Annotated in this window: 44 protein-coding genes, 1 tRNA gene and 2 pseudogenes (1 of these 47 running past the window's edge); 14 read left to right on the top strand and 33 right to left on the bottom strand. The window is 68.6% G+C overall.

Annotation, left to right across the window (positions count from 1 at the left end):
* From ACZ4IF_RS37470 to ACZ4IF_RS37435, 8 genes and pseudogenes are all read right to left on the bottom strand, one after another.
* On the bottom strand, positions 1–514 hold the 5' portion of the coding sequence (locus ACZ4IF_RS37470) for a trypsin-like serine protease (protein ID WP_467571645.1). It extends 1,193 nt beyond the left edge of the window; only the first 514 of its 1,707 coding nucleotides appear in the window; it begins with the start codon at positions 512–514; its stop codon lies beyond the left edge, outside the window.
* A 225-nt stretch (positions 515–739) separates the two neighbouring features.
* Complete coding sequence (rho, locus tag ACZ4IF_RS37465; RefSeq protein WP_467571468.1) at positions 740–2,713, bottom strand: transcription termination factor Rho; 1,974 nt, start codon at positions 2,711–2,713, stop codon at positions 740–742.
* Positions 2,714–3,101: 388 nt separating this feature from the next.
* Positions 3,102–4,031, bottom strand: a complete 930-nt coding sequence (gene thrB / locus ACZ4IF_RS37460; RefSeq protein WP_345650251.1) for a homoserine kinase — start codon at positions 4,029–4,031, stop codon at positions 3,102–3,104.
* Between the two features lie 541 nt (positions 4,032–4,572).
* The gene (gene thrC, locus ACZ4IF_RS37455; protein WP_359499838.1) at positions 4,573–5,631 is read right to left on the bottom strand and encodes a threonine synthase; all 1,059 of its coding nucleotides are present in this window, start codon (positions 5,629–5,631) and stop codon (positions 4,573–4,575) included.
* 6 nt (positions 5,632–5,637) lie between these two features.
* On the bottom strand, positions 5,638–6,930 hold the full coding sequence (locus ACZ4IF_RS37450; RefSeq protein ID WP_345650257.1) for a homoserine dehydrogenase: 1,293 nt from the start codon (positions 6,928–6,930) through the stop codon (positions 5,638–5,640).
* Positions 6,931–7,158: 228 nt separating this feature from the next.
* The gene (gene lysA, locus ACZ4IF_RS37445; protein WP_359499835.1) at positions 7,159–8,550 is read right to left on the bottom strand and encodes a diaminopimelate decarboxylase; all 1,392 of its coding nucleotides are present in this window, start codon (positions 8,548–8,550) and stop codon (positions 7,159–7,161) included.
* 34 nt (positions 8,551–8,584) lie between these two features.
* Entirely contained in the window at positions 8,585–9,790 is a 1,206-nt protein-coding gene (gene nrtL / locus ACZ4IF_RS37440) for an ArgS-related anticodon-binding protein NrtL (protein WP_467571461.1), read from the bottom strand.
* 583 nt (positions 9,791–10,373) lie between these two features.
* Positions 10,374–10,811 (bottom strand): annotated as a pseudogene (locus ACZ4IF_RS37435) (response regulator); the annotation flags it as partial.
* A 218-nt stretch (positions 10,812–11,029) separates the two neighbouring features.
* Between ACZ4IF_RS37435 and ACZ4IF_RS37430 the strand changes: the two are divergent.
* A tRNA-Arg gene (locus tag ACZ4IF_RS37430) sits at positions 11,030–11,101 on the top strand.
* Positions 11,102–11,488: 387 nt separating this feature from the next.
* The gene (locus ACZ4IF_RS37425; RefSeq protein WP_467571456.1) at positions 11,489–13,069 is read left to right on the top strand and encodes a hypothetical protein; all 1,581 of its coding nucleotides are present in this window, start codon (positions 11,489–11,491) and stop codon (positions 13,067–13,069) included.
* A gap of 90 nt (positions 13,070–13,159) precedes the next feature.
* Here the strand turns inward: ACZ4IF_RS37425 and ACZ4IF_RS37420 are convergent, their stop codons facing one another.
* The 13 genes from ACZ4IF_RS37420 to ACZ4IF_RS37360 form a co-directional block, all read right to left on the bottom strand.
* Positions 13,160–14,533, bottom strand: coding sequence for a tyrosine-type recombinase/integrase (locus tag ACZ4IF_RS37420; RefSeq protein WP_467571453.1), 1,374 nt, complete (start codon positions 14,531–14,533; stop codon positions 13,160–13,162).
* Positions 14,530–14,700, bottom strand: coding sequence for a helix-turn-helix transcriptional regulator (locus ACZ4IF_RS37415; protein ID WP_060900682.1), 171 nt, complete (start codon positions 14,698–14,700; stop codon positions 14,530–14,532). Before ACZ4IF_RS37415 ends, ACZ4IF_RS37420 begins: the two co-directional genes overlap by 4 nt.
* A gap of 20 nt (positions 14,701–14,720) precedes the next feature.
* Positions 14,721–16,010 carry a replication initiator gene (locus tag ACZ4IF_RS37410; RefSeq protein ID WP_467571450.1) on the bottom strand — a complete coding sequence of 430 codons (1,290 nt, stop codon included), beginning with the start codon at positions 16,008–16,010 and terminating at the stop codon, positions 14,721–14,723.
* Between the two features lie 153 nt (positions 16,011–16,163).
* A complete protein-coding gene (locus tag ACZ4IF_RS37405) occupies positions 16,164–16,346 on the bottom strand; it encodes a SpdD protein (RefSeq protein WP_467571446.1) in 183 nt (60 codons plus the stop codon).
* Positions 16,347–16,473: 127 nt separating this feature from the next.
* Complete coding sequence (locus ACZ4IF_RS37400; protein WP_359499820.1) at positions 16,474–16,668, bottom strand: hypothetical protein; 195 nt, start codon at positions 16,666–16,668, stop codon at positions 16,474–16,476.
* Between the two features lie 9 nt (positions 16,669–16,677).
* The gene (locus ACZ4IF_RS37395) at positions 16,678–16,869 is read right to left on the bottom strand and encodes a mobile element transfer protein (protein ID WP_467571440.1); all 192 of its coding nucleotides are present in this window, start codon (positions 16,867–16,869) and stop codon (positions 16,678–16,680) included.
* Entirely contained in the window at positions 16,866–17,054 is a 189-nt protein-coding gene (locus tag ACZ4IF_RS37390) for a hypothetical protein (protein ID WP_359499815.1), read from the bottom strand. Before ACZ4IF_RS37390 ends, ACZ4IF_RS37395 begins: the two co-directional genes overlap by 4 nt.
* An 18-nt stretch (positions 17,055–17,072) precedes the next feature.
* Positions 17,073–17,735, bottom strand: a complete 663-nt coding sequence (locus ACZ4IF_RS37385) for a DUF2637 domain-containing protein (RefSeq protein WP_467571435.1) — start codon at positions 17,733–17,735, stop codon at positions 17,073–17,075.
* A gap of 79 nt (positions 17,736–17,814) precedes the next feature.
* Complete coding sequence (locus tag ACZ4IF_RS37380; protein ID WP_467571432.1) at positions 17,815–19,188, bottom strand: FtsK/SpoIIIE domain-containing protein; 1,374 nt, start codon at positions 19,186–19,188, stop codon at positions 17,815–17,817.
* A 4-nt stretch (positions 19,189–19,192) separates the two neighbouring features.
* A complete protein-coding gene (locus tag ACZ4IF_RS37375; RefSeq protein ID WP_359499807.1) occupies positions 19,193–19,543 on the bottom strand; it encodes an SCO3933 family regulatory protein in 351 nt (116 codons plus the stop codon).
* A 157-nt stretch (positions 19,544–19,700) separates the two neighbouring features.
* Positions 19,701–20,429 (bottom strand): GntR family transcriptional regulator, encoded by a 729-nt coding sequence (locus tag ACZ4IF_RS37370; RefSeq protein WP_467571425.1) that lies wholly within the window; start codon positions 20,427–20,429, stop codon positions 19,701–19,703.
* A 107-nt stretch (positions 20,430–20,536) separates the two neighbouring features.
* Complete coding sequence (locus tag ACZ4IF_RS37365; RefSeq protein ID WP_467571422.1) at positions 20,537–20,920, bottom strand: ATP-binding protein; 384 nt, start codon at positions 20,918–20,920, stop codon at positions 20,537–20,539.
* Between the two features lie 349 nt (positions 20,921–21,269).
* The gene (locus tag ACZ4IF_RS37360) at positions 21,270–22,010 is read right to left on the bottom strand and encodes a GntR family transcriptional regulator (protein ID WP_432187679.1); all 741 of its coding nucleotides are present in this window, start codon (positions 22,008–22,010) and stop codon (positions 21,270–21,272) included.
* 80 nt (positions 22,011–22,090) lie between these two features.
* Between ACZ4IF_RS37360 and ACZ4IF_RS37355 the strand changes: the two genes are divergently transcribed.
* Positions 22,091–23,191 carry a DUF1152 domain-containing protein gene (locus ACZ4IF_RS37355; protein ID WP_467571419.1) on the top strand — a complete coding sequence of 367 codons (1,101 nt, stop codon included), beginning with the start codon at positions 22,091–22,093 and terminating at the stop codon, positions 23,189–23,191.
* 390 nt (positions 23,192–23,581) lie between these two features.
* Here ACZ4IF_RS37355 and snpA read toward each other — a convergent pair.
* The 4 genes and pseudogenes from snpA to ACZ4IF_RS37335 all read right to left on the bottom strand — a co-directional run.
* Positions 23,582–24,232: pseudogene (gene snpA, locus ACZ4IF_RS37350) on the bottom strand (snapalysin); the annotation flags it as partial.
* Between the two features lie 994 nt (positions 24,233–25,226).
* The gene (locus tag ACZ4IF_RS37345) at positions 25,227–25,580 is read right to left on the bottom strand and encodes a VOC family protein (protein ID WP_467571417.1); all 354 of its coding nucleotides are present in this window, start codon (positions 25,578–25,580) and stop codon (positions 25,227–25,229) included.
* 338 nt (positions 25,581–25,918) lie between these two features.
* Positions 25,919–26,227 carry a hypothetical protein gene (locus ACZ4IF_RS37340; protein WP_467571414.1) on the bottom strand — a complete coding sequence of 103 codons (309 nt, stop codon included), beginning with the start codon at positions 26,225–26,227 and terminating at the stop codon, positions 25,919–25,921.
* 50 nt (positions 26,228–26,277) lie between these two features.
* On the bottom strand, positions 26,278–27,513 hold the full coding sequence (locus ACZ4IF_RS37335; protein WP_467571411.1) for an IS110 family RNA-guided transposase: 1,236 nt from the start codon (positions 27,511–27,513) through the stop codon (positions 26,278–26,280).
* Between the two features lie 792 nt (positions 27,514–28,305).
* On the opposite strand from ACZ4IF_RS37335, the gene ACZ4IF_RS37330 reads away from it, so the two are divergent.
* Both ACZ4IF_RS37330 and ACZ4IF_RS37325 read left to right on the top strand, forming a co-directional pair.
* Entirely contained in the window at positions 28,306–29,079 is a 774-nt protein-coding gene (locus ACZ4IF_RS37330) for a hypothetical protein (protein WP_467571408.1), read from the top strand.
* A gap of 2,021 nt (positions 29,080–31,100) precedes the next feature.
* The gene (locus ACZ4IF_RS37325) at positions 31,101–31,412 is read left to right on the top strand and encodes a hypothetical protein (RefSeq protein WP_467571404.1); all 312 of its coding nucleotides are present in this window, start codon (positions 31,101–31,103) and stop codon (positions 31,410–31,412) included.
* A 434-nt stretch (positions 31,413–31,846) separates the two neighbouring features.
* Here the strand turns inward: ACZ4IF_RS37325 and ACZ4IF_RS37320 are convergent, their stop codons facing one another.
* The 6 genes from ACZ4IF_RS37320 to ACZ4IF_RS37295 form a co-directional block, all read right to left on the bottom strand.
* Complete coding sequence (locus ACZ4IF_RS37320) at positions 31,847–35,155, bottom strand: SNF2-related protein (RefSeq protein WP_467571401.1); 3,309 nt, start codon at positions 35,153–35,155, stop codon at positions 31,847–31,849.
* A 2-nt stretch (positions 35,156–35,157) separates the two neighbouring features.
* Positions 35,158–38,064 carry a DUF1156 domain-containing protein gene (locus ACZ4IF_RS37315; protein WP_467571398.1) on the bottom strand — a complete coding sequence of 969 codons (2,907 nt, stop codon included), beginning with the start codon at positions 38,062–38,064 and terminating at the stop codon, positions 35,158–35,160.
* An 11-nt stretch (positions 38,065–38,075) separates the two neighbouring features.
* Positions 38,076–38,555, bottom strand: coding sequence for a DUF7680 family protein (locus tag ACZ4IF_RS37310; protein WP_467571395.1), 480 nt, complete (start codon positions 38,553–38,555; stop codon positions 38,076–38,078).
* Positions 38,552–41,764, bottom strand: a complete 3,213-nt coding sequence (locus ACZ4IF_RS37305) for an ATP-binding protein (protein WP_467571392.1) — start codon at positions 41,762–41,764, stop codon at positions 38,552–38,554. The genes ACZ4IF_RS37310 and ACZ4IF_RS37305 overlap by 4 nt, the downstream gene beginning before the upstream one ends.
* Positions 41,765–42,939: 1,175 nt before the next feature.
* Entirely contained in the window at positions 42,940–43,704 is a 765-nt protein-coding gene (locus tag ACZ4IF_RS37300) for a hypothetical protein (RefSeq protein WP_467571389.1), read from the bottom strand.
* A gap of 495 nt (positions 43,705–44,199) precedes the next feature.
* Positions 44,200–44,769, bottom strand: coding sequence for a DUF6518 family protein (locus ACZ4IF_RS37295; protein ID WP_467571385.1), 570 nt, complete (start codon positions 44,767–44,769; stop codon positions 44,200–44,202).
* An 853-nt stretch (positions 44,770–45,622) separates the two neighbouring features.
* Between ACZ4IF_RS37295 and ACZ4IF_RS37290 the strand changes: the two genes are divergently transcribed.
* Positions 45,623–47,389 carry a beta-ketoacyl-[acyl-carrier-protein] synthase family protein gene (locus tag ACZ4IF_RS37290; RefSeq protein ID WP_467571382.1) on the top strand — a complete coding sequence of 589 codons (1,767 nt, stop codon included), beginning with the start codon at positions 45,623–45,625 and terminating at the stop codon, positions 47,387–47,389.
* Between the two features lie 63 nt (positions 47,390–47,452).
* Here the strand turns inward: ACZ4IF_RS37290 and ku are convergent, their stop codons facing one another.
* The gene (gene ku, locus ACZ4IF_RS37285) at positions 47,453–48,619 is read right to left on the bottom strand and encodes a non-homologous end joining protein Ku (protein ID WP_467571379.1); all 1,167 of its coding nucleotides are present in this window, start codon (positions 48,617–48,619) and stop codon (positions 47,453–47,455) included.
* Between the two features lie 58 nt (positions 48,620–48,677).
* Between ku and ligD the strand changes: the two genes are divergently transcribed.
* Positions 48,678–49,559 carry a non-homologous end-joining DNA ligase gene (gene ligD, locus ACZ4IF_RS37280; RefSeq protein WP_467571376.1) on the top strand — a complete coding sequence of 294 codons (882 nt, stop codon included), beginning with the start codon at positions 48,678–48,680 and terminating at the stop codon, positions 49,557–49,559.
* A gap of 54 nt (positions 49,560–49,613) precedes the next feature.
* Here ligD and ACZ4IF_RS37275 read toward each other — a convergent pair whose 3' ends face one another.
* On the bottom strand, positions 49,614–50,417 hold the full coding sequence (locus tag ACZ4IF_RS37275) for a nuclease-related domain-containing protein (RefSeq protein WP_359503575.1): 804 nt from the start codon (positions 50,415–50,417) through the stop codon (positions 49,614–49,616).
* Between the two features lie 98 nt (positions 50,418–50,515).
* Between ACZ4IF_RS37275 and ACZ4IF_RS37270 the strand changes: the two genes are divergently transcribed.
* The 7 genes from ACZ4IF_RS37270 to ACZ4IF_RS37240 all read left to right on the top strand — a co-directional run bounded on the left by ACZ4IF_RS37270 (position 50,516) and on the right by ACZ4IF_RS37240 (position 57,580).
* Positions 50,516–51,025 (top strand): protein-tyrosine phosphatase family protein, encoded by a 510-nt coding sequence (locus ACZ4IF_RS37270; protein WP_095936628.1) that lies wholly within the window; start codon positions 50,516–50,518, stop codon positions 51,023–51,025.
* Positions 51,026–51,421: 396 nt separating this feature from the next.
* Positions 51,422–52,240, top strand: coding sequence for a hypothetical protein (locus ACZ4IF_RS37265; RefSeq protein ID WP_467571366.1), 819 nt, complete (start codon positions 51,422–51,424; stop codon positions 52,238–52,240).
* Complete coding sequence (locus ACZ4IF_RS37260; protein ID WP_467571363.1) at positions 52,237–53,496, top strand: ATP-binding protein; 1,260 nt, start codon at positions 52,237–52,239, stop codon at positions 53,494–53,496. The genes ACZ4IF_RS37265 and ACZ4IF_RS37260 overlap by 4 nt, the downstream gene beginning before the upstream one ends.
* Before the next feature lie 152 nt (positions 53,497–53,648).
* On the top strand, positions 53,649–54,107 hold the full coding sequence (locus ACZ4IF_RS37255) for an SH3 domain-containing protein (protein ID WP_467571360.1): 459 nt from the start codon (positions 53,649–53,651) through the stop codon (positions 54,105–54,107).
* Positions 54,108–54,220: 113 nt separating this feature from the next.
* The gene (locus tag ACZ4IF_RS37250) at positions 54,221–55,597 is read left to right on the top strand and encodes an FtsW/RodA/SpoVE family cell cycle protein (RefSeq protein ID WP_467571357.1); all 1,377 of its coding nucleotides are present in this window, start codon (positions 54,221–54,223) and stop codon (positions 55,595–55,597) included.
* Between the two features lie 19 nt (positions 55,598–55,616).
* Positions 55,617–57,074 (top strand): penicillin-binding transpeptidase domain-containing protein, encoded by a 1,458-nt coding sequence (locus tag ACZ4IF_RS37245; protein WP_467571352.1) that lies wholly within the window; start codon positions 55,617–55,619, stop codon positions 57,072–57,074.
* A 44-nt stretch (positions 57,075–57,118) separates the two neighbouring features.
* Positions 57,119–57,580, top strand: a complete 462-nt coding sequence (locus tag ACZ4IF_RS37240) for a DUF3291 domain-containing protein (RefSeq protein WP_467571347.1) — start codon at positions 57,119–57,121, stop codon at positions 57,578–57,580.
* Positions 57,581–57,671 lie beyond the last annotated feature (91 nt).

Genomic DNA, 57,671 nt, shown 5'->3' with positions numbered 1-57,671 from the left:
CGATGTCGTTGTCGATGGTCGTCGAGCTGTACGAGGGGTGGTTCCACTGCCGCCAGACGCCCGAGACGGTGCCGCCGTGCAGGTTGGTGTTGCCGGAGGAGTCGGTGGTCGGCAGCTGTGCGGTGCCCGTCACGACGGCGCCGTTGGCGTGCCAGTCGTAGCCCTTGACGCAGTGCGCGGCGGTGAGGATCTTCGTCGGCGACACGACGGAGCCGCCGCAGAAGAAGCCGAGGTCGTCGCTCTCGCTCGTGGTGCCCCGGTCGTCGTAGTACCAGAGCTGCGCCATCCACGGGGCGGTGGTGATGGTGGTCTCACTGCCACCGATGATCTTCGGGTCGACGCTCGCGCTGTCCGTGCTCGCGCTCAGCGACGACTTCTTGGTCGTCTCCCCCGCGGTGTCGTCGCCCGCCACGGCTCCCGCGACCCGCTTCGTCAGCTCGCTCAGGGAGGGCGAGGACGTGCTGGGCTTGACGGTCGGCGTCGGCAGCGCCGTGGCGGCGTTCGCGGACGACATCAGGAGCGCGCCGGCGACCGCTGCCGCCAGGCCTGCCGCCGCGACGGGCACGGCGATGCGTATCCGGCGTCTGTGACGCCCCCGTCCGGATATGGGCGTATCCACTCAAGTCCCCCCTGAGACTCATGCGTTGAAAAGGAGCCGTGATCGTACACCCGTCCCGGACGGCACAGAGGGCCGCCCCCGGCACGGGGGCGGCCCTCTGATGCGGTGCTGCAGGAGACGTCAGTCGTTGCCGTTGCCCGGCGACGGGGTCGTCTTCTGGATCTGGAGCAGGAACTCGGCGTTCGACTTCGTCTGCTTCATCTTGTCGAGCAGCAGCTCGATCGCCTGCTGCTGGTCGAGCGCGTGGAGCACGCGACGCAGCTTCCAGGTGATGGCGAGCTCGTCGCTGCCGAGCAGGATCTCCTCCTTGCGGGTGCCGGACGCGTCGACGTCCACCGCGGGGAAGATGCGCTTGTCGGCGAGCTTGCGGTCGAGCTTGAGCTCGGCGTTGCCGGTGCCCTTGAACTCCTCGAAGATCACCTCGTCCATGCGGGAGCCGGTGTCGACGAGCGCGGTCGCCAGGATGGTCAGCGAGCCGCCGTCCTCGATGTTGCGCGCGGCACCGAAGAAGCGCTTCGGCGGGTACAGCGCGGTCGAGTCGACACCACCGGACAGGATGCGGCCGGAGGCGGGCGCGGCGAGGTTGTACGCACGGCCCAGACGCGTGATCGAGTCGAGCAGCACGACGACGTCGTGACCCAGCTCCACCAGACGCTTGGCACGCTCGATGGCGAGCTCGGCGACCGTGGTGTGGTCCTCGGCCGGGCGGTCGAAGGTCGAGGAGATGACCTCGCCCTTCACCGACCGCTGCATGTCGGTGACCTCTTCCGGACGCTCGTCGACGAGGACGACCATCAGGTGGCACTCGGGGTTGTTGTGGGTGATCGCGTTGGCGATCGCCTGCATGATCATGGTCTTGCCGGTCTTCGGCGGGGCCACGATCAGACCGCGCTGGCCCTTACCGATCGGCGACACGAGGTCGATGATGCGGGTGGTCAGCACGCCCGGGTCGGTCTCCAGGCGGAGCCGGTCCTGCGGGTAGAGCGGCGTCAGCTTGGTGAACTCCGGGCGACCACGGCCGTGTTCGGGCGCCATGCCGTTGACGGAGTCGAGGCGCACGAGCGCGTTGAACTTCTCGCGGCGCTCGCCCTCCTTGGGCTGACGGACCGCGCCGGTGACGTGATCGCCCTTGCGCAGACCGTTCTTGCGGACCTGTGCGAGGGAGACGTACACGTCGTTGGGACCCGGCAGGTAGCCCGACGTACGGATGAAGGCGTAGTTGTCGAGGATGTCGAGGATGCCCGCGACGGGGATCAGGACATCGTCCTCGGCGAGCTGCGGCTCGGCGATCTCGTCACGCCCACGACGGCCACGACGGTCGCGGTAGCGTCCGCGCCGGCCGCGGCGGCCGCCCTCGAAGTCGTCGTCCTCGTCGACCCGCGGTCCGTTGTCGCGCTGCGGGCGGTCCTGGCGGCCACCGCCACCGCCCTGCTGCTGACGGTCCGGACGCTGCTGGCCGCCGCCCTGCTGCTCGTCGCCCTTGCCGCGGCGGTCACGGCCGCCCCGGTCGCGGTCACGACGGTCGCGACGGCCCTGACGGCCGTCGGTGCCCTCGGCGGTGTCGGTCTTGGCCTCGCCCTGCGTCTCGGCCTTCGCCTCGCCCTTCGCCTCGGCGGCGACCGTCTCGGGGCTGCCGGCCTCGGCGGTGGCACGGCGACGACGGCGCTCCACGGGCGCGTCCTCGCTGGCGGGCTGGCCGGGAATCTCGATCTGCTGCTGAGCCACGGCCTTCTCGGCGGCGGGCTTCTCGGCCTTCTTCTCGGCCGGAGCGGCGGCGTCCTCGCCCGTACGAGCCTTCGAGGTGGACCGGCGCTTCGGCTTGGTCTCGGCGGCGGCCTCGGCCTTGGCTGCCGGAGCACCCCCGGCCTGCGCCTCCTTGATGACCTCGATCAGCTGGCTCTTGCGCATGCGCGCGGTGCCCCTGATGCCGAGGCCGGATGCGACCTGCTGCAGCTCGGCCAGCACCATGCCCTCGAGGCCGGTACCGCGGCGCCGCCGGGAGCCGGCACCGGTGGCAGGCGCGGAGGCGTCCGTGGCGGGCGCGGCAGCGGTCTCCTCGACACGTGCGCCCATCAGATCGGTGGTGTCGCTCACGAAGGGTCCTTCCCTGGAGCGGACGTCGGCCTGTCTGGCTCGGCGACCGGTTGTGCTGTCCGACGTTGGTCCTTGCTGGGTGGACCGTGCCGGGGCGGTGGTCCGCCAAAGCGGCGGAAGACATATCTGGTGATGACGATTCCGGGCCCGTGGCACTGAATTGCGGTGTCATCGGCTCGGTCACGCCGGTTCCGGAGCGTGCTCAGCACTGCTCAGCGCATAGCACCCAATGCATGGCACAAAGCAGTTTGGGAGGCTCCCGGAAGAATGGTTGTCCCGGACGGGGACACGAAGCACCTCGCCATGGTGGGGTCGGGTGCAGACTTGAGGTTAACACTACCGGATCCAACAAACATTCCCCCTCTCCAAATCCGGCAACCGTGCGCCGTCAATTGACCCCGACGGGTGCGAGCGGCAGCACGCTCGCCCCTTGGGCGTCGAGGTCCAGCCGGTTGGCGGCCCAGCCCTGACCTGCGAGATCGGCGACCTTGTCGGCCGACGCCCGGTCCGCCAGAGCGAGGACTGTGGGACCCGCGCCGGAAATCACCGCGGGAATTCCGTCCGCGCGCAGACGCTCCACGAGGGCCGCGCTCTCCGGCATCGCCGGAGCCCGGTACTCCTGGTGCAGCCGGTCCTCGGTGGCGGGCAGCAGCAGCTCGGGGCGCCGGGTGAGGGCCTCGACGAGCAGCGCGGCACGGCCGGCGTTGGCGGCGGCGTCGACGTGCGGCACGGTGCGTGGCAGCAGTCCGCGCGCGGTCTCGGTGAGGACCGGCTTTCCCGGTACGAAAACCACCGGAACGATGGAATCGGCGGGATCCATCCTGATGGCACGGGCCGCGCCGGCCTCCATCCAGGAGAGCGTGAAGCCGCCGAGCAGACAGGCCGCGACGTTGTCGGGGTGTCCCTCGATCTCGGTGGCGAGCTCCAGGAGCGCGGTGTCGTCGAGCTTGGTGTCCCCTCCTATGGTCACCGCGCGCGCGGCGACGATGCCGGCGCAGATCGCGGCGGAGGAGGAGCCGAGGCCCCGTCCGTGCGGGATGCGGTTGGCGCAGACGATCTCCAGTCCGCGCGGCTGTCCGCCCAGCAGGTCGAAGGCGGTGCGCAGGGAGCGTACGAGGAGGTGGCTCTCGTCGCGCGGCAGGGTGTCACTGCCCTCACCTGCGATGTCGATGTGCAGCCCGGAGTCGGCCACCCGGACGACCACGTCGTCGTAGAGCCCCAGTGACAGGCCGAGGGCGTCGAAACCCGGGCCGAGGTTGGCACTGGTGGCGGGGACGCGCACCCGGACGGCGGCGGCGCGGAACGCTGGACCGGCCATCGCTCGATGACTCTCCTTGAGCTGCGTGATGTGCGAGATTCTCGATGAACTGCGATACGTACCGAGGACCCGGAGGCCGCAATGACGGCGCGGCACCGCGGCATATGCGGCGGGCGGGTTCGGTACAGCCTATCGAAGGAAGGTTCTGTGGCGACATAGGGCGCACAGGAGGCGCACGATGCGTGTCGTAAGCCCCCTGTGCACCCCCTGTCGGGTTGCCACGAGGGTGCCCCCTTCGTCGGGCGGTTTCCGTCGGCTTCTGGCGATTTTCCACCCGTGTCCGAGAGGATCCGCCCGTTTCCCGGGCCTGTCGGCGCCGTTCCGGCGACGACGTGGCGGCTTTACGCCAGGCGGCTTTCCGCCAAGTCGGGCCACGAGCACCTTTCGGCCGGTGCACACACCCGCTTCCGCCCGGTGCGTACCCCTGCTCCCGGCGGGTGCGCACACCCGCTTCGGGCCGGCGCCCGCACCCGACGGGCGGGACGGGCCGGACCACGGCCGACGGGGGCGGACCGGGAAGGACCGGCCCCCGCCGACGGCGTCATGCCAGGCCGAGCCGCTCCGCCGCCGTCGCCGCGTCCACGGGGACGGTGACCGGCTGCGGGGCGCCCGCGACGGCCCAGTCGGGGTCCTTGAGGCCGTTGCCGGTGACCGTGCAGACGATCGTCTGGCCCGGGTCGACCAGACCCTGCTCGGCGGCCTTCAGCAGACCGGCGACGGACGCGGCGGACGCGGGCTCCACGAAGACGCCCTCCTGGGCGGCCAACAGCCGGTAGGCGCGCAGGATCTCACGGTCCGTCACCTCGTCGATGAGGCCGCCCGACTCGTCCCGGGCCGCCAGCGCGAACTTCCACGAGGCGGGGTTGCCGATGCGGATCGCGGTGGCGATGGTCGACGGGTCCTTGACCACCTCGCCGCGCACGATGGGCGCGGAACCGGAGGCCTGGAAACCCCACATGCGCGGAGTCCGCTTCGCGACGCCGTCGGCGGCGTACTCCGTGTACCCCTTCCAGTACGCGGTGATGTTGCCCGCGTTGCCCACCGGGAGCACATGGATGTCGGGAGCGTCGCCGAGCATGTCGACGATCTCGAAGGCGGCGGTCTTCTGACCCTCGATACGCACCGGGTTGACCGAATTGACCAGCGCCACCGGGTAGTTGTCGGACAGCGACCGGGCGAGCGTGAGGCAGTCGTCGAAGTTGCCGTCGACCTGGAGGATCTTCGCACCGTGCACGAGGGCCTGGCCCATCTTGCCGAGCGCGATCTTGCCCTGCGGCACCAGGACGGCGGAGACCATCCCGGCGCGTACCGCGTACGCCGCGGCGGAGGCGGACGTGTTGCCGGTGGAGGCGCAGATGACGGCCTTCGCGCCCTCCTCCTTGGCCTTGGTGATCGCCATGGTCATACCGCGGTCCTTGAAGGACCCGGTCGGGTTGGCGCCCTCCACCTTGAGGTGGACCTCGCAGCCCGTGCGCTCGGAGAGCACCTGCGCGGGCACGAGCGGCGTACCGCCCTCACGGAGCGTCACGACCGGCGTGCTGTCGGATACCGGCAGCCGGTCCCGGTACTCCTCGATGATTCCGCGCCACTGGTGGGTCATTGCTGGTTACTCTCCTTCAACCCGCATGATGCTGGCGACACCCCGCACGGTGTCGAGGCTGCGCAGCGCCTCGACGGTCCCGGTGAGGGACGCGTCGGACGCACGATGCGTGACGACGACGAGGGAGGCCTCGCCGTCCTTGCCCTGCTGGCGAACCGTATCGATCGACACACCGTGCTCGGCGAAGACGGTGGCGACCTGGGCGAGAACACCCGGCTTGTCGGCCACATCGAGGCTGATGTGGTAGCGGGTGACGACGTCGCCCATGGGCGAGACCGGCAGCGCGGCGTACGCGGACTCACCCGGTCCGGTCGCGCCGTTGAGCTTGTTGCGGCACACGGCCACCAGGTCGCCGAGGACCGCGGAGGCCGTGGGGGCGCCGCCCGCACCCGGCCCGTAGAACATGAGCTGCCCGGCCGCGTCGGACTCGACGAACACGGCGTTGTACGCGCCGCGCACGGAGGCGAGGGGGTGGCTCAGCGGAATCATCGCGGGGTGCACGCGCGCGGTGACCGACCCGCCGTCGGCGGCCCGCTCGCAGATGGCGAGCAGCTTGATGGTGCAGCCCATCTCCTTGGCCGAGGCGAAGTCCGCGGCGGTGACCTCGGTCATGCCCTCGCGGTAGACGTCGTCGAGGCGCACGCGCGTGTGGAAGGCGATCCCGGCGAGGATGGCGGCCTTGGCGGCCGCGTCGAACCCCTCGACGTCGGCGGTCGGGTCGGCCTCGGCGTACCCGAGCGCGGTGGCCTCGTCGAGGGCCTCCTGATAGCCGGCGCCGGTGGAGTCCATCTTGTCGAGGATGAAGTTCGTCGTTCCGTTGACGATGCCCATCACGCGGTTGATCTTGTCGCCGGCGAGGGACTCGCGCAGCGGGCGGATCAGCGGGATGGCGCCGGCGACGGCGGCCTCGTAGTAGAGGTCCCTGCCGTGCTCGTCGGCCGCGGCGTGCAGGGCCGCGCCGTCCTGGGCGAGGAGCGCCTTGTTCGCGGAGACGACGGAGGCGCCGTGCTCGAAGGCGGTCGTGATGAGCGTACGGGCGGGCTCGATGCCGCCGATGACCTCGACGACGACGTCGAGGTCGCCGCGTTTGACGAGCGCGGTGGCGTCCGTGGTGACCAGCTCGGGCGCGATGCCCTCGCGGACCTTCGAGGGGCGCCGGACGGCGACACCCGCGAGCTCGACCGGGGCTCCGATCCTGGCGGCGAGATCGTCGGCGTGCGTCGTCATGATGCGCGCCACCTCTGAGCCGACAACCCCACAGCCCAGCAGCGCCACCTTCAGCGGACGCGTACGCATCATCCGACCTCGTTTCCTCATACCGTCATCGGTTCGACCAGTCTCACTCACCGGACTGGAGTTTCTATCCCTCGTCCGGATCGTGAGACGTCTATTTCATTTTCGCGGCGGCGGACCGCAGGAGATCTTCCGCCGCAGGTCAAGCTTCTCAGCCGGCGTCCCCCGGTGTCGGCCGAGTGAGTGGACGGACCACCTCCCGGCCGACATCACCGACACCGGTTCGAACGCCGCTCAGCCCACGTCGAGGCGCAGCAGGTCCTCCTCCGTCTCGCGCCGGACGATCACCCGGGCCGCACCGTCCTGCACGGCGACGACCGGCGGGCGCAGCGCGTGGTTGTAGTTGCTGGCCATGGAACGGCAGTACGCCCCGGTCGCCGGCACCGCGATGAGATCGCCCGGAGCCAGGTCGGAGGGCAGGAAGGCGTCCTTCACGACGATGTCGCCGCTCTCGCAGTGCTTGCCGACGACACGGGCGAGCATCGGGTCGGCGTCCGAGGTGCGCGACACCAGCGCGACGCTGTACTCGGCGTCGTACAGCGCCGTACGGATGTTGTCGGACATGCCGCCGTCCACCGAGACGTACGTACGCAGACCGTCGAGGGGCTTGATCGTGCCGACCTCGTAGAGCGTGAAGGCGGTCGGGCCCACGATCGCCCGGCCCGGCTCCACCGAGATCCGGGGCGTCCGGAGCCTGGCGGCCTCGCACTCGCGCGTCACGATCTCGCTGAGCGCCTTGGCGATCTCGTGCGGCTCACGCGGGTCGTCCTCACTGGTGTACGCGATACCGAGACCGCCGCCGAGGTCGATCTCGGGCAGCTCGACGCCGTGCTCGTCCCGGACGGCGGCGAGCAGCCCCACCACGCGCCGGGCCGCGACCTCGAAGCCCGCCATGTCGAAGATCTGCGAACCGATGTGGCTGTGGATCCCGACGAGTTCGAGCCCGTCCAGATTCAGGGCCCGGCGCACCGCCTCCGCGGCCTGCCCGTCGGCGAGCGCGATACCGAACTTCTGGTCCTCGTGCGCCGTGGCGATGAACTCGTGGGTGTGCGCCTCGACGCCCACGGTGACGCGGATCTGCACCCGCTGGCGCTTGCCGAGCGACTGCGCGATGTGCGAGACCCGCACGATCTCCTGGAAGGAGTCGAGGACGATGCGCCCGACCCCGGCCTCGATCGCCGCGCGGATCTCGGTCTCCGACTTGTTGTTGCCGTGGAACGCGATGCGGTCGGCGGGCATGCCGGCCGAGAGCGCGGTGGCCAGCTCGCCGCCCGAGCACACGTCGAGGTTGAGGCCCTCCTCGTGCAGCCAGCGCACGACGGCACGCGACAGGAAGGCCTTCCCCGCGTAGAAGACGTCGGCGTCGTGCCCGAACGCGGTACGCCAGGCGCGGGCGCGCTCCCGGAAGTCGGCCTCGTCCATGAAGTAGGCGGGCGTGCCGAACTCCTCGGCCAGCCGGGTGACTTCGATGCCGCCGACACTGACGACGCCGTCGGCCGTACGGGTCACGGTGTGGGACCACACCTTCGGGTCGAGGGCGTTGAGGTCGGCGGGCGGCGCGGTGTAGTGGCCCTCGGGAAGCACATCGGCGTGACGGGGCCCGGCGGGGTGTGCGGAACGGCTCATCTCAGGTGTCGGCTTTCTGCGGTGTCTGAGGCAGTCAGAGGTGGTCGGGTGCGCTGATGCCGAGCAGGGACAGGCCGCCGGCCAGCACCGTCCCGGCGGCGTCGGCGAGCGCGAGCCGGGCACGGTGGGCGGCCATGGGTTTCTCGTCGCCGAGCGGCAGCACGGTGTGCTGGACGGCGAGCAGGGCATCGGCGGTGACGACGAGGTGCCGGGCGAGCCGGTCGGGGGTGCGGTCGGCCGCGGCGACGCGCAGGGCGTGCGGGTACTCGGCGAGGGCGCCGAGCAGGTCCCCGGCCCGGTCCAGGTCGCGTACGTCGCCGGGGGCGCCGGTGTAGCCGAGCGCCGCGGCGTTCCGAAGCAGGGCCCGGGTGCGGGCGTGGGCGTAACGGACCCGGAAGAGAGGGTTGCTCTCGCGCTGGACGAGGTGGTCCGCGCTGATCCGGGGCCGGTCGTGCGGTGCGGGGTGCAGCAGGGCCCAGCGGGCGGCGTCGGCGCCCAGTGGGGCGGGGTCCTCCGGGGCGGGTACGGGGCGCAGGTTCACCGGCTCGGGATGCCCGGCCTCGGCGTGCCGCACCTCGGGGTGCCCGGCCTCGGCGTGCCGCATCTCCGGGTGCCGGGGCTCGGGGTGCCGGGCCTCGGGGTGACGTGGCTCCGGGTGCAGCACCTCGGCTCGCCGCACCTCGGGGTGGCGGGGCTCGGGGTGGGCGTCCTGGGGGCCGGCGACTCGTACCCCCCGATGCTCCGGTGCGAGCACCGACCGGGGATTCCCCGACTCGACGTGCCGGACCTCGGCACGACCGCCCTGGGTGGCGACGATCCGTACCAGCGCGTCGGCGACGACCTCGGCACGGGTGTCGTACGGCACGCGCAGCTCGACGACCTGTCCGGCGAGGGCGTCGCCGTGTCCGTACCCGGCGCCCCGTGCCAGCACGTCCGCCACCAGGGCGGCGGAGGCCTCGCGGCCCAGGCTGATGTTCAGGAAACCGGGCCCGGTGATCTCGACGCCCGCGACGCCGGCGGCGCCGCCGATGTGCGACCGCAGGATCTCGGCGACCTGCCGCGCGGGCCGCCCGGCGGGCCGCGCGAGCTGCAACGCGACGTTGGTCGCGTAGTCCCCGCACCCCCCGGGCCCCGGCACCGTCACCACGACCCGTGCGGGCACGGCCACATTCAGCTCCCCCGAATCGACAGCACGCCGCACCGCGCACAGCACGGTCCGGGACAGCTCGACGGGGGTCACGGGACAAGCGTATGGGAGGAGGGGGGTGGGGAGGCTAATGGGTTTGGGGTGGGGTCCGGGATGTGGACGGGGTGGAGGTGGGGGTCGGGTGGGTCCGGGGTTGGACGTCGGGTGCGGTCCGGGGTGGGGCTGGCTTGCGGCGGGGCGGAGCCGGGACCGGGGGCCGGATTCTTGGCCGTACGGGCAGCGTGGTGAGGGTGGGGCTCTGAGTTGACGGGTGTCTCCGGAGCCACGGCGGTCACCGGGGTCACCGGGGTCACCGGGGTCACCGGGGTCACCGGGGTCACCGGGGTCACCGGGGTCACCGGCGATGATCGACGCCGGCGCTGATCGGGACGGCGGCGCCGATCAGAACGCGGACCACTGATCAGGACGAGACGAGACGCTGATCGGAACAACCGGATACTGAAACCCTTGGGACCCTTGGTCAGTGCCCGGCGCGTCCGGCGCGCTCGGTTTCGTCGAGGCCGAGGCCGGCGTCGGGCCCGGTGCCCGCCTCGAAGGCGTCGTCGAAGGGACGCCCGCCGAAGGCATCCGCGTCGAAGGAGGAGTCCTCGAAGGACGGGTCGGGCGAGCCGCCCTCACGACTGCTGCCCGCGCTCCCCTCGCGGCTCCCCCCACTCATGGCACGCTCGCGGTCGAGTTCACGTCGATCCATCAACTGCCGGACGAGCCGTACGAGTTCGGAGGGTTCGAACGGCTTCGCGAGAAAGGCGTCGACGCCGACGTCGAGGCCGCTGTCGACCTCGTGCTGGGTGCAGGCGCTGACGATGGCGAGCGGCACGTTCCGCGTGCGGGGGTCGGCGCGAAGACGGGCGGCGGTCCGGAGCCCGTCGAGCCGGGGCATCACGACGTCGAGGGTGACGACATCGGGCTGCACCGAATGAATGACGTCCAGGCATTCGGCACCGTCGGCCGCGGTCACGACCTCGAGACCCTCCAGTTCGAGGTTGACCCTGATCAGCTGCCGGATGACCTTGTTGTCGTCCACAACAAGCACCCGACCGGACGCGCCTGGCACAACTCGAGAGTAGGTCCGCGCCCACCGCCGCGTCCGGGTTTTCCCGACTTCCCCCCTGCGGGACCCGCACCGCTCCCCCGGCCGGCCCGCCCGAACACCCCCGCCCTGCCCACCCCACCCCTCACAACACGACGCCTCCGACCACCAAAACCCGTGGCAATCGCCCCCGAAAGAGCTGGTAGGGTTCTACCCGTCGCCGCGAACACCGCGCCCGACACGCCCCCGTAGCTCAGGGGATAGAGCAACGGCCTCCGGAGCCGTGTGCGCAGGTTCGAATCCTGCCGGGGGCACCCTGTATGAGGTGCCCAAAGACCCCGTCACCAGCGGAAACGCTGAGGCCGGGGTCTTCGCGTATGTGCAGGCGAGTGCAGCCCGAAGCGGCTCCATGTCGGGGTCTGTGGACGAGGCGTGGACGGGATCTTGGGGCATTCCCGCAGGTGACGAGCCGATCAGCCGTGTTCCTCGTTATCGTCGTCCCGGTAAGACGTCGTTTCTTGACGGGCCGCTTCTCGACCGTTCGTCTCAACCGCCGCAGGTGATGCCAGGCGATGAGACTGACGCGCAGCATTCCGCCGACTGAGTCCGGCTGGCCGCAACCATTTCCGCACCTCGCGGGTCACACCTGTGAAGCACGGCGGGCCGGGACCCTCCCGGTGCACGGGGAAGGTTTCGGTCGGATGGCACGACGATCACGGGTACGCGCGGTCGCGATGGCGGCGGCGGGCGCGGTGGCGCTGATGGCGGGGGCGTTCGGCACGGGTCCGGCCCGCGCCGACACGGCGGACGCCGCACGAGAGATGACGGTCCGGTTCGCCGAGCACGAGCTCTTCATCGGGACGGAGCCGGCGAGCGTGAACCTGTCCTACCGGTGGAAGGTGGCCGGCGGGGGCACGGCACACCACGTCCACCTGACCGTCGACCTGTCCGGAGTGGCCGCCTTCGCCGAGCCGGCACCGTCGGAGCACTGCGAGGGCAACCTCTGCACGCTGGACCTGGCGTCCGCCACCTCGGACTTCCACGCCATCACGCTGGTGCCGAAGCCCGGTGCGGCGGTCGGCAGCAGCGGCACCGTGACCGTCTTTGGCACGGCGTCGGACGCCACGGTCACCGGCGACCACCTCACCCTGACCAACGGCAAGACGCAGCTGAAGGTGAGCGCGTCCGCCGAGCAGCTGCACCAGGTGCCGGGCGACATGCTGACCTTTCCGCTCGACGTGTGGAACAACGGCCAACTCCCGGCGGCCAAGGGGGTGCGGCTGCGGATCGACACCACGGCCGGGCTGCACCTCCAGGGCTCCTGGGCCAACTGCCGCGACGTGCCCGCGGGCGACCGCGGGGGGCACATCGTGCGCGAGACCCTGTGCGACTTCCCCACCCCGGTGGAGCCCGGCCGGCAGTACGCGCTGTCGTCGCCGCTGCGCGTCAAGGTCGGCGACGAGGCCCTGCGCGACAAGATCTTCTACGAATTCACCCCGCTGACCGGCGCCGCCCCGGCGAACGGCCCCGGGACCCCGCTGACCCTGGTCCCGAAGGGCGCGATGCCGTCCGACGGGAACATCGACCCGTACTTCACCACCTACGTCAACAGCGTCAATCACGCCGACTTCGCCGTCACCGGGGACACCGTCACCGGGCGGCGCGGCGGTCACGCCACGCTGCACGCCACGGTGATCGACCGGGGGCCGGCGGTGGTGCAGGACCTCCTCGACGACGACGTCTTCCTCCCGGTCCTCGTCAAGCTGCCGCCGGGCACGAAGGCCACGAAGATCCCGGACAACTGCCAGCCGCCGCCCACGGACGACGGGTCGGACCCCGGCCCCCGGATGGGCCGGTCCTCCTACCAGTGCTACTTCGGCGATCCCGCCCCGGGGGACAGACACGTCCTGTCGTTCACCGTCGCCATCGGCCCCCGTACCCCGGCCGTCTCCACGGGCCAGGTCCGCACGCTGGAGTTCTTGAAGGGGCTCGACCCCGACGCCTCCAACGACAGCGCGGCGCTGACTCTGCGGCTGGCGCAGGGCGGCTCCGCGGGCGGCGGCACGGCCGGCGGGTCCGGAGGTGGAGGTACGCCCGGCGGGTCCGGCTCCGGCGGCGCGGCCGGAGCGTCCGGCTCCGTTTCGGGCGGCCCTTCCGCAGGGTCCGGACCGCTGGCCGACACCGGATTCGGCGGCGGCTGGATCGTCTGGGCGGCCGGCGCGCTGTTGCTGGCCGGTGGTGTGGCCGTAACGCTCTCCCGACGGTCCCGCGGCGGGAACTGACACGTCGTCCGGGGTCCGGAGGGCCCCCGGACGGGTCAGGGGCGGAAGCCGCCGGTGATGGTCGCAGCAGCCGCGCCCGCGACAGCATGCTCACTCGTACTCGCGAAGCAGGTCCTCGATACGCCGGTTGGCGACGTCCTGTCGGCCGTCGAGGCACTTCGCGTAGCGGGTCAGCAGGACCTCAACGCTGTTGCCGGCGCGCTCAGCTACCTCGGTGGGATCGACACCCGCGTTGAGCCACGTGGACAGCGCTGAGTGCCGCAGGTCGTACGGGCGACTCGCGAGCGGTGAGGCAGCGACAGCCGTCGGCAGCGCGAGGAGACGAGCCTCCTGCCAGACCCGGTAGTAGGTGGAGGACGGAACGACCGCACCCTTCTCGCTGAAGAAGAGCCGCCCGTCGTCCGCCGTGCCGAAGGTTTCCAGGTGCTCGCGCAGCACGGCGATGAGGTGGGGCGGGATCGGCACCCGCCTGACGTCCTCGGCCGGCCGGTTCTTCAGTCCGCGGTCGTCATGGGTCTCCCCCGAGTCGGTCCACCGCCTGCCGACCGACGGACGCGTCCGGTGGAGCAGAACTGAACCCCAGCCCCGTTGAGGCAGCACCAGGTCCGTCTCGGAGAGGCCGATCGCTTCAGCCGGCCGGAGACCGCCGAAGTACATGGCGGCGAAGAGGCCCACGAGGCGCCGACCACGAGCACGCCGGTAGCCGCCCACGTAGGAGACGGCCGCCAGGAGATTGCGAGCCTGCTCAGGGTTCGCGACAACGCGAGGATCAACCTGGTTGGAGACCTTCGGTTTCTGCCAGCGAACAGCCGTGATCGGGTTTTCGCGCAGCTCCCCCAGGTCGACCGCATAGTTGGCAGCGTTGACGAGAGTCCGCCGCTTACGCCGCACGGTTTCGGCTGCCGCGGCCGTGCCGTCGAGCTTGAGTTTCAGCGAGTCCAGCACCGCACGGGCCGTGGCTGGTTCAGCAAGATCGGCGAGCGGTCGCGATGCCTTCGACACCCAGTGAAGGACGTTCCGCACATCGTCCGGGACCTCTCGGTCGTCGGGCCCCGGCAGGACGAAGGCCCAGTGGCGGAGTGCCTTGCGGATGGCCTGGTCGGACGGCCGTCCGGCCCGCTCGTCGAGGAGCTCCACCGTCACGCTGGTGAGCGATTCGTTGATGCCGTCGCGGGTGTTGGGGGCAGCATGGGGCCACTTCATGGCGAGATACCTGAGGGCGAAGTCGTACCAGGACACAGCCGACTTCTTCGGCTCCATCGAGTCAGGAAGGCCAGACCTCTTGTCGAACTCCTCGCCCTCACGCATCGCGCGCATGAGCTTCGCTCGGTAGTGATCGGCGAGCGCCTTGGTGCGGAACGAGTCGGAGAAGACGTTGCCCGCCACAGACCAGCGGACGCCGTACGAGGGTGTCTTCGTGTCGCGCTTGCGCACGGCCCAGACCTTCACATCGAGAGACTTCACGCTGCGGCCTCCAGCTGTCGCAGCCACGTGGTGAAGTCGCTGCGCCACACCCGTAGCTCCCCGTTGGGCAGCTTGAAAGCAGCCGGCCCGTATCCCAGCTCCCGCCAGCGGTAGAACGTCCGGCGAGAGACCCCGCCCAGCTCGTCCAAGACCTGGCGAACGGTCATCAGCTCGTCGCGATGCTGGTTCACGTAGGTTCTCCTTCGGTTCCGGGGGCGGGTTCGAGGGATGCAGCCAGCCAGGCTTCTGCGGCGGACAGGCCGGTTCCGGCGAAGACCCAGTGCGAGAGGACGAGGGTCGTGTCGGTGTCGCCCTCGGTGGTTGCTGCGGTCTGCGCGCGGCGCCATTCGGCGCGGGCGGTTCGGAGGGCGCCGAGGGTGGTGGAGTAGCGGCGCGATTTGGTGGAGAAGTGGCCGCGGAAGCCGAGCATGTGGGCCCAGGCGCGGAGGCGGAGATTTTCCAATTCCTTGCGTGCACCGAGGGTCCAGGCGGTGCGGATCAGCCGGCGGGCGTGGTCGCCGATGTCGAGTTGGGCGAGTTCGGCGAGGAACTTGAGCGGGCGGTCGAGAGCTCCCGTCGCGGTCTCGGCGCCCTTGGTGGCGTACTTGGCGATGTACGCGGCCACAGCCCGCTCGGTCAGCTCCTGGCCGCCGTCGAAATCGGCCGAACGGATGGGGCGAATGTCGAGCTGCTCTCCGAAGGCGAACAGGTGCGCTCGGCCGTCGAGGACGGGGCCGAGGACTCTTGCCTTGGCAGTCGCCGAGGCGATCGCGTCCACCAAGAGCTCCGTCGTGGCCCATCCTGGGGGCTCGGTGCTGCCGCCGTCCGGGCCGTCGATACGGATGACCGCATGGAAGTGGACCGCGCCGCGCTTCTGGAACTCGGCGACCTTGGCGAACGAGACCCGGGCGAAGTCCGGGAAGTCCCGCTGGGTGAGGCCGGCGCGCTTGGCGATCTCCCGACGGAGGTAGATGGAGAAACGCCGCCAGAGCGTTCCCGCGTGCGCGTTCCAGAGAACGGCGCCTTCGTAGTCGTACGTCACCGGGTCCAGAGGTGCTCCGAGCGAGTCGTCGTCTGCACCGTGCAGCAGTCCGCAGCGGCAGGCACGCACGGTGCCGCGCCGGTCTGTGGGTCGGTTGTGGACGGGCCCGAAGCCGGGGGCGGTGAAGGTGGCGAACACCTTGGGGTGCCGGGTCACCGCGGCGGGCGTGCCCTTGCCGCCGCGCAGTCCGGCGGTGATCAGGTGGAAGGTGTCTCGGCGGTAGGTCTCCGCGCAGGCCGGGCAGCGGGTCGCCCGCCGGTTGTTGCAGCGCACCAGGAGGTTGCCCGCCGGGAGCGAAGCCGAGTCGAGGCGACGGAGAACGCGGCCGATCTCCCCGGTTCGCGTATCGACTGCCCGCTCGACGCGGTGGCCGTCCAGGCGTACGGGCTGGATGCAGCCGCCGATGCCGCGGAGTTGTTTGACGAGGGTGGGCATGCCGCCCAGGGAGACGAGCGCGCCCAGTTCTTCGACCGGGGGCGGAACGCGTCCGGTAGTAATGGGAACTGTCCTTTCGGTTTCGGTCGAGGGGTTCGCGCCTGCCGGGGCGGCGGGATGCTTGGCCGTATCGAGGCCGCCCCGGCAGGCTGGTCAGCGCTTGTGGGCGCTGTTGAGCAGGGAGCGCAGCACCAGGGCCGCGATGGAGACGGCGACGGCCGTGATGGCGACCGTGGCCAGGAGCGCGGTCAGGACGACGCCCACGACGAGGACCGCCGTAACGGCACTCGCGCCACGGCTGACGAAGGGCGCGACCAGGCGGCTGGTGGACGCCATCGGAGCGTGAACGCAAGAGCAGGTGGCCGGGGCGTGGGGGTGCTCGGCCGATGTGGTCAGCGTGCGCGCGGTCGGTAGCGGAGCCGCGTCAGGCATCTTCGGGCGGAGCAGCATGGTGTTTCTCCCTTCAGCGATTGGTTCCGTCGACGACGTCGACACCGGAGCGAGTGCCGGACTGAATGACCGGGGCAAGGAAGGTCTGAGAGAGCAGGAAGCCGAACAGAGCGATCACGACGGCCACCCACATCCGGACGCCGAGGAACTTGATCGCGGCCCAGGCGATGACGCCGAGGACGAAGACGAGAGGCAGGCTGACGGTCACGGTGATCTCCTAGCGACCCGAGCAGCGGTGGGTACGGGCTGCCAGCTCGGCGGCTGCGCGACTGTCGTAGTCGGTCGAGAAGCCGCAGCGGGGTGCCGTGCAGGCAGCGGTGTGCTTCGCTCGGCCCCGGCCGTCGTAGAAGGTGCCGACCTGAACGGGGCCGATGCGGATCACTCGGCGGAAGCGACGTTCGGTGGTCATGGACGGGTCTCCTTGTGTCCGGTGAAGTCGGTGATGTGGTCGGCCAGCCAGTTGCGGATCTCCTCGCCCTCGTCGGTGTCGGCGGTGAGGATCACGGGCTCGGCGACGAGGACGGCCTCGGTGAACTTGTTCTGGCGGGTCAGTTCGGCAGCGCGCCGAAGGGCCCGCAGGGTGGACGGTCGCAAGTGCGGATTCCTTGTCGATCAGGTGAGTTGAGCGGCGAGGGCCTCGGCGAGCGGGGCCGGGATACCGAGTCGGGCACGCAAGGTGTCCGTATCGATCGGGGCGCCTGTCCGGGTGTGATGCTCGGCGGCCACCTTTCGGGCGTGGTCGACGAGCGCGGTCGGGAGCCGGTTCAGCGAAGGGGCGGCAAGCGCGGGTCGCGAGGTGGGAGCGGAAGGCGCTGGTGCCGACCGTGGTTGCGCGCCCTCATCCGTCGGTGCCTCCTGCTGTTCACGGATGCCAGGGGGCGGGTCGGCAGGCCCATGCGCGAGCAGCGTGCCGCCGAGGAAGGCGACCGCCGGCCACCCGGCGACGGTGATGCGGAGCCATGCGGGTACGTGGTCCAGGTCGAGGAGTCCGGCCGTGGCGATGTTGGCGCCGAGGCTGGCTGCGAGTGCGACCAGGAACCAGGCCCATCCGGAAGCCTTGGACTCCCCCGTACGCAGTCGCTTCCAGGCCGCCACCAACAGCAGGTCGACACTCACCGGATAGGCCCACGCCTTCCACCCGTCCTGTCCGGCAGCCACCGCCAAGTCATGGAGGTGCGCGAAGGACAGGGCCGCGGCGATGAGGGCTTGGATCAGTACGGCGTCCACGCGGCTCGGAAGCGCACGCGACGAGGAACGGTCGACCAACCTGATCACGTCCTCTCATTCGGTTTCGGGCATGGCGGAGGTAGGGACTCGGCGCGAGACGGTCGCGCCGGCCGTTGTGGTGGTCAGGTCAGCCAGTCACCGGACGCGGTTTGGTCGCCGTGATCGGAGAGGGGGCCGAGGGGGCCGGGACACTCGGCCGGAATGGAGACAGGGCCGGTACGTCGGGCACGAGTTCGGCGGCCTCTCGGCAGATGGCCGCAGCGTCGGTGAGCGACAGGTAGGGAGTGCGCATGCGCGCCCATCCACCGGAGGTATCACCGGCGACGGACAGGCCCGGCCGTTCCGCCGGGATCGTGGAGGCGACGCCGACAGCCTCGGGAGCGATGTCGCCAAGGGCCATCTTCGCGGAGGCCTCGTCGTTGACGCGGTGGCAGACGCGTCCGCTGAGTTGAGCGCGCAGCATGGTCGCACCTTTGCCCAGTTCGGCACCGAATCGCTGCCCGCAGATCTCCAGATAGATGCCCGCGGCCCGTCCGAGCTGGGCGAGTCTGATCAGTTGGGTGACCATCTCGTCGCGTCGCTCCTCGTCCTTGCGGCTTGCCACGAGGAAGAGTTCGGCCACCTCGTCGACGAACAGCACGATCGGCGCGGGCCGTTCGTCATCCGGCAGGCCCCACACGTCAGAGGTGATCTCCTCATCCGGCGCGCCGGGCGCGATGCCCTGGCGTGCCTTGATCAGGTCGTAGCGGTCCTCCATTTCCTTGACGAGGACGGGCAGCAACTCGGCGGCTTCGTCGGAGTCAGTGGCCAACGCCGACAGGCGCGGGGCGAAGGGCGCCAGCTCCACACCCCGCTTGCAGTCGATGCCGACCAGGGCGACCCGCTGAGCGGCCAGCCCTGCCAGCAGATTGCGCAGGAACATCGACTTCCCCGACAAGGTGGCACCGAGGACGAGTTCGTGAGGAACGGACCGGTAGTCCCGGACGAACACGGTCGCGTCCTCACGCAGAGCCACCGGAACGGCGAGAAGGTCACGCTTCGCGCGGCGCGGCATTTTCACCGTGCGCAGCAGGTCGAAGCCGACCAACCGCAGCTCGACCACGCCCGGTTTGATCTCGCGAACGTGGACCGCGTGAACGCCCCAGGCGTGACGTAGCCGCTCACACGAGGCAGCCACGTCTGCCGGCTCCTGGCCGGGGGCGAGCCGGAGCCGTACCCGCAGCCCGGTGGCGGTGGGACGGATCAGCCCCCGGCGCGGAGGAACCGGGCGGACTTCACGGCGAGTGGTGGCCCGTACGGCCAGCGCTCGCAGCCGGGACGGTTGGACCGTCAGCCCGCACGCATCCATGGTCGAGCTGTACGAGCCGACCAGCCGGGCCACCGACGCGGGCAGCCCGACCGTGGCCCAGTAGACCGAGGGATGTGCTTTGCGGGTGTAGACCGCCCCGCCTATCAAGGCGAGGGGCCCACCCAGTTCGGCCAGTGTCATCAGCTCGGACACGAGATCAGTTCTCCTGTCCGGCGGGGAAGGCTCCCGGGACCACGGCCGCCGCCCGGTAGGCGATGCCGTGGCGGGCCTGCCCGCTGAAGACGCTCTCCCAGGGACGGGCGACGAGGCCCGGCAGGGAGACCGGAGCGCCAACGGCCAGGCCGTCCGTGACACCACTCTCCGGGACAGTCACCGCGATGAGCGACGACTCCCCCTCGTCGATGTAGACGACGCCGACCTTCATCAGCGCCTCGCCGCTGACCGCGTCCTTGGCGATCTCGCCCGTCTGCCGGTCCTTGACCTTCGGCTCGGGTGCCTCGGTCAGCAGGATCGTCGCGGACGAGGTCTCAACTCGGATTGCACGCACAGAACTTCTCCTTCGTAGACACCCGCCAGACGACCTGACAGGTTGACTTAGCAAGTTCGAAATTAGGGATGCCAGGTTGACTTGTCAAGTGGCTTCCTTGGCCTGCCCTCTGGAGCTTCCGAGGTGCCAACAACCGTGCTGCTGAACCGAGTTCGACTCAGACGAGCCGATAAGTATCTTCCAGTTCCTGCCGATCGGCCGGCAGGAGAACATCCGTGACCTGCAAGGCTTGTCCGGCAACATCACACGCGACAACCAAGACACTGAGCACCGGAACCCCCTCGGGCAGCGCCAGGAGCTCAGCCTCTTCCTGGCCCGCCAGTCGCGCCGAGACGCGTTCGGTCACGTGGTCGAAGCGCACTTTCTTACGGGCCTCCAAGTGTGCGCGCAGCCCCTCTCGCAGTGGAGACGAGACAGCGAGCTCGGTCCCATCGACCAGACCCGCCGGGAAGTACGACGACGAGAGCTCGACCGGCTCGCCGTCCTGCTCCACCAGCAGCCGCCGGACCAAGACCCGTGCCTCCTTGGGTACGCCGAGGACGGAGGCGACCCTCGGCGGCACGAGGACCTGCTCAACCTGGACGAGGCGACCTTCGACTGTGGACTCATCGCGCTCCAGCGCGTCACGTCCTCGCCGATCTTTCCGCTCGACGACTTCCGGCCGCCCACGGACGATCGTGCCGAACCCTTGCCGGGACTCCAGCCAGCCGTCCCGCTTCAGCAGTTCCAGCGCACGGACGACGGTGGGCCGGGACATACCGAAGGCCTGAACCAGCTGATTTTCACTCGGGACCCGACTCCCCGGCGGGTACGTACCGTCCTCGATACGCCCCTGGAGCGTCTGCGCCAGCCGCACATACTTGGGTGCAGCCACCTCGTACGCCATAGCCCCGCCTAGTGAGAATCCGCCAAGTCAACCTGTCAACCAGACTACTCACGTGAGTAGGTACTGAACACCCACGGGCTCGTCGGCGCTACAGGCTCGGAACGACCTCACGGCTTCCAGGCTTCATCGATCTGGAACCACACGACGGTTCCACCGAAGCGGCTGGGGCCGGCTGCCCAGGAGTCCGCAAGCGCGTCCACCAGGCAGAGCCCCCTGCCATGCGCAGCATTGGCATCGGGGGTGCGGAGTCGAATGTCCTCCGGAAACCCAGGATTGTGGACGTCGACCCGTAGGGCCTCCCCCAGGCGCGACCACTCGACTCGGACCCGCCAAGGCTCTTCGGCCTCCCCGTAGAGAACCGCGTTCGTCACCAGTTCGGAGAGCATCAGGACACAGTCGTCGATCGGGCAGGCCAGGTTGTACGGTGCGGTGAACTTCCGGAACCATCGCCTCGCCCGAGCCACGGACTCGGGCACGGGATAGAGGGTCATGCCCCCGATCGGCGATACTCCACCTAACGCGGCTTTTGACTCTTCACGTGGATCCGCCATGCGCGCCACTACTCCCTACCGGTGCCGTCACAGTCGAGACAGCGCCGCTTGGACGTAGCACGGGTGCGTGCGTCGGCGACGGAGAGCGCCAGAGCGGAGCGGGAGCTGACGCGCTTCCATCCTCGCCCTCGGCACCCACGGCAGACCGCTTCCCGCGAGACGTGCCGTAACTCCCCGCACTCCTGGCCCACACCCATGCCCCTTCCGGTCAAGTGGCCTTAGCCACTTACTGGATAGTGGCATTAGCCACCCGAAGCCACAAGCGGTTCACCAAGAGAAGCGCGACTTTCTAGCTGATCGGGTAGCCCTGCTCGAACGCCCAACGCCCAGGCGGGTACGTCGCCTCGGCGAACTCCAAGGGCCGATCCTGCATGTCATAGACCACGTGATGGACAATCAAGACAGCTGCACCGGACTCAAGTTCAAGGTCAGCAGCCTCGTCCTCGGTGGCCAGCCGAGCGCACATCCGATCTTCGGCGTAGCTCCCTTGGCGCCCCGTGACACTCTCGACGTACATGAGCGTCCCCTCCTGAATCCGGTCAGGATCACAGAGCTTGGGAGCCCGCTCACCGACATCGGCACCGAACCACGAAGTGGAGATGGTGATGGGTCCCGACTCGTTCTTGGTCACACGACGACGATGAACGGCCCGGGCTCCACCCGTCAGACTCAGCGCCTCAGCCACGTAGTCCGGGGCCTCCAACCAACCGGCGGAGGTGATCACCGCGTACTCGCCCGGCGTGTAGATCTTGCCGGTCTGCTTGGCGCGGCCGTACAGCTCCCGAGCACGCCGGTTCACCGCGAGACCGCGCACGTAGGTGCCCGAACCCTGACGCTTCTCCACCAGACCCTGATGACTCAGGGCTTCCAGCGACCTCGCCGCCGTGGGGCGTGAAACGCTCCAGTCTGCGGCAAGTTGACGTTCCGACGGAACCTCGTCGCCAGGCCTCAAGTCGCCTCGCAAGATCTGATCGCGGATGTGGTGTGCGATCTGGAGGTACTTGGGCTGGGTCTCTTCGATCTGCGGCATCGGAACCCCTCCCTAAGTGGCTATTACCAGTAGCCACTATAGGGTGAGTGGCCAGCAGTGGACCCCGTACGCTGACGCGGGTGACCCGCTTGATCGTGGCAGCAGGAGGAGGGGGCGACGCAGTCGCCGCCGCAATGCTCGACGCCGCCCTCTACGGGGGCGGAGAGAGTCCGGCGGTGATCCTCACGTACGCGTGGGACCGTCTCTTGATCGATCCAGTGCCAGGACCACGAGGGCCGGCGAACTTCACTGGCCTACGCCCCCTCACGCGAAGCGTCTGGACTGTCCCGGCCGACGCAAAGCCGGTCGCACCAGCAGGCTCTACGCTCCCCCGGCTGGCAGCCGAACTCCCCCACACCCTCGCCCTGATCAATCCCCAGCAGGGGGCCGAAGGCATCACACGCCAGGTCGAAGAACTCGTCGAGCACCTGGCTCCGGAGTCGATCGACCTCGTGGACGTGGGCGGCGACATCCTCGCCAAGGGCGACGAGCCCACCCTGCGCAGCCCATTGGGTGACGCCCTCACGTTGGCCGCATGCTGCCAAGTCGACGCGCCTGTACGGCTCCTGGTCGCCGGTCCCGGCTTGGACGGGGAGCTCCCGGCCGAGGTTCTGGCCGACCGGATGGACCCGGCGGCCCTGACGCTCACAGCTGAGCACGTCGAACTAGTCGGCTCCGTTCTGGAGTGGCACCCGTCCGAGGCAACAGCAATGCTGGCCGCCACAGCCCGCGGAGTCCGCGGTCTCTGCGAAGTCAGGGACGCCGGCCTCCCAGTTCCCCTCACCGACGAAGGTCCCACCGTCCACGAAGCGGATCTGGACGATGCCCTCAACCGGAACGAGCTCGCGCGCGCCATCCTCGCGACCGAGACACTTGCCGAGGCGGAGCAGTACAGCCGCGAGGTCTGCGGATATTCAGAGATCGACTACGAACGGAACAAGGCCAGTTGGCTGGGCAGCCAGCCAGAACAGAAGCTCGACCCAGAAGTCGCACTCCGCCAACTCGCCCAGTTCGAGGCCAAGGCCCGCGGCCGAGGCATCACGCACACGACGTTCCGCAGGATCACCGAGGCCCTCGGCCTCAACGGCAAGCAGCGCCAGGACCTGAGAGCACTCCTGCTCAGCAGCCGGCCGGAGCAGTACGCCGCTCCGCTGTGGCGCATCCCAGCCGAAGCGATCTAGGTTCAGTCGATACTTGACGGGCTGGCGTCAGGTGATGCCTGACGCCTTCCCTAGGCAATCCTCCACCAGGCGATCATGGAGATCGACTAGTGAGTTCCCACTCGCACTCACGCCTGGGCGCGACGAGTGGAAACGCGATCAATTCCAGAGCGTGCGGTGGTGCGAACGCCACGGACCGTGACCACCCGGGCCCGCGGGCCAACCCGGCCATGCAGCGCTCGGGCCGCCAGCGGACGGATTTCCCGTACCCGGGGCCACGGACGGTGCCGACGGTGCAGCGCTCGGGCCACCAGTGGGCTGGCTCCCCGTACCCGGGGCCACGGACGGTGCCGACGGTGCAGCACTCGGGCCGCCACCGGACTGGCTCCCCGTACCCGGAGCCTGCGCACCTCCGCCGGCCCACAGCTCATCGACACGCGCACGCTCGGTGGCGTTCGGCTGGCGGTTGGTGCAGGACGGGCCGGGGCCGCCGCCCGACATCAGCTCACTGCACGGCCCGCTGTAGTCGTCCGGCAGGCCCAGCACGTGCCCGGTCTCGTGGGTGACAACGCGAATCGAGTCGTACTGCTGGATCTGGGTGTAGTCGAGGAAGATCTGGCCGCCTCCGTGGCCGTCGGTGGAGGCGTGAGACCCGCGAGGGTCGTTGCCCTCGGAGTAGGAGAAATCGGCGCTGCCCGAACCGCTCGAAGCCTCCGCGAGCTTCACGTTGGACTCGGCGCTGTTCCAGATCTCGGCCGCGCTCGATATCTGCGAACGGAAGGTCGGCGCCTTCGAGGCGTCGTAGTGGAGGGTCACCGCCTGCCCGCTGGGCTGGGCGGCGCTCTTCTGAGCGACCGACTTGAGCACAGCCTCGAAGAACGCCCTGTTGTTCGCGGCCTCCCCAGCCGACCCGTCGTACCCCGCCACGGAGGTATCGGCGGAATCAGAGGGAGTGGCGGCCGGCTGGGCGCTCGCCGGCACCGCCACGGCCAGCGCACTGGAGGCCAGACCCAGGCCGAGAGCGAGGGCAAGGAATCTCGGGGACATCCGGGACGAATTCATGTGGGGGGTGCTCCTACTCACTCGGTGACGCCGAGCGCCACAGCGCGCGGTCGACTCGGCGCAAACACCGGTTCCGAACTGCAGCGACGTCCTGTGGGTCGACATTCTTAGAACCGCCCGACAGGGCACGCAATGGGTCCCACTACTACGTCGCTCCGTAGATCTCAGGACCTCGCCAGGACCGTGCGCGGGCCTCCGATCCCCACACAGCGACAGGAGGAAAAGCTGCCGGGGCGTCAGAAGCCTTACAGCGCAGGGCAGTGGGCGTGCGGGCAGGCTGGGCGGAATTCACCACACACGCCGCAGGATCCACATCCAGGTCAAGACGGACAAATACTCAGATGTACGCCATGCCTCATCTACTAAGTGCACCGGTTGATTCGTAGAGCACTGTGACTGACGTCACGAAATAATTGGCTTCCGCTCCTTTTGCGCCCCCGTTGACCCCGAGTCGCCCTCCCCAGGAAGTCACCCTCAGCGCAGGGCAGAGCCCCTCACCACCGAGCCGCCACCGCTCAGTCCTGATCAGGATGGAAGCCGGGCCCGCCGTGCGGCACGGCGAGCGGCACAGGGAGAGGCCGGTCGCTTCCTCACCTGCCTCCAGCAGCGGGGCCGCCGCACCCAGTGGCTTCGGGACTAAGAGAGCCAGGCCGTCGGCAGCCACACGAACGAGGCGCGTGCCCGGGCGTAGGCAGTAGCCGGGCCGACGCCCGAAAGCAGCTAACCGCCGGGTTTGATCGCGGACGCCGAAAAGTCCCCCGGACGTGGACTCACCTGAAAGGTCCGCCGCATCACGCTCAGTGGCGCCACAGAAGGAGCGAACCTCAGTTGATCAGTACCGGTTCCGGCGCTACGGCGCTGATCGAGCGTTTAGCCAGCGAACGTGCCGTTACGCGCTGTAGCGGAAGGACTGACCCAGGGCGCGCGAGGTGTTCACATGACTCAAGGCGAAGGGGCGGCGCAGTCTCGGCGGTGACGGCGTGGTGGCGGAGGTTCAGTCGAGGCTGTGCGCGATGGGGTGCAGCGGCTGGTACAGGGGCAGTTCACTGCCGCTGGGGAGGCGTACGGCGGTGAGGCGCCCCCACCGCTCCTCGGCCACCTCGCCGGTGAGCTCCGCGCCGCGCTCTGCGAGCTGGGCGCATACGGCGTCCAGGTCATCGCACATCAGGTAGAACTCGTGCTTCGGCGCGCCATCGGTGGGGTGCACGGCGACCTCGGCGGGCGGCAGCTTGAAGATCAGCCAGCCATGGCCCGCATCGACGTGGGCGAAGCCGAGGACATCCTTAATGAAGGCCCGGTCGGCCTCAGCGTCCTGGGAGTAGAGGATCACGTGTGCGCCTGAGAGCATGCCCCGATGCTCGCATGCCCATCGTCGATATTGAGGACGCCGCGCACGCGCCTGTCAGACGCACACCGCCAAGCCGAGGCAAGCAGTGTCAAGCATCAACTGAAGCCACTGCGTCAAGCATCAACCGAGACCGGACACACTTCCCGCCCCCCAGTGAGTTACAAGTTTCTTTACTGGTTCAAGGCCCGCGCACGGCGCGGGCGCGCCGCCTCTGCGGCGCGGCCTGCCTCCTGTCTCCGCCCCGGCTGGCCGCGCCCGGCGGCGCGGAGAGCAGAGAAACCCCCAGTGGCTGAGGCCGGTCGGCTCCACGCCTTTAGACACCTCACGTTGCTACGCCGTCAAGTTCTCGGGATGAGCCCTCCGTTCACGGCGCGGTCGTAGAGTCGCCGGTGCCACTCGTTGGCGTGGAGTCCGGGGTCGGTGGTCAGGACGGGGTTTGGGCCGGTCTCGATGAGGTGCAGCAGGGTCCCGGCGACGCCGTAGCAGTCGTCCGGGCCGAAGCAGGAGACCAGCGCTCGGGCTTCCTCGCCCGTGACCGGCTTCGGAATCGCTTCGAGTTGCTCGACGCGCCTGTCGATCTCCTCTTCGCTCGCGTCCCAGTCGGGGAGCGGGCCGTCGGCGACGAACGCCTGCACTTCGGGTCTCATGGGTGAATGATCAGCTTCCATCGCCAGCGTGAGCAAGGTGCCTTCCCTGTTCAGGCTGCCGCCGCCTCTGCCTGCGACGGTGCTGGGAAGGCAGATTGCTCGTCGAAGAGTTCGCGGCGTTGGAGGCAGTGGTAGAGCTGGCCGATCATTCGGTTGAAGAGGTTGCGTTGGGCGGCGGCGTGCCAGTCTCCGTGCTCGCGTCGTCGCCGGTAGTGGGCGTTGGCTCCGGTAGATGCTCGGAGTGAGGCGAAGGCCCAGAGGTAGCCGGCATGGTTGAGCCGGTCGTTCTTCACCCACCGCCGTGTGATGGCCGACTTCTTGCCGGAGGCCCGGGTGATGGGTGAGGAGCCGGCGTATGCCTTCAGTCCGCGGGCGTCGGCGAAGCGGGTGTGGTCGTCCCCGATCTCAGCCAGGATCCGGGCGGCGAGCTGGATGCCGAGGCCGGGGAAGCTCAGCAGGATTTCGGCGTCCGGGTGTTGAGGGAACGTCTCTTCCACTGCCTCGGCGAGCTGGTCGGCGGCGGTGCAGGCGGCTTCCAGCTGGATAAGGAGGGCGAGCATCTGCTTGCCGAGCGCTTCTTCGACCAGCGGTGGCTGCTGGGCCCACTCGGCGCGGAAGACGTCGCGGACGCGGTCGGCCTCAACCTCGATGCCGCGCTTGCGGCCTGCTCGTTTAAGGGCGGCTTGGAGCTGGGTGCGGGTTAGCCGCGCGGCTCGGGAGGGAGTCGGTGCGGCCTTGAGGAGTTCGCGGGCCTCGGGGCGGCACAGGCCGTTGGTCCAGGTGGCGAAGGCTTCCAGGGCGGCGGGGTAGTACACGCGCAGCAGGGAGCGGAGTTGGTTGGCGAGCTGCTGCCGGTTCCACAGAGAATCCTGCTGGGCGCGTGCCAGGACGGCGATCGAGCGTCCGAGGTCGCTGTCCTGCGGCAGCGGCCGGTGGGCGTGCATGTCGGTTCGCAGGATGTTCGCGAGCACGAGTGCGTCGCCGGGGTCAGACTTCTTGCGCGAGACCGAGTGGCGGTCGCGGTAGCGGGCGGCGGCCAGCGGGTTGATCGCAAACACCTCCCGTTTCCCGGTCCGCAGCACGGCAACCAGCAGGCCACGGGAGGTCTCGATCGCCACCGAGATCGGGTTTTCCTCGGTGTCGCCGTACTCCGCGAGCAGTTCCAGCAGCAGTTTGTAGCCGGCCGCGTCGTCGGTGATGTGCCGCTTGGCCACCAACGCTCCGGCGTCGTCGACCAGGGCGACGTCGTGAGTGCGCTCTGCCCAGTCGATTCCACAGTAGATCAAGGTTGTCCCTCCTCGATGTGTAGGTGTTTGCGCTGGTCACGAGCGCATGCGGGCCACGCGAGCGACCTAATCCCAGGCATCAGCCGTCTTGCGGATGTGCCTCCACCTCACTAGCCGTTCGTGGCACCAGCGCACCCCACGGGCCTCGGTCTGCGCGGGAGCTCGGACAGCTCGGGCGTATCAAGAGGTCACCGTGCGGCAGGCTCGCACCACCAACACCAACGAGTGAACAGGTGGCGGGTGTTGACCCTTGACGGTCCTGGACGTCGCCGCTCTGGCTGAAGGCGTCGAGTCCCAGGTCGACGAGCACCAACACCCGTCGTCGGTGGTGGCCGCCCCGCTGCACCGCACGTTGCCGCTCTGCTTTGAGGCATCACACGCCAGGGCCTCTTGGGGCATCCGTGCGGCGCCCACGCGACCGCCACCACCATGAGCACCAGGACCGCGCACGCTGTCTAAAGCAAGGTGTTGCCCACCCGGCAGCCACGAGGTGTCGTGGGTCCGGCACTCGAACGCCCCCGGGAACTACCGCTCCTTCGGGACGCCCTTAACAAGGGATTAGGCAGCCACCATGGGGCGAGCCTCTGAGATCATGGCCCCAACGTCGTGCTTTACCGGGCAGGTCCACAGACTGCCCGACCCGCCGGAAGCTTACGGGGCCATGATCACTCGCCCCATGGCAGCTCCCGCCCAAAGCCGCTCCGCCGGCCTACGTGAGCAAGATGGCCGTTCTTTGTAGCGAATCGATCACAAGGACCACAGTGCCTCCCGTCTCGCGACATCATCACTCTCATGGCGACATCATCAAATCAGCAGACGGACCTTCGAAAGGTCTATTATCAATGCCGACTCGGTCGGGATGATCTGGATCGCCTTTTCACTATGGCCTCCGATGGAATATCACCCAGCGGAGTTCAAATTTCCACCATTGCAGGCAATACGCGGTATTGGGAAGCGAATCTGACGGAGCTAGTGACGGCTGCGAGAATCGGCACGCCGGAAGTCGGCCACGATTGGACCAATATCTCCCTCAAAGCGGAAACCCCTTCAGGGGACCGGTCCGTAACCATCACTCTCGACAAGGAGCGCACGGAGCTAAATGTCGCCGGTGCGGACTCCACATGGGTGTACGGACAAACAGCTAGGATAGAGGCTTTCCTGACCACTCACGGCGCGGTTATTAGTTCACCTAAATATGAAATGAAGGTGTCTTTGGCTTTTCTGACATTCTTCTGCATCTTTGGTTATTTCTGGTTGACACATGGAGGACATGTCGAATCGGCAGAGGAATGCATAAAGAAGGCACAGGCCGCGCGCGGCAATCAAGTGTACGTAAACGCGGGGATTGGTGCGATGCTGGCCGTTGGCGTCCTGGGCGTTCTCTTCAAGGTCTTCAAGGAAAGGGCATCTAGAGCGCGCCTGCTAGTCGATGGATCGATTCCCGCAGGGTCTTGGTGGGCTCGCCTTACCGTTTCAGAGAAGATTGCAGCAATCGGTATCCCGGTAGCGGCTTTGGCTACGATCGGTACCCTAGTTTCTGCCGCCAGTGACGTTTTCGCGAAATAAATCGAGGGCCCGCTAGGGGCCCTCGATACTTGGCACGACTTAACTACCTCTCACGCGCAATCATCAAGACAAGCGCAATGAGCAGCAGGAAAATCGGTTCCATTACGGACTCCCTCAAGTCATGCCCACTTCGGGGCGGCGGACGCAGGGAGTCGCGCTGCTGCCAAGTAGCAGCATTGTGCACGGCCTCGGCGCTTGGTGTCACCCATTTGCGCAAGAAAGTGCGACAGGCGCAGGGTAGGGGGCGTGCACGACCATGCCACAGGCCGGCGATGGTCAACGAACGGTTCCACGGGATCGAGATACATCGGTGGCGTCGGAACCTCCTGCAGGGTCAGCCAGATCGATGGTCAGGAGACCGGCTGCCGAGGCCGGCCACGCAGCAAACCTCGCCCGGCGCACCGGCTTGCCACCGTGCGCCCACACCGCGCCGCCCCTTCGGTGCTGGCGACACCGAAACATGAACGTGCATGCGGAGACCCGGCAAGTAGGGGGTTGGATTGTCTTCGCGGTGCTGATCACGGGCTGGTTGACCTTCGATTTCGGACCGATCGTGCTCCTGGTTCTGTCCGGGGTCAGCGCCTTCTACTTCTACTTCAACGTGCCTGTCTGGTGCGGCGCCGAGGGACGTGGTGGCACATGCCGCAACAACAGTCACGGAGTTCGCATGGGCTGTCACCTCCGCCAGCACAAATGGCAGAGACTCAAGATGCTCTTCTGGAGTGCTCGATGGGCACGGCTCAGGCAAGAGCCGTAAGCCTCGGTGGCATACTCGCGGTGACGTCAGGCATAGCGTCCACCTTGCAGCCGCTGTTCGGCGGAGGTTGGTAGGGGGCTCGCCGACATCCACGTCTGACATTAACGACAGCAGACAGCAGCGGTCGGCCGTGTTCCTCAACGGGACCTGTCCGGTTGGCTAGACGGCCAGAGGGACGCCTCGGACCGAACTACCAAGGCGGTGCTCCTTTGGTTGGATCACCAACGGCTGTGACAGCAAACGACAGTGGCACGAGACAGCCCATCGCCACGGTTGTTGTGGCCACCGTTCCCTCATCCTTCGGCCTTGCCGCGGCGAAGACCGTAGTAGTCATCGATGCCTTCCGTGCCGGGTGCTCCACGAAACGCATTACTGACGAACATCCCTGAGCGGATTTGATCGGCGCAACGTTGCACGCTCTGAGCTGTGACTCCGCTACACCTATACCGCCCAGCACGGATGTCCTGGGCCATCTCAAGTAGGTGAGCACGGAGTCGGTTAGCCGCCTCGAACGTCATCTCTGAAAATAGCGCCGCTTGCCCACCCGCTCCGTGCTGACGACGCGGCGCGTTCTGAAGCAAGATCCTCGCACTGTCGGCATCGGGAAGACGCCCTGCGAGGCCGTTGGCGACAAGGTCAGAGATCTGGAAGCGCACGAGTCGGTCACTAGACATGGAAGCATCCTGACGCTCATGGGCCGTCCAGGTCAGGGTCTTCGGCGCTTTCACCTTGTCGAGCCCCCATCCGTGCGCTTCCTCTTATGCATGGCGATGGGAGGCGCGGTCGGCGCTGGCAGGTTTCCTCTTGACCATCGACAAGGCCCGACCATCGGTTAGGCACCGATTGGTCTCCGAGCGCCCCAAGACAGGTCGGGGATGCGACCACTCCCTCCAGAGTTAGACCCCTCGGAAGCCGACCGCGCGCTTGAGACCATAGCTGCAGGCACTGACAACCGAACTGCCAGTGTTCGGCTGCAGAGTGCTAAGTGTCTAACTGCGTGAAACGCCGACGGATAGGGGCGGACAACCGCGGACGCTTGCGAACCATCAGCGCAGGTGCGAGCCACCTCAGCTCAAGGCGGCGCCCTAAACCAAGTAGCTTCGAGACGAAGGGGTCCTGGAGCCAGCGGCACCATCGAGGCACCTTGATCATTAGTGCACGACCGTCAACTTCCACAACCTGTGGCGCTCCACGGGCTTCCTCCCCTAACGTTCATTCAGGCTCGCGAGTCAGGTCGGGCACTTCACGTGTGGGGGGAGAGTGCGTGATTAGAGATCTAATCTTCGTCGAGACGGCGCGTGTGCAGTTCGATGCCTTGGCCAAGCAATACCAGGTCGATGTCAGCGAGGCATTGCTGAAGATCATTCAGGAGGCGGACCGCAGCGGAGTGTGGCGGCACGCAGACTATCGGCGTCTGACGGTCACCTATTCCGTGCACCCAAGCGGCGCAATCGTGGTGAGAGAGATCAGCACGGTCCCCGTCAGTCCAACCAGACCCAGGCAGCCCTATACGGGCATGGAGATGCGACACGAGGGTGGCGGCCGCTGGATCCACATGAATCCTCACGAGGAATAGCCCTCGAACAGTAACCCTCAAGCCGAGCCCTCGGGGCGAAGGAGTCCATGTCAGACCCGTGCCACATTGTGCAGGGAACCGCAGGGAACACCAGTCGGCCGCCCACCAGGTACGGACAGTGCTCCGCACCAGGTCAGCGCGGTAGTTGCTCCCAGACGACCCTATCTTCCCAAGCTGAGTGCCCCGCCGTCGTCACCGGTCCGCCCGCCACTTGCTCTGGGCGACGCCAACCCGAAGAGCATGACTAGGCCAGTGCGGTGCAGCGAGGCATACGCGAGCCCGGTCTGCCGGCGTACCCGTCGCCGCGGCTGACTGTCGTCGAATGAGGTTGTGTCACAACCGTGCCAGAAACAGCGGTCAGTCACGGTCGGTATAGCTGTCCTAGCCGCGCCCGTCATCCCGGTCTCGGTGTCAAGGGGTTACCTCACGATCGGTCACTCACCGGGGTCGGCGGGCAAAAGAGAGCCTAACTCGGGTGACCCGTAGGTCAGGAAGACAAGTTTGCTGTCGCTGCTGGTGTCCCAGATGTCGCGGTCGAATGTCACAGAGACTGAGGCCGTGGACGGCTGACCGAAGTAACACTCAACGGACGTCGCGCCGACGGATCGTCCGAAGGACACACAGGCGTCGACACGCGGGAGGAAGAGGCTGTAGATACCTGGGCGTTGCTCGTCTGCGGTCAGGCAGCGGCCTGCAAGGAGGTTGTTTGTGAGCTTGGTGGCAAGGTCTGACAGAGTGATCTCTCCGACCAGGGCTGGCGGCATCTTGATGGTGAGGTCGTCGTCGGGGGTGCCAAGGTCGTCGGCGCCGACGGGCTGGTTGTTAATGTCGTCGATCTGGGTTCGAATGCCAGCTATCTCGCTGGCGATGACTTCGTCACTTAGGTTCGCGGCGAGGACAAGGTCTTCGATGACCTTCTCGACGGTGCCGAGGACGGGGGCAGCTCCGCCAAGGATATTGGTGAAGTCGTCGTAGTCCTCTTTGATGCCGTTGTAGACCTGCTCCTCGACGGTGTTTTCGTAGAAATAATTGCTGATTTGGAGGCGCTCGTAGGTGGCACCGATGCGGTCGATACGGCCGATGCGCTGCTCGACGCGCATCAGATTCCAGGGCATGTCGTAGTTGATAAGGCGGCCCGACGTCTGCAGGTTGAGACCTTCGCTCATCGAATCGGTGCCGACCAACACCTCAATATCACCGCTACGGAACCGGGTCTTGATCTCGGCTTTAGTAACCGGGTTCCACATCCTTCTCGCGAGATCGTAGATCTCACCGCCGCGGCCGGAGTAACAGCCGAGCCTGGAGTAGCCAGCGGCCAGTAGGCGCTGGCGGACATAGTCCATGGTGTCGGCGTACTGAGTGAAGACCACGGCAGAGTCGTACGTTTTGAATGACTCCGCCAGGTCCTTGACGAGCTGCTGTGCCTTGGTGTCCTCGCCCGTGATATCGCCGAGGTCATTGAGGAAGGAGCGGAGCTCGCCGATCTCCTCCTTGAGGCGGTCGGCGCGGACGTCGAAGGTCTCGGGGTCGAAGAGGGAGTTCTCCAGGTCGACGCCGTCGTCGTCGGTGAGGAGGTCCGCGAGGTTCTTGCCCTGCTCGAGTACTTCGAGACGGCGTTGCAGGGACTGCTTGATCGCCTCGAAGGAGGAGGTCAGCCGGCGCCGGTAGACGGTCATGATGAAGCCGAGGGCCTTGGTGGCCTTGTCAGACTTGTAGGCGTTGTAATGGCGGCGGATGTATTCCTCGATGCGGTCATATAGCTTCCGCTCGTTCGACGCCAGGCGGATGAACTCGTCTGTGACGTGCCGGTACGGGATGACGACCGAGGCCGGGATGATGCCGGCCGCCTGGTAGGCCCGCATGGTCTTGCGAGTGTTGCGGAAGACTCGATCGCGCATCGGGGTGTGGCGGCGAGCCCACTTATCCATCCACTCGGAGGTGGCATTGGGGAACTGGACCCTGAGGTCAGGCGAGGGTGGGTTGCCGGCCATCCCGGTCACTGTCCACGCGTCGGCCCATCCGAGTGCGTTGTCGACCTGCTGCTCCAGCTCAGGGTCGTGTTCGGCGAACGGGTCGGAGAAGTAGTCCTCCAGCATGTCGCAGATGAGTTTCCAGCCGCGCTTCTCAGGCGGGTCGCCGAGGTAGGTGAAGTATCGCGTGAAGAAGAACGCCTGCTCACCCCACTTGCCCGGCAGCCCGAGGAGCTCGATGAGGTCCCAGGCCTCGTGGGGGTGCATCTGCATCGGGGTCGCCGAAGCGAGGTAGAGCGCACGCCACAGGTCGCGCTTCTTCATCTCCTGGAGCAGCGCGAGCAGGGAGTTGGGAGTGTCGGTCGCCTTGGAGCCGCGGCGGCGGGCGTGATGGGCCTCATCGACGAGGACGACATCCCACGGTCCGGCGTCAAGGATCTCGGTACGGCGACTGCGGCGGCGAGCGAGGTGGGAGGAGGCGAGCACGATCGGGAAGGCCGACCATGGGTTCGCCTTCGGGTCGGTCGCGATGGGCTGGTCAAACCGGTCCACGAAGCCGCCCTTGTCGTAGCGGGCGACGTCGAGGTTCATCTTCTCGTGGAGCTCTTCCTGCCACTGCTTCATCACCGAGGCAGGCACCAACAGCAGCGCCTTCTTCGCCCGGCCGGAGGTGAAGAGCTCACGCAGCACCATGCCCGCCTCGACGGTCTTGCCAAGGCCGACCTCGTCGGCGAAGAGATAGCCGCGTGGGTACGTCGACACCACCCGGTGGATCAGCTCGGCCTGGTGCGGCAGCGGCTGAGCCCACGCTGTACCCACGCCAGTCCATGCCGACCGCTTCGGTGCATCCCTGAGAGCGACCAGTTCGTCCCAGGCCGCCTGGGTATCGACGTCCACATCGACAGGCTGTGCCTTGTGATCGGCCTCCTCGCGCCTCGGCTGCGGCACGAGCGTGTTGAAGGGGAGCGGCGGAGCGTCGGGAGCGTGCTCTATCAGGTGTTCCCGGACGGCGGTGGGCAGGTCGATGATCGCCCAACCCTCATCGGGGTTGGCACGCCAGTGCCGCTCGAAGGCACGCTCCTTGGGCTCGCCGTAGTCCTCCCAGGACTCGGTACGCCAGGAGCGGTAGGCGTCGAATGTCTCGTGGTTCTTCACCCATGCGGTGACCGAGGCGTTGTTGGAGCCGCTGAACGCGACCTTGTGGCCGTAGCGGTCCGTGAAGACGCCGTACTTGGTATGGAAGTAGCGGCCCGACTCGTGGTGGGTGAGCAGGTGACCGTACTTATCGACCGGGATGCCAACCCGGACGTGGAGCCGGTCGTTGGCGACCATCCAGGCCAGCACGCTGAGGTGCTCGCTCTGCACGATCTTCGTGCCCTCCAGGCCGGGGTCAGCCAGTAAACGCTCCGCGACAACATCGTCGAGCGGAGTGCCGGAGAGCACCGCGTCAACGTCCTTCTTGCCGAGCTGGGCGCCGACGATGAGTCTCATCACGCCGCCACCGGCGATGAAGTACGCCGTGCCCTGCGCGGCAAACTGCAGCTCTGCCCCGGACCAGTAGCCGACCGCACGGTCGTACGCGACGGCCCTGGAAAGCAGCGGCTCGTAAAACGTCTCAAACGGTGCATCGTCGGGCGAGTACATCGCCTTCAGCGTCACGCTGTGGAACGAGTCCTCGGCCGTTGCAGGATCGTGGGCGAAGAGACCATCCTGCGCCGATGCCGCCGGCTTGGCGGCGGCATCGGGAAACAAAGCATCGTCGTGCTCAGCCAACCTCACTCCACCTCGAAGAGCGTGTTGTGCTTGTCCTCGACCAGCGTGGCCACGTCAGTGGCCTCCGGCAGAGTCACGTCAGGAAAATAGAGCGTGCACAGGGTGTCAAGGCGCCCTGCCTCGGCCACGACCCACTCTCCTTTGACCTTGGTGCGCGGCATCGCGTTCGCCAGACCCTGCAGGGTGGAGATGAAGCCGGCGTCATTGGTGTAGCCGTGCTTGTCGAGGAATCGCTTGGCTGCCGGCATGCCATCGTGCTCGGCGATGTACAGGGTCGTGTCGACGGCGTCGATGATGTAGTCGAACGAGGCAGCCTCGCGCCGTACGCCGGGAACGGCGGACTCGCCACCACGCCGCACCCGCTCACTCGGGGTGAGCAGCGTGACCTTGCCAGCGGACTTTGAGACCACCTTGGCCCGCTCGAGCGCGTCGACGTCGAGCCCACCGACAGCGAGCGCCAAAAGGCGGGCAGTGTCGAAGGGAAACTCGCGGGCAGCGAAGGTGTCCCAGGCCAGCAGCACGAAGTCAGTGAGCATGTCGACCTTCACCACCTTACCTATCAGGCGGGAACGGCGCAGGTCCACGATCTCCTCGCGTGCCAGGGCGAGGGCTTCCTCGGGTCGCAACAGCTTGTCGCGGCCGTCCGCGTCCGGGGTCGAGGAGTAGACGGGCCAGCTCTGCGAGATCACCGAGAGCGTCGGGCCGTACGTCGACAGAAGCAAGTCGACGCCCTCGATTCCGTCGTGCTGGAACTGGGTCGCCGCTTCGCGGGCTGCACGTCGGATGTCCTGTTCGATGTCATCGAGGTAGACCTTCGTGTTGTCGCCCCTCTCATTGCGCTTCCGGCACACCAACATGATTGTCGATGCAGCCGAGTTCATGTTTGCCTGGTGGAGCGACTTCTCAGGTTCGGTGTTCACGGGCCACGAGGTCTCGATCGTGAAACCAGCCTGAAGCAGGCCCATTCCAAGGGTGTCCCAGGCCTCGGCCTTCTTGTGCGTGAACATCACCGAAAGCACGCCCTGGTCGTCGAGGACGCGACGGCTCTCAGCGAAAATGCTGGCCATCTTCGTCTCGTAGTCGAGCTCAGCGAGTTCCTTCTTCCGCTTCCCCATCGCGGCGAAGCGCACGGGGTTAGCCACAGCCTCGTTGTCTTTGTCAGTGAGGTCGTCCCGGAAGTAGTCAGGGATGAGACGGCCCAGGGTCCGCTTCTCCCAGACGTAGAAGTAGTCCGCGAGCTCCGCATACATCACGTTGTCGTAGTACGGCGGGTCCATGCAGACGTGAGTAACCGCACCGTCGGGCAGAGCAAGGCTTGCACCACTGCCCTGCAGGATCGTCACATCACGTGGCAGGCGATCCTCAAGGTCTGAGGGCGAGGCTCCGGATTCGTCGAGCAACCGAGCAATGCTGCCATACGCGTCGAGAAGTTGGTAAAGGCACCAGGCGTAGAGCGCTGAGGCACCCTCAAATTCAGCGCTAGTCCACTTGAACGCGAAGTCATGGCGGTCGAAAACGCTGCGCATCTTCTGACGTGACACGTCCCAAGACGACAGGCGCGAGTTCCAGTTCAGGGCCGTCCCCTGCATCAGCGCGAGCTCGAAGAGGACTGCATCAGCATTCTCGCCGAGTGCTCCACGCACCTCGGGCACAAGCCTTGAAAACTCATCACCGAACGTGCCATGGACCAGTGCCTGGCGCGGCGTGTAGAAGTCGATCCAGTGGTCGAGACCGTAGTGTTTGGGGCGCTGATCGTTGCCATCGGGGAACTCCTCGGCAGGGAGGATGCCGGTGGCGAGCCAGAGGTCCTTTACCTCGGCGTACTTGGCTTCGGCGGCGGCGATGGCGTCGAGGTCTGCCCGGTTGGGGATGCGGAAGGTACGTTCGCCGGACGGCTTGCGGATGGCGACGGCGTAGAGAACCTGCTTCATCTGGCCGGCCTGGGCGGCCTGCTTGATGTAGTCGCCGTCGATGACGAGGTTGTCGTAGGGCGAGATAGCCTTGCCTCGGGCGGTGGTACCGGTGGAAGCGTCGGTCGTGTCGACGTTCTCGCCGAGGGCGACTTCGAAAATCGGCTCGGGAAGCTCGACGCCGTCGTACTCGGTGAACATCCGGACGGCGGCTTCCTTGCCTGCGGTCTTGCGGAGCCACTTGTCACGCAGAAGCGGTACAAGGCGGCCGGTACGAGGGCAAGGGATGGCGTTGGCGTACAGGTAAGTCGCGACTGTCTCAGCCTTGCCGCTCGGGAAGTACTCCTTGAGGCGCTCCTCGACGCGCTTGACGAGGATGCCACCCCACTTCTTGAGTTCCGGAAGAAGGTCGAGTCCGTGGGTCGCGGGGATCTCGACGCCTGCTTTGAGCACGCTCGCGGCCACACCGTTGAGGTCGTTGGCAATAACCGGAAGCCCGAGCCGGCTGGCGGCCCACGGAATCGAACCGCCACCGGCCGTCGGGTCTGCGATCACTGGCAGCTCGCCCCAGGTGTGGATCAGCACCGCATGGAGCAGGTCGATGTCCGCGCGCGGGATCGCGTTCCGGAAGGCTTGCTTGTAGGTGTAAGGGTTGGGGATCCGCTGGCCTGTCGCGACAGCAACGTCGTACATGCGGCGGGCGATGATCGGGTCACCCCAGATGCCGACGAGATGAAGGAGCCAGCGACGGTAGGTGGCCTCGTCTTGGAGTTCGACGGCGTCGGGAAACGCCTCTGCGAGCTCCTCGGACCAGGCGGGTAGGACACCGGCGAGGGCGACGGCCGCGGAGGCAACGAGGGGGCGGCGAGCCCACCAGACGTGGAGGAAGGAAAGCGGTGGGAGCGCGGAGGCGGCGCCGCGTTCGCGACGGGACTCGATGCCGAGTTCGGCGACAGGGAGCCAGTCCTCTATGAGGACGTGCGGCTTGATGCTGCTCAAGGGTGGCCCCTTCAGTCGTCGGAGAGGAGGGTACGGAGTGCCTTGCGGGCGCGATTGGCGTCGACGCCGATGCACTTGGAGTACCAGTAGTAGGTCTCCTCGGTGCTCATGGCGTTGATGCCGGCGACGAGGGCTCGGACGCGCTCATGTTTGGCGATGGGCTGAGTGGCCAGCAGGATCAAGGCCAGGCGTACGCCGTCGGGTTCGGCAAGCCGGATGGGTGCCTTGCGGGTGAAGGTCAGCGCGCTGGGTCGGTGGCCCGATCGCCTCACGGCGGCGAAGAGGGCGTCGACGACGCGGCCCGTCTGCTGCGGGGTGAGGGTGGCGACGGCCGTGGCGAGGGCGGAGCCCACCTCGCCGTACGTCTCCTCGATGGTAAGGCCGTAGGTCTCGCCGCGGCCGGGCTTCACGATGAGACGGAAACCGCGGGCGCCGTCGACGGCAGCGAGCCGTCGGCTCGGGATGGTCGTCGCGCGCTGCAGCGTGGTCACTTGGTCACCTCGGCGGTCATCGTTGTGCTCTTCATGCCGAGCTTCTTGATGACGTCATGGATCTGTGCGAACTGCGGGTCGTCGACGTCGAGTGCCGGGTCGAACCGGAAGGTGAGGGTGACGTCGCCGACCACCTTCGTGGCGGCGGTGAGTGCCTTCTTGGCGTGGCCGTAGGCCATCTGGAAGTTGGCGCGCTCGGCCGTGCCCTGGAACTGGATGCCGCCTCCGGTGAGCCCCTTGTATTCGGCGCGGATGGTGGAGCGGACCGTGATGGTCTGCTTCTGCAGCATGCCGAGCGAGGCGACGGCGAGATCGATGTCGCTCGTGCCGGACGCGGCATCCGCGCTCACCTTCAAGGTGAGGGTCTTAATGGTGCGGATCGCGTAGTCGGAGACGGCGTCGAGCAGGGTCTGCATGGCCGCGCCGCCGGGGCCGTTCGCGGTGAAGGTCTTGGAGGTGGCGGTGCGAGAGGGGACCTGGACGCCGACCTGGTCGGCGGTCTCGCGGGGCAGGATGTGGAGGGTGTCGAGGCCCTTGTCCTTGATTGCCGAGGGTGAGAGCGCCCGGACGCCGGCGGCAGGCTCGGTGTCGGTGACGACAAACCAGCTGTACTCGCTGGACTGGACGGCGGTGGCCAGCAGGTCAAGGACGTCGGTCTTGGAGGGCTCGCCGCCGCAGGCTGTCTCGAGGCGGGCGCGGAGGTCGGCACCGGTGAACTGGTCGCTGGTGAGCACCGAGCGGAGGTCGGTCTGGGTGGGTTTGCGGACCAGCAGGCCGCGCTTCTGTGCCTCGGTCATGGTCATGACCTCGGTGTCGGCGCTGAAGGTGATCGACATACCGGCCTGGTTGTTGGCCGTGTAAGCCTTGCCGCTGGCCGAGTCGTAGTAGACCCAGCCGTCGTGGTTGACGCCGTTGACGACCGCGTCACGCAGCAGGGAGGTGTTGCGGACGATGGAGGCCTTGTGGTCGGACCAGAAGTAGTCGGCGATCGCGGCCGTGCTCGTGGCCTCCTTGTTGGCCCAGGTGCGGTTGCGCAGGAAGGACGCGGTGAACGGGCTGGTACGGATCTTCTCCTCGTCGGCCAGCAACGTGATGACTGCAGAGGTGACATTCTTCGGGTCGCCCTGGGCCTGGGCGGGAAGCTCACGGTGGCGCAGGTATCCGGTGACCTTCTCGTCAGCCGGGTAGTAGATGTGTTTGAAGCACCGGGTGACCGCGATGCGTGCCTGGAGGCGTGCCTCCTTGTCGTAGGCCTGAACCTTCCTGGAGACCTCCTCGCTGAACTGATTCAGCCGGTGGGTATCGGTGGCGAGGTTGTTGGAGGCGATCAGGGCACGTGCGCGGTCCTTGAGCACGTGGACCTGCTCGGCGTCGGCCAGGGCGAAAACCAGGGAGTTGCGGTACTTGCGCGGCGCGCCGACCGAGCCGACCTTGTCGAGCATCTCCACGATCTGTGCCGGCGGCTGGTCGGCGTGGCCCGGGTCGACGGTGATGACATCGTGGTCGAGCACGACCACGCGCAGCGCGTCCTTGTCTGGGATCTCGGCAGGGCCTGACGGGAAATGGATCGCGGTGACGCCGCCGTCGTTGGCAAACGCCTTCTGTATCAGGCTGTCGACTTCCGCGGCGACCGCGGTATTGGCGACGTTGCGCTTCTCAGTCTCGATGATGGCGTTGACGTTGGGCTCGATGTTGAAGCGCCAGCGAGCACCGTCGTACGACAGGTGCCAGAAGACCCTCTCCGACTCGGTGAGCGCCTTCTCGAAGATGGTGGCGTCCTCACCGGGGCGCAGGGTGCCGACCAGCCAGTCGTTGCGGCCCGCCCCTGCGGTGGAGACCATTTCCAGGGAGTGGGTGAACACGGTACGGGCCACGCGGGTGGCGTAGGCAGGCTTGCCGGGGAAGACGTCGGCGTCGACGACAGCCGCGTGGGAGGCATTGGAGGCGAAGTCGCCCTTGGCCACGCTCGCGTACTCGGCGCGGCCGAGGCCGTCGGTGAGATGGTTGAGGACCGGTTCGTTGGAGTAGTTGATGTCGCCGACGTTGATGATCGCTGTTTCGTCATTGGTGGCGTAGACGTTGGCCACGACCTCGGCCAGGAGTTTCAGGGCGCCGCGGGCGCGTTGGAACTCGGTTATGTTGCCCAGGCGCTTATCGAGGACGCGGACCAACTCGGGGTGGAACGGGTAGGTCTTAGTGACCAGGTCGCCATAGGAAGCCGGGCGCTCGGCGCCGCCGGCGAGCTGCTCGGTCTTGGCGAGTTGCTCGTAGAAGTCCCGGTAGGCCTCCCCGGCTGCCCTGGCGGCGTCCTCGTCGACGGAGGCGAAGAGGCGTTTCTTGAGGATCTCTCCGATCTCGTTGTCATCGGCCGGCTTGATCACCGCACTCGGCTGCACCGCGCGGGTAAGCACGTCGCCGGTCTCCTGGGCGGCCTTGACCGAGGCGGCGTTGGCGGCGTCGGCCTTCTCCTTCTCCTCACCGGTCAGCTCGCTGATCTCGGTGGTCTCCGCGCCGAACGCGTTGGTGGTCGCGGCCAGGGTGATGATGACCGAGACCTTGTTGGTCGGGTCGGAGGCGACCTCGAAGAGGTTGCCGAGGAAGACAGGTATCGCGCCGGCCATGCGGCGTACGTCCTCGCTGCCGGAGGAGGCCACTGCACGCAGGTACTTGGCGATCTCGTCGACGATCACGACCGTCGGCTTGTCACGGAAGGCGGTCTTGATCGTGGCGGTACCCGGAGCGGTGCGTTGGGCGTCGTTCGCCTCCATCGCTGCGAACGCGTCATCGCCGATTTGGGCGGCCATCTCACCCCACATCGTGTAGGTGCGATGGCCGTTGGTCTCGACACCCGCGGTGGGGTCGAGGGCGTCTCCGACCAAGGCCGCGACCTGGACCGGGCCGTCGGGAAGGAGGTCCGGCTCGATGAACTCAGTGGTGTTGGACGGCCGGGCGCCCTTGGCGAGGTGGTAGACGGCGGTCAGGCCGTGGGTCTTACCGCCACCGAACGAGGTCGTCGGGCGAAGCACGCCGTTCTCCCCCGCGACACCCTTGGCTCCGGTCAGGCGGCCGAAGGTCTTGGTGAGCAGCTTCTTCAGGCCGCTCGTGGGGTAGGTCTGCGCGAAGAATGCCTCCGCGTCGCCGTACACCGGATAGTGCTCCGCGTCGCGGACCACCTTGTCCAGTTGTGCTGCGAAGTGATTGTCCGCCAACCGACCTTCGAGGACATCATCACGAGCCACGCACACGCTACGCAGCGACACCAAACGTGCCACGAACACCCCACCCCAGAAGCTAACGATCAGTCAGGCACTCAGTCTCCTAAACGAGTTCGACTGATGCACCAGACGGTGCATCAGCTTAAGTGAAGATGCGATGTATATGTAAAGGTCTTGTGGATCACTCGTATCCAAAACGTTGCTTCGTTGACCGTTACACGATGCCAGCGCTGCACCGATCACCCGATGCGGGAGGTGCTACCCCATCAGGGGTGGAGTCGCTGCGCCCGCCTGACTGGGGCCGCGCGCCGCTAGACCCGGCGCAGAACTGAGCCACCGGGGAGACCACGCTGCGATTACACACTTAAACGGATGGTGAGTGGCGGTCCGCCTTAGAGCAGGGCAGGCGGACCCGGTCCGGGCCGGGCCGACCCGGACCGGGCCATCGTGGACTATCTGTGGACCGGTGAGCCTATGTGTGGCCAGAGCGGAGCTTTGACCTGCACACGGGCGTCAGGCGGAAGCGCCCTCCGGAGCCGTGTGCGCAGGTTCGAATCCTGCCGGGGGCAATCGCCGCACAGCCGGCAAGAATCACGCGCTGAGCCGGCCGGATGCCTAGAAGAGACAGCGGGAGTATGCCTCAGTGACTCCCGCTGTTTCTCGCTGTCTCTCACTGTTCGTCTCTTACTGTTCGCGCACTGTCTGCGATACACACGACGCACCTCCGACACGCGAGAGACCCACCGCTGGGTCAGGGCGCGACCGTGGATCAGACCTGGGCAGTAACGCTGGGAGAAGGGATCAGCATTGGCGGCGCGGCGCCAGGCGCCATGGGGTGTTACGCCGGCGGCTGGGCGCAGGCTCGCGGCACGGTCCCGCCAGAACACCCACGACGTCGAATGCGTCCGCCCCTGTACGACGGAGACGGCCTTGAAGACCGTGGTCGTCGTCGCCTCATCGAGATCCGGCCCTGCCCACCAGAGCGGCGACCGGCCTCATGGTCCGCACGGCGCGCCGGCTCACGTTGCGCCGAGGTCCGCGCACGGCCGCTCGCGGTCGGCCAGGACGCAAGGTGTCGGGGCCGCCGCGATCGCGGCGGCCCCGACATCTTGACCGGCGCAGCCGTTACCGGCGGCTCGGCCCCCACCAGCTCGCCAGCACCGCGGGCATCACTTCACCACGACGTTGTCCCCGGACGACGTCGACGGCCCGGTGGTGGTGTTGCCGTAGTACACCCAGCGCCACGTACCCGTCTTGGAGGCCTTCACGGTCGTCCTGAGATCACCCGAGCCGTTCGCGTACACCTTCTTCACCGTGGTGTAGGAGGCGGTGCCGGCAGGCTTGAACTGCAGGCTCACCAGGCGGCCTCCGTAGGAGGCGTACTTCCTGGTCTCCCAGTTGGCCCGCGTGACCTTTCCGGTCACGGTGATGGTCTTGTCCTTGGACACCGGTTCGGGCGAGGCGTTGACGGTCAGGCGGGAGTTGCGCTTGACGTGGACCGTCAGACCCTCGTCGTCGGTGTCACCACCGCCGCCCTCGAAGTACACCTCGGCCCCGACCTTCCAGGCCCCGGCCTCGCTGTTACGCATGTCCCACACGCTCGGGTCGAAGTACATCGTCTCGTTGAAGTCGCAGACGCCCGAGCTCACCTTGATGCAGTCGCTCGTCTCGATGGCGTGCCACAGACGATCACCCGCACCACTGCGGTACAGGAACACCGCCGGCCACTTCCACTTGTGAGTGGTCGCCATCCGGAAGGAGGCGGGCACCGCGACCTCCTTCGACACCCCGATCACAATCGACTTGCCGCCGTTCACCTGGACACGGGTGAACGAGACCCCACCCTCGGCCGCTCCGGCCGGCACCGCGGCCACGGCCGTGAACATCGCCGCCGCACCACCGGCCACGACGACTCTCCAGACCTGCTTCCCCACCTGATCCCCAATCTCCTTACGGAAAAGCACCAAAGGATCACCCCTCCAGCGCCTTTCAGACAGCCGGCATCCACACGGGGTTGTACAACCGCGAATCACAATGGGGTATCAGACGATCTCCGCCTCCCGCGGGACGGAGAGGTCGGTGCGGTGCGGCGGGCGGAACACGCACCCCCAGCAAGTGGTGGGTCTCGGCGCGATGCAGAGGCGACCGGGCCGCGTCGCCCTCCTCCCCCAGCGCCTTTTCGATCTTCGCATGGGCTGCTTCCTCGTGACCGTCGTTCGAACCCTGCCGAGGACACGTAGGCAAACGCCCTGGACCGATCTTGGTCCGAGGCCTTTGACGGCGCCTTGGCAGGCGTCCTGCAGCCGGATCACGCGGAGGCCGGCGGACCGGGCGATGCGCGTGAAGGAGTGGTCGACGTTCCGTCGCTCGCCCGGGCGGCCGGTGCGAGTGGTGAAGACGTAGGCGGACTCCCGGTGGGCCGCAGGGCTTTACCCTTCACTCCGGTGCCGCCGGTTGATCAGGATTGCGTGTGCGGCCAGGGCGAGACAGGCAGCTACCGCTGCAAGGCGGGTAATGGTCCATGCCGTCTCACCGACTGGCCCTTGTACCGAGACCTCGGCTCGCAGCCGCGCCGACGTCTCCACGACAGCCGGCAGTGGGACCATCGGTCGAAAGGGGAGACCGCGAAGTCCACGCTTGCGTGCCAGGTTCCCCGCCAGTCCCAGAATGGGCCCGACTGCCAGGGCGACCGCACCCCATGCGAGTGCGGCCGACAAAGCCCCGGCCCAGGTGGTCTGCTCATGCACCGCGTAGTAGGCAGTGACAGCTGCCGCCAGGGACGCTGCAGCCACGGCGGCGGACGCGACCCTGGATGCGCGGGCGAGGCCGGCACAGAAGGCCAGGGCCGACCAGGGCCATGCCTCGTTCAGGACGAGATACGCGGAACGGCCTGCCGTGGAGGTGTCGTTCGTCTCAAGGAGGCGGGTGAGGGCTCCGAGTGCCGCGCCGGCTGCCGGCGCGGCCACGGGTGCCAGGATGAAGGAGCGTGATGAGAACACGGCGTTCCACACAGTCCTTGTCGGTGACCAGGCGTCTGAGACCCGGCCTCCGCACGGGTCTCGGGCCGTCGTCGTGAGTTCACGGCTGCTCGTCGTTCGACCCAGCCGGTGAGGTCGCTGGGACACCGGGCGCCGAGTGTGGCCGAGTGAGTACCGCGAACTCCCTGGGCGTGGTGGGCAAGGTGCCGTCACCGGGACCGTCCAGGCGAGCCGGCCCCAGCGGGTGCGGTCATGCACGAGTACAGGCTTCGCACGCGGCAGAGGGCGCGGACGGGGCCAGGCGTGTGCGACGTGCAGGGCGCGGGATCGCTCCGTCTTCCGTCGGCCCCTATCGAGCAGGAAGGGGCACAGTGCGGCCGGCGGTTGCGTTCGCGGCAAGCCGTCGGCGCAGCCGCTGCCCCCGACCGAGCCATGGTCGGTCGTTCGGTCGGGGCCGGCGGATTTCCACAAGGCCAGCAACTGGCGCGTACATGCGCCGGGCCACCAACACGGTGAACTATTCAGGGCGCGTGGCACTGGCCCAGGGTGTGGACCTCTGCCAGTAATCTCCAAGTCCGGGCGCTGCAAAAGGAAATGACGCTGTGCCTGTGCGTCGTACGGTGAGATGCCGCGACCGTTCACAGCCGTGGTCATTCAGTTTCTGTGGGATCTGCGGGCGGGTGCGGAATTGCGGGCCGCGTGAACATATGTCATTGGCATATTCCATGCGGCACTTCGGCATCCTTGGCGGTTCGCGAATCGAGTGCGCGGCATTCGTGACGTTGCGCACTACCGGGCACGGAAACCTAGGCAACTGGCGAATCGTCGTCGACAGTTGATGCCGACATTCCCCCCATGCACCGAAGGCTCCGCCATGCGCGATTCGTCCGACGTCCCCGTACAGCCCCACGCCGTCACCGTCGCCGAAGTGATTCCCGGTGATCTCCTCGCCCTCTCCGAACAAGAGGTCGCGGAGGAAAGGTGGCATGTGGTCATGCACACACTTCCGGAAAGCCCGGACACCATTCGGGTCACGCTACGGCCGCCCCTCGGGGGAATGGATCACGATCAGGTGCTCGAGCGCGGTCGCCGGGTGACGGTGGCCTGTCGTCGCATGGACGTCTCCGGGATTCCGCGGATCGCGTCGGCCGATCTCACCGGGATGGAGTTCCGTGACGGCGACCGCATCACCTCGCTGCGTACCGTCGACCCCCGGGCCGTCGAGGAGTCGTACACCCGCCGGTGGGGCCGGTGGCACCGGGATCTGGAGAGCCGGGCCGAGGAGCCGGTGACGGACGCCGTGCTGCGCGAGCGTCTCGACGCCGCCGCCCAGGACGGTTGTGTCGTACGGCACTTCCCCCGGCCGCGGCGCGACGCGGCGGGCGGGGCCGGCGCGCCCCGGCGGGTCGTCGTCACCGGCCTGGGTGCCGTCACGCCGCTCGGCATCGGCGTCGACGAGCTCTGGCAGGGTCTGGTGGAAGGCCTCTGCGGGATACGGGAGCTGGAGGGCGAGGAGTTCGCCGAACTGCCCGTACGGGTGGCGGGCAGCGTCCCCGTGGACCCGGCCGGTCTGCTGCCGCGGCCGCAGGCACGACGGATGAACCGCGCCGCCCAGCTGGCGGTGCTCGCCGCGCGCGAGGCGTGGCAGAACGCCGGGTTCGACGTGGCCGGCACGGCCGAGAGCGGGCTGGACCCCGAGCGGGTCGGCGTGAGTGTCGGCGCCATCCTCGGCGACGCCTCCGTGCTGGTCGGCGGCGACCGCAAGCTCCGCGACAAGGGACCGCGCGCCGTGTCACCGCTGACCACGCCGATGACGGTGCCCTCGCAGGCCGCGTCCCAGGTGTCGCTCGCGCTGCGGATCACGGGCGAGGCCCGCACGGTGACCAGCGCGTGCGCGTCCGGCACCGAGGCCATCGGGCAGGCCATCGACCGCATCCGGTACGGGCACGTCGACGTGGCCCTCGCCGGTGGCGCGGAGGCCGTGGTCACCCCGGCGATCATGGCCTCGTTCGCGGCGATGCGCGCCCTGTCCACCCATGAGCTCGGAGACGTCAGCCCGTCGCGGCCCTTCGCCAAGGACCGTGACGGCTTCGTCAACGGCGAGGGTGCGGGCTTCCTGCTGCTGGAGTCCGAGGAGCACGCGCGGGCGCGGGGTGCGCGGATCTACTGCGAGGCCGCCGGCTGGGGGCTGTCGGCCGACGCCCACCACATGGCGGCGCCGGACCCGTCGGGCAGTGGTGTCGCGCTCGCGCTGCGCCGGGCGGTGCGGGACGCGGGCGCCCATGCGGTGGACGTCGTGCACGTCAACGCCCATGCCACCGCCACCACGGACGGCGATCTCGCCGAGGCGAGCGCCCTGCGGGCCGTACTGGGCGGGGACGTCCCGGTGACCGCGCTCAAGGGGCACCTCGGTCATCTCCAGGGCGCGGCGGGCGGGGTGGAGGCGGTGGCCACCGTCCTCACGCTCCATCACGGCCTGATCCCGCCGACCATCGGCTGCGAGGAGCAGGACGACGCCATCGAGCTGGACGTGGTGACGAAGGCTCCCCGTGCCCTTCCGGACCTCGGCGACCTGGCGCTCAGCAACTCCTTCGGCTTCGGCGGCCACAACGCGGTGCTGGCCCTGCGCCGTACGGCCTGATCCCGGACCCGCCGGACCCGTGTACGAGGGCGGGACACCCGCCGAGGCCCACCGAGCGCGCCCTCAGGCGGACGCCCGCTTGCGCGCCGTCGTCTTCTTCGCGGCAGTCTTCTTGGCGGCGGTCTTCTTGGCCGCCGCCTCCTTGCCGGTGCTCTTGGCGGTCTTGGACGTGCTCTTGGCCGTGCTCTTGGACGCCGTGCCCGAGGCCGTCTTGTGGCCTGCCGACTTCTGCGCCGTCGACTTCTGCGCCGTCGACTTGTGCGCCGCCGACTTCTGGGCCGTGGTCTTCCTGGCCGCCGTCCGCTTCGTCGACGTGGACTTCTTGCCGCCGACCTCCTTGGGCGCCGTACGGGCGGACTTGCGGCGGGCCGGGAGGGGGGTGACCTCCGCCTCGCCGCCCGCTTCCGCGGCACCCGCTTCCTCCCCGCCCGTCTCCCCGCCGGCTGCCTCGCCCCGCGACTCCTTGGCCGCGCGCACGCTCTTCTCCAGCGCGGCCATCAGGTCCAGCACCTTGCCGCCGCCCGCCTCGCGCTCGGGCACGCTGGGCGCCTCCGCGCCGGACGCCTTGGCGGTGATGAGTTCCTCGACGGCCTCGCGGTAGTCGTCGTGCAGGTCCTCGAGGTCGACCTCGCCGAGGGTGTCCATCAGCGCGTCGGCGAGGTCCAGTTCCTGCTCGCGGACGGTGACACCGGTGTCCGGGGCGACCTCGTCCGTGGCGCGGATCTCGTCCGGCCAGAGCAGGCCGTGCATGGCGATGACGTCGTCGACGACCCGCAGCATGCCCAGCCGCTCGCGCCCGCGCAGGGCGAACTTGGCGATGGCGACCTTGTTGCTGCGCTTCAGGGCCTCGCGCAGCAGGGTGTACGGCTTGGCGGCGGGCACGCCGTTGGCGGAGAGGTAGTACGCGGTGTCCATCTGGAGCGGGTCGATCCGGTCGGCCGGCACGAAGGCGACGATCTCGATGGTCCTGGCGGTGGGGATCGGCAGTGAGGCCAGGTCCTCGTCCGTGATCGGGATGAGCGTGCCGTCGGCGTCCTCGTAGGCCTTGCCGATCTCCGGGGTCGTGACCTCGCGGTCCTCCAGTTCGCAGACCTTGCGGTAGCGGATCCTGCCGCCGTCGTCGGTGTGGATCTGGCGGAAGGAGATCGAGTGGCTCTCCGTGGCGTTCACGAGCTTGATGGGGATGCTGACCAGGCCGAAGGAGATGGCGCCGTTCCAGATGGATCGCACGTGCGGCATCCTTCCGATCGATATCCGATATCAGCCGGTTTCGTGGGATTCTCATCGTATGACGCCGATCACGGAGGTGGAGGGGCGAAGGCTCGCGCTCAGCAACCTGGAGAAGGTCCTCTATCCCGCCACCGGCTTCACCAAGGGCGAGGTGCTGCACTACTGCGCGACGGTGGCCGACGCCCTGCTCCCGCACCTGCGCGACCGGCCGGTGTCCTTCCTTCGCTACCCGGACGGGCCCGAGGGCCAGGTCTTCTTCACCAAGAACGTGCCGCCGGGTACGCCCGGCTGGGTCACGACCGCCGAGGTGCCGCGCATGGAGGGGCCAGCCCGCATGGTCCTGGTCCAGGACCTCGCCTCACTGATGTGGGCGGCGAACCTGGTGACCGAGTTCCACACGCCGCAGTGGACCATCGGCACGCCCGGCATCGCCGACCGGCTCGTCCTCGACCTGGACCCGGGGGCGCCGGCGACGGTGGTCGAGTGCTGCGAGGTGGCCCTGTGGCTGCGCGAGCGGCTGGGCGGGGACGGGATCGAGGCGTACGCGAAGACGTCCGGGGCGAAGGGGCTGCATCTGCTCGCCCCCGTCGCGCCGACGCCGTCCGAGGACGTCAGCGCGTACGCGAAGGGACTCGCCGTCGAGGCCGAGCGGGCGATGCCGGGGCAGGTCACGCACCGCATGACGAAGAACCTGCGGCCGGGGAAGGTGTTCGTCGACTTCAGCCAGAACGCGGCGCGCAAGACCACGGCGACGCCGTACACGCTGCGGGCGCGGCCCGAGCCCACCGTGTCCACGCCGGTGACGTGGGACGAGGTCGCGTCCTGCACGCATGCGTCGCAGCTCGCCTTCCTCGCGCCGGACGTCGTGGCGAGGCTGGAGCGGTACGGGGATCTGCTGGCGCCCCTGTTCGACGCGGGGCGGGCGGCCGCCCTGCCGTGACGGCTCGGGGCCGCCCCGTCACGGCAGAGCGGCCCGGGACGGCGCTTCGCCGCTTCAGACCCGCAGCCAGGTGTGCCGGTCGCGGGCCATGGCGTGGAGGGCCTCGACGTCGGCCGGCTTCAGGACGCCGCCGAGGCGGGCCAGGTCCGGCAGGTCGGCGTCCTGGAGGATGCGGATCTCCCGCGGTGGTGCCACGACGTCCAAGGTGGCGGGGCCCGCCACGGCCAGCACCGGGTGGACCTCGGCGGTCAGCGCGTACGCGGCGCGGTCGGCGTCCGCGCGGAGCAGGCGCAGCAGCGGACGCGGTTCGTGGCGGCCGACGGTGACCATGGGGTCGGTGACGAGGACGCGCTGTTTGCGCGCGTAGAGGGTGCGCACGGCGAAGATGCCGGCCGGGCCGACGACCAGGTGGTGGATGCGTTCACCGCCGGGCAGGGGCACGGAGTGGAGGGTGTGCCACCCCGCGCCCTCCATCCGGTCCAGGGCCTCGCCGACCGCCTGCTCGGCGGCGAGCGCGCGGCGCCGCGGGTCGGGCCGCAGACGGCGCGGCGGGCCGGGGTCGCGGTCGAGGGCGACCACCAGGGCCTCGCCGGGCCGGTTGGGCGCGAGGTCGTCGTCGGGGTGGAGGGTCAGCCGGGCCAGCTCGGCCGGGGTCGGGACGGGCGGCGGGCCCACCGTCACGGGGCCGGCCAGGAACGGGCCGAGCGCGTCGAGCACGTCCTCGCGCCGGTCCTCGCTGAGCAGGTTGACCCGGGCCGTCTCGCGGTCGTACCAGGCGACGTTCCTGCCGTCCGTCAGGCACACGTACAGCCGCTCCTGACCGTGCCGCCAGGTCGGTACGACGCGCAGTCCCTTCATGCACCATCACCCCTCGACCATGGGAACAGGCGGGGTGCTCCAGGGGCAAGAACCCGGATACCTTTGTGGACAGCTGGGGAGTTGGGTGGGAGGCGCCGTTGCGGACCCGCAGGACACAACCCGATGTACCGGCTCCGGACAGCCCCTGGAGCGAGATCGTGCCCGGCCTGTGGATGGGCGGGCACGCGTTCGCGGGCCGCGCCGGGCAGCCGGAATTCGCCGTCGTGCACGACGAGTTCGACCTCGTGCTCACGCTGCTGCGACTGCCGGGGCACGGGCCGGACCCGGGGATAGAGCACCACGTATGGCCGATTCCGGACGGCCCTCTCGACGGTACGCAGCTGGCGGGCGTGATCCGGCTCGCCCAGGCGGCGGACGACGCCCTGGAGGCGGGGCGCCGGGTCCTGGTCCGTTGCTACCACGGCTACAACCGTTCGGGACTGGTCGTGGCACACGCGCTCGTCCTGGCCGGGCACTCCACCGACGAGGCGATCCGGCTGATACGGAGCCGGCGCTCGCCCTGGGCGCTGCACAACGAGCTCTTCGAGGAGTACCTGCGCGCCGGCCTCGCCACCGCCCGGCTCCTGGAGGAGCTCGCGGAGCCGTGACCCGGCGGGAGGCTCGCACGCGGCCGCGACCACAGGGGTCGCGCGCGGTCCGATCCGGGCGCGCACTCGACGCCGCCGGGGCGGGCAGCCCGACAGGAGCGCACGGCCCGCGGCAGGACGGGCGTGGCCCGCGGGAGGACCAGTGGGGTCCGCGGGAGGACGGCTGCGGTCCGCAGGTGGACGGGTGCGGTCCGCGGGACGGTGGCGCGGCCCGGCGAGTGAACAAAAAGGACTTCCATACGAATAAGGTGTATACGGCGACCGATCGTCCCGCGCCGTGTCCGCACACCCGTCGCGAACCGGTCGCGGACGGTCACCGCTTCGACGACATCGTTCTCCACGCCGACCCCGTGCCGGAGCGCCTGCGGGCCGGGGTGGCCCGGACGCGGGAGTGCAGTGATCCACAGCCGCCGTACGCGCACAGCACTCGGTGCCGCCGCCGCGAGCGCCCTGCTGGTCGCGGCACTGGCGGGCTGCGGCGACTCCGGCGACCTGCGCGGCGCGGGCGCGACGCCCACCGCCGTCGGCCCGACCCGGCTGTGGCCCGAGCTGCCGCCGGCCTCCACGCCAGCCATCGACTACGGGGAGGCCGACACCGAGACGGTCAAGGGGATCACGGCGCCCGGCGACGACATCCACAAGGTGGACCCGCTCGCCGTGGTGCGCGCGGAGGTCGCCGCGCACCCGGCCGAGTACAGCGGCCCGCACGCGACGTACGCGCAGACGGCCGACCGGCTGAAGGACTGCGGCAAGAAGGGCGCGACCGGCGAGAAGTGCCCGGTCCTCCAGGCGTACTACCGCGATCTGACCGGCGACGGCAAGGACGACATGGTGCTCGGCATCCGCTTCCCCGCGGACCAGCTCGCCGTGCGCGTCTACACGTTCCTGGACCACAGGCTGGTGCAGGTGATGGGGACCTCGGACAGGGTGGTCAGCGTGGAGCTCGCGGGCCGCGAGGTGATCATCCGCTCGCCGTCGACGCTGCCGGGCTACGAGTTCCGTACGGTCTGGAGCTGGGATCCGCACCAGAACGCGATGCTGGCGACGCGCGACGAGATCCTCCGCGTCGGGCCTCCTTCCGGGACCGCCACTCCCACGCCCTCCGGCACTCCCACGCCCTCCGCCACGCCCTCGGCCCCGCCGTCCGTGTCGGCGCCGCCGTTCTCGCCGTCCGCGTCGGCACGCACGCCCGCGCCCTCCGCGAGGACCTCATGAGGCGGCCTTTCCTGCGTCTGCCGCGCTGGACCGCCACCCTCACCTGGAAGGCGGCCGCCTTCATCACGGTGATGTGCTGCGGCCTGGCCGCGCTCCTCGGGATCCTCGTGCACGTCTCGGTGACCAACCAGACGGTCGGCGAGGCACGCGGGCGCGCGCTCGACCGGCTCACGGACGTGACGGCCGCGTACGAGGCGGGCGACCGGCTGCCGGCCGGCGCGGGCATCGACCCGCCCGGGCTGCCGGTCACGCTGCGCGCGCTGGCGGCGGGCGGGAAGCGCGGCACGATGGTCGCCGACCGGACGGCGCACCCCACCATGTGGGCGGCCGGGCCCGCGGACGGAGGACGCGCGCTCGCCGTCCAGTACGACTACGCGCAGGGCGCCCACACCATCCAGACCCTGGACCGGTCGATCGTGTGGTCGTCGGCGCTGGCGATCGGCGCGACGCTGCTGGTGGGCGCGTTCGCGGTGACGCGGGTGACGCGGCGGCTGCACGCGACGGCGCTGGTGGCGCGGCGGATCAGCGCGGGCGATCTGGACGCCCGCGTGAACGACCCGTGCGCACAGGACCCCACGCGTCCGCAGGACGAGGTGGCCGCCGTGGCGGGGGCCCTCGACACCATGGCGTCGTCGCTCCAGAGCAAGCTGCTGAGCGAGCAGCGCTTCACCGCGGACGTGGCGCACGAACTGCGCACCCCGCTGACCGGGCTGCACGCGGCGGCCGAACTGCTGCCGCCGGGACGTCCGACGGAGCTGGTGCGCGACCGGGTGGCGGCACTGCGCACGCTCACCGAGGACCTGCTGGAGATCTCCCGTCTGGACGCGCGCAGCGAACGCCTCGACCTGGACTCGGAGCAGCTCGCCCCGCTGGCCGAGCGGGTGGTGCGCGCGTCCGGGACGGACACCGAGGTCAGGGTCGTACGGGACGCGCGGGTGGAGACCGACCGGCGGCGGCTGGAGCGGGTGCTCGGCAATCTCCTGGCGAACGCGCACAACCACGGCACGGGGCCGGTGGTGCTGACGGTGGACGGGCCGGTCGTCACGGTACGGGACCACGGCGAGGGCTATCCGGACTACCTGGTGGAGCACGGGCCGCAGCGCTTTCGCACGGAGGGCGGGGCGAAGGGGCACGGGCTCGGGCTGACGATCGCGCTGGGCCAGTCCGAGGTGCTGGGCGCCCGGCTGCTGTTCGGCAACGCGCCCGACGGCGGCGCGGTGGCGACGCTGATGCTCCCTCAGTCCGGTCCCGCCTGAGCGCCTCACCCGTGCCGGGCCCGGCGGACGACCGTACGGAGCAGCCCGGGCGGCTCTCGGTCCCCGATGGCGCAGCGTGACCTGCGCGCGCCCGACTCCGCTCCTAGTGTGGCGATAAGTCAGATCCGCGCCTACTCGGAGGAGTCCCCCCCATGTTCCTGCGGTCCACGTGCAGCAGGCTCGGCATAGCGGTCGCCGCCGCGAGCCTCTTCGCCCTCGCCGGTGCCGGCCCCGCCCTCGCCGACGAGGCGACGGCCTCGGGGCTCGACGTCGACCGCGGCCTGGAGGCCGGCGCCGCCTTCGACACGGGCATCGGGCGCAGCATCGGCTTCGACGACGGGTTCGACTTCGGGTTCAGCGGCATCGACGATGGGTTGCTGATCCGGGGCAGGGTCGACGCTCCCCGCGGGCTGGCGCTGCGCAGCGACCCGTACCGCGGCGGACGGCTGGTCCGTATCGCCCGGCACGGCGAACCGGTCGGGATCTTCTGCAAGACCAATGGCGAGCCGGTCGACGGCGACACGCTCTGGTACCTGCTCGCCGACAGCACCTGGTCCTGGGCCCCGGCCCGTTCCATCGAGACCTTCGGCACCACGCCCCCGTGGTGCTGAGTTCCGGATCACCGGTGTACCTCACCGGGACCGCACCCCGTGAGGTACACCGGAACAGCCCGTTTATCACTACATAACGGGACATCAGGTTCACCACTTGCTACGTTCCGGACATGATCCAGCCCGGACTGCCCGGAACGACCGTGGTGGCGGACCCGCCCGCCCCGGCCGTACGCCTGCCCCGGCGCCGTGGCATCGAGTTCACCCTCATCGTCGTCGCCGTCCTGCTCTGCGTGTGCGGCTACTGCGCCGTGGGTCTCGCACGGAACGGCACCGTCCCGCCCGGCGCCGCCGGATACGGCGCCGGGCTCGGCGTGCTCGCCCTCCTCGCGCACGTCGCCGTGCGGTTGCGTGCGCCGTACGCCGATCCGCTGCTGCTGCCCATCGCCGTCCTCCTCAACGGCCTCGGACTGGTCCTCATCTACCGGCTCGACCTCGACACCCCGGCCGACCAGGCCGCACCCACCCAGCTGATCTGGTCGACGCTGGGCGTCGCGTTCTTCATCGCGGCCGTGCTCTTCCTGCGCGACCACCGGGTGCTCCAGCGGTACACGTACGTCTCCGTGGTCGCCGCGCTGGGCCTGCTGACGCTGCCGATCTTCTTCCCCGCGGTGAACGGCGCCCGTATCTGGATCAGGATCGCCGGATTCTCCATCCAGCCGGGCGAGTTCGCGAAGGTGCTGCTGGCGGTGTTCTTCGCCGGATACCTCGCCGCCAACCGCAACGCGCTCGCCTACGCGGGCCGCCGGATCTGGCGGTTCGAGCGCCTCCAGCTGCCGGCCGGCCGGGTGCTGGGACCGATCGTCGCGATCTGGCTGCTGAGCGTCGGCGTGCTGGTGCTGGAGCGGGACCTGGGGACGTCCCTGCTGTTCTTCGGACTGTTCGTGATCCTGCTGTACGTCGCCACCGGCCGCACCGGCTGGATCGCCGTCGGGCTGCTGCTGGCCTGCGCGGGCGCCATGGCCGTCGGCCGCCTCGAACCGCATGTGCACGGCCGGGTGCAGGACTGGATGCACCCGTTCGCCTCGATCGAGGCGGGCCAGGGGGCCAACCAACTCGCGCAGTCCCTCTTCTCGTTCGCCGCCGGAGGGGTGACCGGCACCGGTCTGGGGCTCGGCCACTCCATCCTGATCGGCTTCGCCGCCAAGTCCGACTTCATCCTGGCGACCGCGGGCGAGGAGCTGGGGCTGGCCGGACTGTCGGCGATCTTCCTGCTCTACGCCCTGCTCGTGGAGCGCGGCTACCGGGCGGGCCTCGCGCTGCGCGACCCGTTCGGGCGGCTCCTGGCGATCGGTCTGGCGTCGATCGTCGCGCTCCAGGTGTTCGTGATCGCGGGCGGAGTGACCGGCCTGATCCCGCTGACCGGGATGGCGATGCCCTTCCTCGCGCAGGGCGGCTCGTCGGTCGTCACCAACTGGATCATCGTGGCGCTGCTGATCCGGATCAGCGACGTGGCCCGCAGCCAGTACGACGGGACGGCGGCGCCGTGAACGGCCGGGAGGTCGCGCCATGACCAAGTACATCCGCCGGGCCGCCGGGCTGTGCGCCGTGCTGCTCGTCGCGCTCCTCGTGAACGCCGCCCGCGTCCAGGTCTTCCTGGCCTCGTCCTACGACGACAACGTGGCGAACCGCCGTCAGGCGATCACGCGCTACGAGCAGCCGCGCGGGGACATCCTCGTCGACGGCAGGACGATCACCGGTTCCGCGGACACGGGCGAGCAGCTGCGCTACGAACGGACGTACACGGACGGCCCGTTGTACGCACCCGTCACCGGCTTCGCCTCGCAGCTGTACGGGACGACGTTCCTGGAGAACGCGGGCGACGAGATCCTCTCCGGCACCGACCCGATGCTCGCCCCGCTCCCCCTGTGGAACGACGTCACCCGCGCCCAGAACCCCGGCGGAAAGATCGTCACCACCCTGAACTCGGCGGCCCAGCGGGCGGCGTACGACGGTCTCGCCGGGCGCCGGGGCGCGGTCGCCGCGGTCGAACCGGCCACGGGGAAGATCCTCGCGCTGGTGTCCACGCCGTCGTACGACCCCGCGGAGCTGTCCGGGACGGGCCCTGCGGCGACGCGGGCCTGGAACCGGCTGAACGACTCGGCGAGCAAGCCGATGCTCAACCGGGCGATCCGGCAGACGTATCCGCCCGGGTCGACGTTCAAGGTGGTGACCGCCGCCGCGGCGCTGGACGCGGGCGTGGTGAGGGATCTCGACGCGCCGACCGAGTCGCCCGACCCCTACCGGCTCCCCGGCACGACGACCTCGCTCACCAATGAGGTCGACGGCTGCGAGGACGCCTCCGTGCGGTACGCCTTCGAATGGTCCTGCAACTCGGTCTTCGCGAAGCTGGGCGTGGACATCGGCCTCGGCGACATGACGGCGGCGGCGGCGAACTTCGGCTTCAACGACCGGACGCTGAAGATCCCGTTCTCCGTCTCGCCCAGCAACTTCGACCTGACGCTCGACAGGGCGCAGCTGGCGCTCTCCTCCATCGGGCAGTTCGACACCCGGGCGACTCCCCTCCAGATGGCGATGATCTCGTCGGCCGTCGCGGGCGGCGGCTCGGTCAAGGCGCCGTATCTGGTGGAGCGGACGACCACGCAGGGGGGCCGCACGGTCGCCACGACCGGGCAGCGGACCCTCCACCAGGCGATGAGCCCGGCGACCGCGCAGCAGATGCGCGAGCTGATGACCGACGTCGTACGCGAGGGCACCGGCAGGAACGCCGCCATCCCCGGCGCCACCGTCGGCGGCAAGACCGGCACCGCCCAGCACGGGATCGGCAACTCCGGGGTGCCCTACGCATGGTTCATCTCCTGGGCGCAGGCCGAGGGCTCGCTGGAGCCGGCGGTGGCCGTCGCGGTCGTCGTCGAGGACGCGTCCGCCGACCGCGGGGAGATCAGCGGCGGCGGGAACGCGGGGCCGATCGCCAAAGCGGTGATGAGGGCGGTGCTCGGGTTCTGAGACGGGGGTGTCGCCCGGCCCCCACGCCGACCTGACGTTCGGTCATGACCCAGTCCCCTGCCGTGCACGAGCTCGCCCAGGTGAACATCGCCCGTCTCAAAGCACCTTTGGACTCGCCTCCGTTGAAGGACTTCATGGAGGCGCTCGACCCCGTGAACGCCGTCGCGGACGCGGCGGACGGCTTCGTCTGGCGGCTGCAGAGCGAGTCGGGCAACGCGACGGACGTCCCCGTGTTCGGGGACGACTGGCTGATCGTCAACATGTCCACCTGGCGCGACACGAACGCGCTGACCGCGTTCATGTACCAGGGGCAGCACCGTGAGCTGCTGGCCCGCCGCCGCGAGTGGTTCGAACGCCTCGACGAGGCGGTGACGGCGCTGTGGTGGGTCCCGGCGGGGCACCGGCCCACCGTGCGGGAGGCCGAGGCCCGTCTCCTCCACCTGCGTGAGCACGGGCCGACGGCGCACGCGTTCACCCTGCGGACGTCTTTCCCTCCGCAGGACTAGATGAGTAGTTCCGATGTGGCTCAGTGGTCGTAGGCGATCAGTGACCTGGTGATGGGTGCGCCGATGGTGCGGTTGTGCCAGATCGCGCAGG

The sequence above is a fragment of the Streptomyces sp. NPDC025784 genome, from assembly GCF_055558435.1.
The sequence above is the reverse complement of the archived record's forward strand: the minus strand, read 5'-3'. Positions and strand labels throughout refer to the sequence as shown.

Excerpts from the sequence above, each read along its gene's own strand:
- thrC (WP_359499838.1), bottom strand. The coding sequence starts at position 5,631 with ATGACCCACCAGTGGCGCGGAATCATCGAGGAGTACCGGGACCGGCTG.
- ACZ4IF_RS37250 (WP_467571357.1), top strand. The coding sequence starts at position 54,221 with ATGATCCAGCCCGGACTGCCCGGAACGACCGTGGTGGCGGACCCGCCC.
- ACZ4IF_RS37245 (WP_467571352.1), top strand. The coding sequence starts at position 55,617 with ATGACCAAGTACATCCGCCGGGCCGCCGGGCTGTGCGCCGTGCTGCTC.
- ACZ4IF_RS37365 (WP_467571422.1), bottom strand. The coding sequence starts at position 20,920 with ATGACCCTCTATCCCGTGCCCGAGTCCGTGGCTCGGGCGAGGCGATGG.
- thrB (WP_345650251.1), bottom strand. The coding sequence starts at position 4,031 with ATGGCCGGTCCAGCGTTCCGCGCCGCCGCCGTCCGGGTGCGCGTCCCC.
- ACZ4IF_RS37450 (WP_345650257.1), bottom strand. The coding sequence starts at position 6,930 with ATGATGCGTACGCGTCCGCTGAAGGTGGCGCTGCTGGGCTGTGGGGTT.
- ACZ4IF_RS37290 (WP_467571382.1), top strand. The coding sequence starts at position 45,623 with ATGCGCGATTCGTCCGACGTCCCCGTACAGCCCCACGCCGTCACCGTC.
- ACZ4IF_RS37425 (WP_467571456.1), top strand. The coding sequence starts at position 11,489 with ATGGCACGACGATCACGGGTACGCGCGGTCGCGATGGCGGCGGCGGGC.
- ACZ4IF_RS37240 (WP_467571347.1), top strand. The coding sequence starts at position 57,119 with ATGACCCAGTCCCCTGCCGTGCACGAGCTCGCCCAGGTGAACATCGCC.
- ACZ4IF_RS37340 (WP_467571414.1), bottom strand. The coding sequence starts at position 26,227 with ATGAGACCCGAAGTGCAGGCGTTCGTCGCCGACGGCCCGCTCCCCGAC.
- ACZ4IF_RS37360 (WP_432187679.1), bottom strand. The coding sequence starts at position 22,010 with ATGCCGCAGATCGAAGAGACCCAGCCCAAGTACCTCCAGATCGCACAC.
- ACZ4IF_RS37410 (WP_467571450.1), bottom strand. The coding sequence starts at position 16,010 with ATGCCCACCCTCGTCAAACAACTCCGCGGCATCGGCGGCTGCATCCAG.
- ACZ4IF_RS37415 (WP_060900682.1), bottom strand. The coding sequence starts at position 14,700 with ATGACCGTTCGCCAGGTCTTGGACGAGCTGGGCGGGGTCTCTCGCCGG.
- ACZ4IF_RS37260 (WP_467571363.1), top strand. The coding sequence starts at position 52,237 with ATGAGGCGGCCTTTCCTGCGTCTGCCGCGCTGGACCGCCACCCTCACC.
- ACZ4IF_RS37255 (WP_467571360.1), top strand. The coding sequence starts at position 53,649 with ATGTTCCTGCGGTCCACGTGCAGCAGGCTCGGCATAGCGGTCGCCGCC.
- ACZ4IF_RS37275 (WP_359503575.1), bottom strand. The coding sequence starts at position 50,417 with ATGAAGGGACTGCGCGTCGTACCGACCTGGCGGCACGGTCAGGAGCGG.
- ligD (WP_467571376.1), top strand. The coding sequence starts at position 48,678 with ATGACGCCGATCACGGAGGTGGAGGGGCGAAGGCTCGCGCTCAGCAAC.
- lysA (WP_359499835.1), bottom strand. The coding sequence starts at position 8,550 with ATGAGCCGTTCCGCACACCCCGCCGGGCCCCGTCACGCCGATGTGCTT.
- ACZ4IF_RS37370 (WP_467571425.1), bottom strand. The coding sequence starts at position 20,429 with ATGGCGTACGAGGTGGCTGCACCCAAGTATGTGCGGCTGGCGCAGACG.
- ACZ4IF_RS37345 (WP_467571417.1), bottom strand. The coding sequence starts at position 25,580 with ATGCTCTCAGGCGCACACGTGATCCTCTACTCCCAGGACGCTGAGGCC.
- ACZ4IF_RS37330 (WP_467571408.1), top strand. The coding sequence starts at position 28,306 with ATGGCGACATCATCAAATCAGCAGACGGACCTTCGAAAGGTCTATTAT.
- ACZ4IF_RS37405 (WP_467571446.1), bottom strand. The coding sequence starts at position 16,346 with ATGGCGTCCACCAGCCGCCTGGTCGCGCCCTTCGTCAGCCGTGGCGCG.
- ACZ4IF_RS37395 (WP_467571440.1), bottom strand. The coding sequence starts at position 16,869 with ATGACCACCGAACGTCGCTTCCGCCGAGTGATCCGCATCGGCCCCGTT.